At 47.6% G+C, this 42,359-nt stretch carries 33 protein-coding genes (1 of these 33 cut by a window edge); 17 read left to right on the forward strand and 16 right to left on the reverse strand.

The window, feature by feature from the left end; translation table 11 throughout:
• Nucleotides 1-146: the 3' portion of a type II toxin-antitoxin system MqsA family antitoxin gene (locus tag AC2VDX_RS06265; protein WP_378174178.1), read on the forward strand. 82 nt of this gene lie to the left of the window's left edge; only the last 146 of its 228 coding nucleotides appear in the window; the start codon falls outside the window, past its left edge; the stop codon is at nucleotides 144-146.
• A gap of 80 nt (nucleotides 147-226) precedes the next feature.
• Here AC2VDX_RS06265 and AC2VDX_RS06270 read toward each other — a convergent pair whose 3' ends face one another.
• The 3 genes from AC2VDX_RS06270 to AC2VDX_RS06280 form a co-directional block, all read right to left on the reverse strand.
• Nucleotides 227-2,476: a transglycosylase domain-containing protein gene (locus tag AC2VDX_RS06270; RefSeq protein WP_378174175.1), complete on the reverse strand. Its 2,250-nt coding sequence runs from the start codon at nucleotides 2,474-2,476 to the stop codon at nucleotides 227-229.
• A gap of 144 nt (nucleotides 2,477-2,620) precedes the next feature.
• Nucleotides 2,621-3,124, reverse strand: coding sequence for a signal peptidase II (gene lspA / locus AC2VDX_RS06275; protein ID WP_378174172.1), 504 nt, complete (start codon nucleotides 3,122-3,124; stop codon nucleotides 2,621-2,623).
• A gap of 359 nt (nucleotides 3,125-3,483) precedes the next feature.
• Entirely contained in the window at nucleotides 3,484-4,068 is a 585-nt protein-coding gene (locus AC2VDX_RS06280) for a biotin transporter BioY (RefSeq protein ID WP_378174169.1), read from the reverse strand.
• On the opposite strand from AC2VDX_RS06280, the gene AC2VDX_RS06285 reads away from it, so the two are divergent.
• Complete coding sequence (locus AC2VDX_RS06285; RefSeq protein WP_378174166.1) at nucleotides 4,055-4,381, forward strand: hypothetical protein; 327 nt, start codon at nucleotides 4,055-4,057, stop codon at nucleotides 4,379-4,381. The genes AC2VDX_RS06280 and AC2VDX_RS06285 overlap by 14 nt on opposite strands.
• On the opposite strand, the gene bioB is transcribed toward AC2VDX_RS06285, so the two are convergent.
• Nucleotides 4,371-5,456 carry a biotin synthase BioB gene (gene bioB / locus AC2VDX_RS06290; protein WP_378174163.1) on the reverse strand — a complete coding sequence of 362 codons (1,086 nt, stop codon included), beginning with the start codon at nucleotides 5,454-5,456 and terminating at the stop codon, nucleotides 4,371-4,373. The two genes, AC2VDX_RS06285 and bioB, sit on opposite strands and share 11 nt — an antisense overlap.
• Before the next feature lie 293 nt (nucleotides 5,457-5,749).
• Between bioB and pstC the strand changes: the two genes are divergently transcribed.
• The 5 genes from pstC to AC2VDX_RS06315 all read left to right on the forward strand — a co-directional run bounded on the left by pstC (nucleotide 5,750) and on the right by AC2VDX_RS06315 (nucleotide 11,523).
• The gene (pstC, locus tag AC2VDX_RS06295) at nucleotides 5,750-6,670 is read left to right on the forward strand and encodes a phosphate ABC transporter permease subunit PstC (protein WP_378174621.1); all 921 of its coding nucleotides are present in this window, start codon (nucleotides 5,750-5,752) and stop codon (nucleotides 6,668-6,670) included.
• Nucleotides 6,671-6,806: 136 nt separating this feature from the next.
• Nucleotides 6,807-7,709: a phosphate ABC transporter permease PstA gene (pstA, locus tag AC2VDX_RS06300; RefSeq protein ID WP_378174618.1), complete on the forward strand. Its 903-nt coding sequence runs from the start codon at nucleotides 6,807-6,809 to the stop codon at nucleotides 7,707-7,709.
• A gap of 230 nt (nucleotides 7,710-7,939) precedes the next feature.
• Nucleotides 7,940-8,746: a phosphate ABC transporter ATP-binding protein PstB gene (pstB, locus tag AC2VDX_RS06305; protein WP_378174161.1), complete on the forward strand. Its 807-nt coding sequence runs from the start codon at nucleotides 7,940-7,942 to the stop codon at nucleotides 8,744-8,746.
• A gap of 387 nt (nucleotides 8,747-9,133) precedes the next feature.
• Nucleotides 9,134-9,535 (forward strand): photosystem II protein Psb27, encoded by a 402-nt coding sequence (gene psb27, locus AC2VDX_RS06310; RefSeq protein WP_378174157.1) that lies wholly within the window; start codon nucleotides 9,134-9,136, stop codon nucleotides 9,533-9,535.
• Between the two features lie 455 nt (nucleotides 9,536-9,990).
• Nucleotides 9,991-11,523, forward strand: a complete 1,533-nt coding sequence (locus AC2VDX_RS06315; protein ID WP_378174154.1) for a family 10 glycosylhydrolase — start codon at nucleotides 9,991-9,993, stop codon at nucleotides 11,521-11,523.
• Between the two features lie 10 nt (nucleotides 11,524-11,533).
• Here the strand turns inward: AC2VDX_RS06315 and AC2VDX_RS06320 are convergent, their stop codons facing one another.
• Entirely contained in the window at nucleotides 11,534-12,985 is a 1,452-nt protein-coding gene (locus tag AC2VDX_RS06320; RefSeq protein WP_378174151.1) for an NB-ARC domain-containing protein, read from the reverse strand.
• A gap of 1,058 nt (nucleotides 12,986-14,043) precedes the next feature.
• Here AC2VDX_RS06320 and AC2VDX_RS06325 point away from each other — a divergent pair.
• Nucleotides 14,044-17,496, forward strand: a complete 3,453-nt coding sequence (locus AC2VDX_RS06325; protein ID WP_378174148.1) for a lipoxygenase family protein — start codon at nucleotides 14,044-14,046, stop codon at nucleotides 17,494-17,496.
• A 359-nt stretch (nucleotides 17,497-17,855) separates the two neighbouring features.
• Entirely contained in the window at nucleotides 17,856-18,305 is a 450-nt protein-coding gene (locus tag AC2VDX_RS06330) for a VOC family protein (RefSeq protein WP_378174146.1), read from the forward strand.
• 25 nt (nucleotides 18,306-18,330) lie between these two features.
• Here the strand turns inward: AC2VDX_RS06330 and AC2VDX_RS06335 are convergent, their stop codons facing one another.
• Nucleotides 18,331-18,519, reverse strand: coding sequence for a hypothetical protein (locus AC2VDX_RS06335; protein ID WP_378174654.1), 189 nt, complete (start codon nucleotides 18,517-18,519; stop codon nucleotides 18,331-18,333).
• Between AC2VDX_RS06335 and AC2VDX_RS06340 the strand changes: the two genes are divergently transcribed.
• Both AC2VDX_RS06340 and AC2VDX_RS06345 read left to right on the forward strand, forming a co-directional pair.
• A complete protein-coding gene (locus AC2VDX_RS06340; RefSeq protein ID WP_486928120.1) occupies nucleotides 18,485-19,264 on the forward strand; it encodes an SDR family oxidoreductase in 780 nt (259 codons plus the stop codon). The two genes, AC2VDX_RS06335 and AC2VDX_RS06340, sit on opposite strands and share 35 nt — an antisense overlap.
• A gap of 460 nt (nucleotides 19,265-19,724) precedes the next feature.
• A complete protein-coding gene (locus AC2VDX_RS06345; protein ID WP_378174143.1) occupies nucleotides 19,725-20,897 on the forward strand; it encodes a patatin-like phospholipase family protein in 1,173 nt (390 codons plus the stop codon).
• A 99-nt stretch (nucleotides 20,898-20,996) separates the two neighbouring features.
• On the opposite strand, the gene leuS is transcribed toward AC2VDX_RS06345, so the two are convergent.
• Entirely contained in the window at nucleotides 20,997-23,570 is a 2,574-nt protein-coding gene (gene leuS / locus AC2VDX_RS06350) for a leucine--tRNA ligase (protein WP_378174140.1), read from the reverse strand.
• A gap of 291 nt (nucleotides 23,571-23,861) precedes the next feature.
• Here leuS and AC2VDX_RS06355 point away from each other — a divergent pair, with 291 nt between their 5' ends.
• A complete protein-coding gene (locus AC2VDX_RS06355) occupies nucleotides 23,862-24,077 on the forward strand; it encodes a gamma-glutamylcyclotransferase family protein (protein ID WP_378174137.1) in 216 nt (71 codons plus the stop codon).
• Nucleotides 24,078-24,133: 56 nt separating this feature from the next.
• On the opposite strand, the gene AC2VDX_RS06360 is transcribed toward AC2VDX_RS06355, so the two are convergent.
• The 4 genes from AC2VDX_RS06360 to AC2VDX_RS06375 all read right to left on the reverse strand — a co-directional run bounded on the left by AC2VDX_RS06360 (nucleotide 24,134) and on the right by AC2VDX_RS06375 (nucleotide 29,639).
• Complete coding sequence (locus AC2VDX_RS06360) at nucleotides 24,134-24,697, reverse strand: anti-sigma factor family protein (protein WP_378174134.1); 564 nt, start codon at nucleotides 24,695-24,697, stop codon at nucleotides 24,134-24,136.
• 182 nt (nucleotides 24,698-24,879) lie between these two features.
• Entirely contained in the window at nucleotides 24,880-25,011 is a 132-nt protein-coding gene (locus tag AC2VDX_RS06365; RefSeq protein WP_378174131.1) for a hypothetical protein, read from the reverse strand.
• 65 nt (nucleotides 25,012-25,076) lie between these two features.
• Nucleotides 25,077-25,736: a sigma-70 family RNA polymerase sigma factor gene (locus tag AC2VDX_RS06370; RefSeq protein WP_378174129.1), complete on the reverse strand. Its 660-nt coding sequence runs from the start codon at nucleotides 25,734-25,736 to the stop codon at nucleotides 25,077-25,079.
• Between the two features lie 282 nt (nucleotides 25,737-26,018).
• Nucleotides 26,019-29,639 carry a helix-turn-helix domain-containing protein gene (locus tag AC2VDX_RS06375; RefSeq protein WP_378174126.1) on the reverse strand — a complete coding sequence of 1,207 codons (3,621 nt, stop codon included), beginning with the start codon at nucleotides 29,637-29,639 and terminating at the stop codon, nucleotides 26,019-26,021.
• Between the two features lie 325 nt (nucleotides 29,640-29,964).
• Here AC2VDX_RS06375 and AC2VDX_RS06380 point away from each other — a divergent pair, with 325 nt between their 5' ends.
• The 3 genes from AC2VDX_RS06380 (at nucleotide 29,965) to AC2VDX_RS06390 (ending at nucleotide 33,161) form a co-directional block, all read left to right on the forward strand.
• The gene (locus AC2VDX_RS06380; protein WP_378174123.1) at nucleotides 29,965-30,876 is read left to right on the forward strand and encodes a peptidoglycan-binding protein; all 912 of its coding nucleotides are present in this window, start codon (nucleotides 29,965-29,967) and stop codon (nucleotides 30,874-30,876) included.
• A 394-nt stretch (nucleotides 30,877-31,270) separates the two neighbouring features.
• Nucleotides 31,271-32,218: a peptidoglycan-binding domain-containing protein gene (locus tag AC2VDX_RS06385; protein WP_378174120.1), complete on the forward strand. Its 948-nt coding sequence runs from the start codon at nucleotides 31,271-31,273 to the stop codon at nucleotides 32,216-32,218.
• A 31-nt stretch (nucleotides 32,219-32,249) separates the two neighbouring features.
• Nucleotides 32,250-33,161, forward strand: a complete 912-nt coding sequence (locus AC2VDX_RS06390; protein WP_378174117.1) for a hypothetical protein — start codon at nucleotides 32,250-32,252, stop codon at nucleotides 33,159-33,161.
• Nucleotides 33,162-33,189: 28 nt separating this feature from the next.
• Here AC2VDX_RS06390 and purU read toward each other — a convergent pair whose 3' ends face one another.
• From purU to AC2VDX_RS06415, 5 genes are all read right to left on the reverse strand, one after another.
• Nucleotides 33,190-34,044, reverse strand: a complete 855-nt coding sequence (purU, locus tag AC2VDX_RS06395; protein WP_378174114.1) for a formyltetrahydrofolate deformylase — start codon at nucleotides 34,042-34,044, stop codon at nucleotides 33,190-33,192.
• Nucleotides 34,041-35,072 carry a DUF4340 domain-containing protein gene (locus AC2VDX_RS06400; protein WP_378174111.1) on the reverse strand — a complete coding sequence of 344 codons (1,032 nt, stop codon included), beginning with the start codon at nucleotides 35,070-35,072 and terminating at the stop codon, nucleotides 34,041-34,043. The genes purU and AC2VDX_RS06400 overlap by 4 nt, the downstream gene beginning before the upstream one ends.
• On the reverse strand, nucleotides 35,057-36,946 hold the full coding sequence (locus AC2VDX_RS06405; RefSeq protein WP_378174108.1) for a GldG family protein: 1,890 nt from the start codon (nucleotides 36,944-36,946) through the stop codon (nucleotides 35,057-35,059). Before AC2VDX_RS06405 ends, AC2VDX_RS06400 begins: the two co-directional genes overlap by 16 nt.
• Nucleotides 36,947-37,342: 396 nt before the next feature.
• A complete protein-coding gene (locus tag AC2VDX_RS06410) occupies nucleotides 37,343-38,146 on the reverse strand; it encodes an ABC transporter permease (RefSeq protein ID WP_378174105.1) in 804 nt (267 codons plus the stop codon).
• Complete coding sequence (locus AC2VDX_RS06415; RefSeq protein ID WP_378174103.1) at nucleotides 38,147-39,199, reverse strand: ABC transporter ATP-binding protein; 1,053 nt, start codon at nucleotides 39,197-39,199, stop codon at nucleotides 38,147-38,149.
• Nucleotides 39,200-39,298: 99 nt separating this feature from the next.
• Between AC2VDX_RS06415 and AC2VDX_RS06420 the strand changes: the two genes are divergently transcribed.
• Together AC2VDX_RS06420 and AC2VDX_RS06425 are read left to right on the forward strand one after the other, a co-directional pair.
• Nucleotides 39,299-41,356 (forward strand): S-layer homology domain-containing protein, encoded by a 2,058-nt coding sequence (locus AC2VDX_RS06420; RefSeq protein WP_378174100.1) that lies wholly within the window; start codon nucleotides 39,299-39,301, stop codon nucleotides 41,354-41,356.
• Between the two features lie 207 nt (nucleotides 41,357-41,563).
• Nucleotides 41,564-42,274 carry a hypothetical protein gene (locus AC2VDX_RS06425; protein WP_378174097.1) on the forward strand — a complete coding sequence of 237 codons (711 nt, stop codon included), beginning with the start codon at nucleotides 41,564-41,566 and terminating at the stop codon, nucleotides 42,272-42,274.
• Nucleotides 42,275-42,359 lie beyond the last annotated feature (85 nt).

The raw sequence follows: 42,359 nt of genomic DNA on the forward strand, positions 1-42,359 counted from the left end.
TGATAGAGAATATTCCAGTAGTTAGTTGCCCTCATTGCGGTGAAAGTTACCTGACAGCACAGACACTTCACGAAATCGAGCGGATTAAACTCCACCGTAAAAGCTTGGCTGTTGAACGTCCCGTAGAAGTAGCTAGCTTCGCGTAGCTCAAACAGTTCAATCATCTTAGCCCGCTGCCTAGCAAGCTTCGTTTGTATAGCCGCGATCGCTAATCGCCACAGCTTGTTTAACGCACCACTTGCCGCATATAGTTTGCCCAAAGCTGAGCCGCTTGCCCGCTACTCCCTCGTGTCGGCGTGTTGTTGTCATTTCCCAGCCAGATGCCGGTGACGAGATCCCGACTGGGAATATAGCCGATAAACCACAAGTCAACACCGCTATTCGTAGTGCCCGTTTTACCCGCCTCTCCGAAGCCAATCGCCGCCGCCCGTGCCGTCCCGCCTCGCACCGCGCCCCGAAGCAGATCCGTCATGGTATCTGCCACTCCCTGTGGCAGCACCCGCTTCGTTGCCCCTGCTTCCTCCTCGAAGGAGTAAATCACCCGGCAGGTTTGCGGATTATTGAAATCTTGGCAATCGCTGCTGTCTCGAATCCGCTGAATGGCGTGGGCGCGATTCCAGACGCCGCCATTTTCCAAGGCACCAAAAGCCCCCGTCATCTCCAAGACAGTGGTTTCGCTTTGCCCCAACACTAAGCCAGGAACTGGATTGAGGGGCGTTGTGATGCCCAGCCGCCGAGCCATATCTACCACTTTATTTAAACCGACATCCTGCGCCACCCGCAGCGCGATCGCATTCTCAGACTGAGCAAGCCCGGTGTACATATCCGTCCCGCTACCCCCAACTCTTTCGCACCCCCGAAAGCGTTGATTCTGCCACACTACAGGGGCGCAGGAATAAAACTTTCCCGGCGAAATCCCCTGTTCTAGTGCTGAGGCGTAGCTAAAGATTTTGAAAGTCGATCCGGGCTGTCGCTTGGCTTGAGTGGCGCGATTAAATTGACTTTTTTGATAATCTGTGCCACCGACCAAAGCGCGAATTGACCCGTTGCTGGAGTCGAGAGTCACAATCGCTCCCTCAGAGAACCCGTAAGTTCCCCCACTGGTATTGACTCCGTTGCGGAGGGCAGTTTCCGCCTTCTGCTGAGTCTCCAGATCCAGATTGGTTTCGACAAAAAAATTGCCTTCTTTTGCCAGTTGCTCTCCCAACAAGACTTGGAGTTCGTTGAAAACGTAGCTATAAAAATAGGGTGCCTTGATGCTAGCCAAAGCTTCTCTGGCTTTGGGGCTAACGTCAATACGCGATCGCCTCGATCGTTGAGCTTCTTCCGCACTGATAAACCCCAAATTTGCCATGCGGTTAATAATGCGATCGCGCAGTCCAATCGCCGTTTTATAATCCCGAATCGGATTAAAATTATTCGGTGCTGGCAAAATCGCCACCAGCGTCGCCGCTTCGGAAATATTTAAATCTCTGGCAGATTTGTCGAAATAAAACTGAGCCGCATCCTCAAACCCGTTAGCACCAACACCCAGGTAGATGCGGTTCAGATAATTCCGCATCAGCTCGTTCTTACTGTAGAACGTCTCCAGCTTCAGAGCGACGATCGCCTCCCGGATTTTCCGCCCCGCACTATCTTCTGTCCCCACATACTCCCGAAACAAACTCCGCGCCAACTGTTGCGTAATTGTACTACCGCCTTGACGAATTCCGCCTCCCTTGACATTCACCACCACCGCCCGCAGCGTGCCAAAAGGATCGACCCCAAAGTGCCAGTAATAGCGGCTGTCTTCCGATGCAATCACCGCTTGAGGCAGATACTTAGAAAAATCTGATAATTGCCTCAGTTCCCGGTGCGCCACCGTTCTGGGACGCTGTAACGGCGTCCCATCATCAGAATTAATCACTACTGGCCCTTGTACGCCAGCGGGCAAAGGTCGAATCGGGATATTGCGCCACTCAAAAAGAATCCACAATGCCAATAAACTGGTCAGTCCACCCACCCCATAGAGGGCGTAACGAGTCGCCAGCACGTACCAAGGAGGCGGATTGTGGTACTGAAGCCGAACCGCATCCGCTAATTCTGGCGGTCCCAGGGTGAGGATATCCCCGTGACGTAGCGTGAAGCTATTCAGCCGCCGTCTCCCTCGGTAGATGCCATTGGTGGAGCCTTCATCCTTGATCACAAAGGAATGCCCGCGCCGTCCTTCTCGGTTTAATGAAAGATGAATCTGACTGACAACAGGGTTCCGCACCACAATCTCGCAAGATTTAGAACTGCGTCCGAGTAGGTATCTTTCTCCCAATAGTGGATAAACCTCTGCCTTAGCAGCACCGGCATCCTGCACCCAAAGTTCCGGCACCTTGGCATTGGGCTTCAGCGCCAGCGCATTAAAATTTACCTTGGCTTGAATGGTTTGTACTGCCTGAGTTAGCTGACCCAGGATGGTTTTAGGCGGTTGTTGGGGTGAGGTCATGTCAGAGGCAAAAGGCTTAATGCAACAAGCAAGAGGTTTGTATTCAACATTCTAATCGCAAGCCTAGGGAGACGTTGCGGGGGAGTGGGAGAGTGGGAGAACAATTCAACTTTCCTTTCCTCTTCAAGTCATCCCCTCATCTCTTCATCGCGGTCTGCCAGATGAGGTGGATGGATTCCAAAACCAGGCAATCAACAAACACACCATGCCCACATTGATAAACATATCTGCCAGATTAAATACTGCAAAGTGAATCAGCCGAAAATCCAAGAAATCAACGACGCAACCGTTGAAAAATTTGTCATTGATGACGCAACTGTTGAAAAATCGGTCAATTCCATTGCCCACTGCTCCACCTAAGATAAAGCCACAGCCCAATTGTTCCCAACGATCCAAATGGGGGTTTACTAAAGCGAATCCGATCAAGAATAGACTCACCCCTAAAGATAGCCAGGGCAACCAAACTCCTCCCTGAAACCAGCTAAAAGCTGCCCCAGGGTTCAATTCATAGGTAAAGTGGAATACATTAGACCACAGCGCCCAGGTTTCTTTATAGACAAAATTCTGCACCACCCAATATTTAGTTACCCGATCCAGAATCAGACTAACGAAAGCGGCGAGCCAAAAAAAGTGATTTTTGAAATTCATTGTAATTAGTCATTAGCAGGACTTACGCAACTTGCGCGACATCTGAAAGACGCAATCCCCCTGGGGATTGAACCCGAAAAAATGCTATATGTATAAGCTTTGCGTAAGTCCTGATTAGTTATTCGTGATGAGTGATTAGTCAATCGTTCTTTGGTACAGGACTTACGCAACTTGCGCGACATCTGAGGGCGAACCGACAGGTCGGCGCTTCGCTATCGCAGGGGGATTGAACCGACAAGAACGCTATAGGTATAAGCTTTGCGTAAGTCCTGTTTGGTAATCAGTATAGGTAGACTATCAATCCACTACCCCATGACCGCTTGACCAACGAGCGCTTGACTAATGACCGGACTAACGACTTAATAAAGCATTAGCTGGCGTAAGAAATAAGCCAAGACTGTCACTGCACAAACGATTGCCATCTGGGCTGGCAAAGGATAGACGGAGTATTTCAAAACCGCTTCCCATAAAGGCAGTAATACCGCTCCCAAGGTCAACAAATGGGTCACAATCAGATAAGTCAAACCAGTGATATGGATGACCAGCAAGCCACAGATACAGCTGAAGGACAAAGACTCCAATCGCTGCGGTGCCTTAAAAGCTACTAAGCCACAGATCCACGCACCCGGAATAAAGCCTAGTAAGTAGCCAAAGCTGGGTTCTGTGAGATAGTCAAGACCTCCGCCTTGGGAAAAGACTGGAAACCAAGGAGTTAGACCCAACGCCAGGTAAGCAATTTGAGAGAGTGCGCCAGCATTTTTACCGCCCATACAGCCAACTAGCAGCACGGCACCAATTTGATAGGTCACGCCCAGCGAGTGAGTTTGAATCCCTTGCCCAGACCAATTCCAAGGAAGGTTGGGAACATACGCTTCCAGAAACGTACCGCCAATCGTCAGGAGTAAGCCAATCAAGGCCCACAGTAGTTCAGTGGGAGCAAACACAAGGGTAAAAGTCAGGGAAGTAAAGGAGCGGGGGAGCAGGGGCGCAGGGGCGTCGGAGAGCAGCAGGGGGCGTCGGAGCGCAGGGGAGAAAGATTACTCAGTCCTCAGTCCACCCTTCGGGAAGGCGAAGCGCCTACAGTCCTCAGTCCACCCTTCGGGAAGGCGAAGCGCCTACAGTCCTCAGCACTCAGTCCACCCTTCGGGAAGGCGAAGCGCCTACAGTCCTCAGTCCTCAGTCCTCAGTCCTCAGTCCTCAGTCCTCAGTCCTCAGTCCTCAGTCCTCAGTCCTCAGCCCTCAGCACTCATACCTTAGCAGCGTATTCGCCGGGAATGGGTGCTTCGCCGCCCGTAAGCCCTAGGGATTCGAGCATAGCATGGTCTTGCTCTGGCGGTTGTCCGATGGTGGTGAGGTAGTGTCCAATCAGCATGGCATTCATTCCTGCTTGGAAGCCCATTGCTTGGAGTTCTCCCATCACGGCTTCCCGTCCGCCAGCGTAGCGCAGAATTTGTTCGGGCAGGATGAGGCGGAAAATGGCGATCGCTTTGAGGGCTTCATAAGGATCGATTTTCGGGCGATCGCTTAGGGGTGTCCCTTCCCTAGGATTTAATAAATTCAGCGGTACGGATTCGACTTCTAATTCCCGCAGCGCCAACGCCAGATCCACTCGGTCTTCCCAGCTTTCGCCCAATCCCATAATTCCACCAGTGCAGGCTTGAATTCCCGCTGCTTTGAGATTTTGGATGGTTTGAACGCGATCGCGCCAAGTATGAGTTGTCACGATTTGCTCGAAGAAGTTCTCCGATGCCTCTAAATTATGGTTGTACCGCGTTACCCCAGCCTCAGCCAGCGCCTGGGCTTGTTCCGGCGTTACTTCTCCCAAAGCACAGCAAGGTTTAATCTGGGTTTCGGCAATAATTTGGCGTACCGTTTCCAGAATTTGGGCAAATTCCGTCGATTTGGGGCTGTTGTACTTAATGCCGCGTCCTTGAGAAACTAAACAAAACCGCTTTGCCCCGGCTGCTTCAGCTGCTTTGGCTTGGGCAAGAATCTCCTGGGTGGATTTCAAGCCATAAATTGGCGAGTCTTGACCGGGGTGGTGAGCAGACTGGGAACAGAAGCCGCAGTTTTCCGAGCAATTACCAGATTTTACATTGACAATGCTGCATAAATCGACTATGTTTCCGCAACAAGCTTGACGGACTTTGTCAGCTGCTTCGCATAGCAGCAAAATATTTTCTTCACCTTCAATTTGGGACAGAGCGATCGCTTCGGCTCTCCCAATCCGCTCACCAGCAATAATCCGAGAGGTCAGGTTTTGCAGCCATTGCCGCAGTGACTCCTGAGACTTGCTGTTAACATCCACGTTTGACACCGATGCTTGAACCACGTTCGACCCTTTTGATCGTATTTATTGAAACGATGGCATTTTATCACTTGGTTTGCAGACAACTAAAGCCATACCTTAACCTGACCTTTACTCTATCCTTTACGATTAAACGGTAGGCTAATAGCAAAAGTGCCCCCGCTAAACTGGAATGTCCAGCAATTGAAAAAATTGCATTCCGAGTAAAAAAGACGGTACGAGTCTAGGTTGCATCAACAAATACAAGTGTTTATTGCTTTTACTAACCAGTGTCTGAGGAAAATAATCCCGTGAGTTCCGTGACCTCCGGTTCGCAGATGATGAAACCCCGCTCCGATTGGGATCGGACGATGGATCGGGGCTTTATTTGGCTAACTCGAATTTTTGCCTTTGCAGTTGCTGCAATCCTGATTTGGATAACGGTACAAGTTGCAATTAAAGCTTGGCCTGCGATTACAGAATTTGGTTTTGGCTTTATTACCTCCACCGATTGGGACCCGGTTCGCAATCATTACGGAGCGCTGCCTCAACTATACGGCACGATAGCTAGCTCAGCGATCGCCCTATTGCTTGCCGTGCCAGTGGGGATTGGCGTAGCCCTTTTTCTAAGTGAAGATTATTTGCCGCCACGAATTCAGGTGGTAATTGTTTTCCTAGTAGAACTACTGGCAGCGATTCCCAGTGTGGTCTATGGTTTGTGGGGAATTTTTGTTCTAATTCCCCTGTTAAGAGGCGTGGGAACTTGGCTCAACGCTTCCTTTGGTTGGCTGCCCATTTTTAGCACGCCGCTACGCGGCCCTGGCTTGCTCCCCGCAGCGCTTGTCCTCGCCATTATGGTACTACCGACAATCGCAGTCCTTTCCCGTGACGCCCTCATCTCTTTGCCTCCAGACTTGCGGCAGGCGTCATTTGGGCTAGGAGCGACTCGTTGGGAGACAATTCTCAAAGTGCTACTACCGTCCGCTTTCTCTGGAATTGTGGGCGCAGTAATGCTGGCACTGGGTCGAGCTTTGGGAGAAACAATGGCTGTAACGATGTTAATTGGGAATTCTAACAACATCAGTCCTTCTATCTTGGCCCCGTCTAACACGATTGCTTCCCTACTCGCCAACCAATTTGCAGAAGCAAGTGGTCTGCAAGTGGCAGCTTTAATGTATGCCGCATTACTTCTGTTTGCTTTAACGCTTTTAGTCAATATCCTAGCTCAGATACTTATTGAGCGGGTACAGCGAATTTAAGTTGTTCGTTGTTCTGAGAAACTGACAGCTGACGCAGCACGGGCGGGTTTATTCAGTATAGGAAATCTACTGGCAGATATCTGGTAAAAGCCGCCCCTCCACATCTGACCACTGACCACTGACCACAAATATGATGATGTCTAAACCCCAGGATCGACCAGTTTCCGGATTTCCCAGTCGTAGTTTGAAGCGAAATCCCACCTCCCCCCGAACGCTGTTTGGGACACTGATGTCGGCGCTGACGTTTCTTTGTGCTGTCCTTGCCATCCTGCCTTTGGTAGCGGTGCTTTCCTACGTGGTCATCCAGGGTGTAAGCCAGCTTAACTTGAGTGCGTTCACGGAACTGCCGCCACCGCCCTTGGTACCCGGAGGAGGGTTTGGCAACGCCATTCTGGGAACCCTAATTATGGTCGGGATTGCTGCCCTGATTAGCATTCCATTTGGCATCATGGCAGCCATTTATTTGTCTGAATTTAGTAGTATGGGTAAGTTTTCTTACTGGATTCGCTTTGCCACCAACGTCCTTAGTGGAGTTCCTTCAATCATTGTGGGTGTCTTCGCTTATGCCGCCGTCGTTCTCACATTGGGAACTTATTCCGCATGGGCGGGAGGGTTTGCTTTATCCATCTTGATGTTGCCAATCGTAATTCGGGCAACCGAAGAAGCTCTGAGATTGGTTCCGCAAGAAATCCGACAAGCTGCGGTAGGACTGGGAGCAACTAACTTTCAAACGGTGTCTCGCGTGATTTTGCCAGCAGCACTCCCAGCAATTGTGACGGGAACGACTCTGGCAATTGCTCGTGCTGCTGGTGAAACGGCACCCCTGTTATTTACTGCCCTCTTTGCCCAGTATTGGCCTAATTGGAATAATCAATTAAAAGAACCAACGGCTTCCCTAGCGGTTTTAGTTTACAACTTCGCTACGTCTCCATTTAAAAATCAGCAGGCATTCGCTTGGGCGGCTTCTTTCATCCTAGTTTTACTGGTTCTGATAACCAGCATGGTCTCTCGTCTGGCAACGGCTCGTCGAGTTTATTGATGAACGATTGTTCAAATATGTGTTGCTATGATACGGAAACTTAAACAAACTAATGCAACAATGAATACATACCAAGGTTTAATACTATGCTAGGCGCTGTTTTTAACATTAAGGACGCAGCCGTAATCCTCTTTACTTCCTAAGCAATACAATCCTTCGCCCAATCATCTGCCCAAAAGCCCACACGGTTTTTGTTAGCCCGTTAAACCCAAAACCCGATCTGACTTTTTATGTTGTCGAATCCTCAAACCAAAAATCAAACTGAGACTGTTTTACAGACGGAAAATCTAAAGGTATACTACGGAAATTTTTTAGCACTTCGGGACATTTCGATAGATATTCCCAAAAACCGGGTTACGGCTTTTATTGGACCTTCGGGTTGTGGAAAAAGTACGTTGTTGCGGTGCTACAACCGCCTCAATGATTTAATTAAAAGTTTTCGGGCAGAAGGCAAAGTAACTTACCACGGTCAAGACCTTTACGCTTCAGAAATCGATCCTGTAGAGGTGCGGCGACGGATTGGGATGGTGTTCCAAAGACCAAACCCATTTCCCAAATCGATTTATGACAATATCACCTTTGGTGCCCGGATTAATGGATATCGGGGCGATTTGGATGAATTGGTAGAGCGGAGTTTGCGGCAAGCGGCTCTGTGGGATGAAGTGAAAGATAAACTTCGAGCAAGTGGTTTATCTTTGTCTGGTGGACAACAGCAGCGGTTGTGTATTGCCAGAGCGATCGCCGTTCAGCCAGACGTGATCCTGATGGATGAACCCTGCTCCGCTCTCGACCCCATTTCAACGCTGCGAGTTGAAGAATTGCTCCACCAACTCAAGGAGCAATACACCATTGTGATCGTGACGCACAATATGCAGCAGGCATCACGAGTATCCGATATGACAGCCTTTTTCAATGTCGAACCGACAGAAAAAGGAGGTCGCATTGGTTATTTAGTCGAGTACGACCGCACCGAAGTTATCTTCCAAAGTCCTCAGCAGCAAGCAACACAGGAATATGTAAGCGGTCGCTTCGGTTAATTAGTTCAGAAAAACGATTGAATTGATGAAATGATGTAAGGGCAGGTCTTCTGTCCTTACCCATGCCGGGATAACCATTATTAAATACCCCTACCAGATTGTTTGATTCAGCTCGCGCCGAAAAGAGTAGGCACTTTCATCTTTTTCCGCCTCTGCTAAAGGGATGAAAATAGTGAAATAGATGGGTTCAAATAAATGTCACTGGGGTGATTCATGGTTTATTCCTATGAACCATGAGCAATAAACCATGAACCATCAAGAGTCTACGTTTATTTACACCAACCTGCTTATCTCTAAAATTAAAAATCTAAAATTCCCAAGGTTCCAATTCGGGATAGGATAAACTCTGATTTTGAATTTTCCATCTCGTTTGGTAAAAAAATACTTATGAAGCGTTATTGGTCACGTCTCCTAGCCCTGGTTTTGGTGGTTACGATGGGATTGATGGGCTGTTCCTCCAGCAGCTCGCTAGGACTGAGTGGAGATTACCGCCAAGATACCTTGGCTTTATTGCAAGGCTTGAGAACAGCGATTGAATTACCAGAAGGTTCGGCAGATAAAGCCGCAGCTCAGTCACAAGCGCGTCAGATCATTAATGACTTTGCCTCTCGCTACCGGAGGAATACCTCTGTGGTTAAACTGAGTTCTTACACGACGATGCGAACTGCGTTGAATTCGTTAGCGGGGCATTACAGCTCTTATCCGAATCGTCCGCTGCCGGAAAAACTGAAGAATCGCTTAGAGCAAGAGTTTCAGCAGGTGGAAACAGCTCTGAGACGAGAGGCTTGAAGAATTAGCTGGCGAGTTGTTAGCTGTTAGCTGTTCATTGACTGGCTAATAGCTAATCGCTTTAATAGCCTCCAGACTCGGTTGGGGATGATGGCAGATGGAGTGAATTTACCGTGACCAGTTAAGCGATCGCATCCGGCGCAACACGCAGCAAGGACGGCGTTAGCGATCGCAGATTACACCATTTTGTTTTAAATTTCAGAAGCTCAAATCTGGAAATCCTGTTTGGGCATGGGAGTGACCATCCCAAATGGCAAAAGACGTGGCAGTTGGTATCGTCGGTCTTATGGGTGCATATTTCTACTAAAAAGCAGAGATTTTCCCGGAAAAGCTGGTAAATCTCTATATAGAGTCAATTGACAATTGCTGATATGATGCTCAACCAGTGAAATAGGTTCGGATGACACCTTATGTCCAATCATTTCGTCTGATCGGTAGACATATCTAAGAGTTCTATGAGATTGGTGTGTAGGAGGAAGTTCGTGGGTCAGGCATCGTTAAGATTGCCGCAAACTTGGCAGCGTGTCTATCGCGGTTTAGTTGCAGCAGTTCTGACCAGTAGTAGTCTTATCAATCCTTACTTGGGTTCGCAACCTGCCCTAGCTCAAACAAAGGCATATTGCCAGCTTTCAGCAGATGCGATCGCCCAAAAAGAAAGCTTACGTGCTTCAGCCGTAAAAGGAAACGCGGATTCCCAAGGTCGCTACAAAACACTCTTGAAAAAACACGCAGAGAGTTTGCAGCAGTGTCGTCAGCAAACTTGGCCGCGCGTACAGGCAATCTGGCTGCGCCTGTATCCTTGCGACATCCGTCCTGGGGCACTGGATCAATTAATGGATCGCTTGGTTAACCGAGGCTACAACCAGGTCTATGTCGAAGTTTTTTCTGACGGTCAGGTGCTACTGCCTAAGGCAGAAAACTCCACACCCTGGCCATCTGTCGTCAGAACTCCAGGCGCTGAGAAAGTGGACTTGCTAGCACAAGCGATTAACAAAGGGCGCGAACGGGGGCTGCAAGTCTATGCCTGGATGTTTGCCATGAACTTCGGCTACTCCTACTCCCAGCGACCCGATCGACAGCAGGTGCTAGCCCGCGATGGCAAGGGACAAACCAGTTTGTCGGTCACGGAGGACGGTTCCCAAGCATTCATCGATCCTTACAACCCCCAAGCAAAACGAGATTATTACCAGCTGGTTCAAGAGGTGGTTCGTCGCCGCCCCGATGGAGTGCTTTTTGACTACATTCGGTATCCCCGCCAGTCAGGAAGCGCTTCCGTGGTAACGAAAGTCCAAGATTTATGGATTTATGGGGATGGTTCTCGGCAGGCTTTGTATGACCGCGCCCTCAACAATAAAGGACGAGAGCTGATCGAGCGATATATTACCAAGGGATTCATTAGCGCTGGCGATGTTGCAGGCGTGGATAAACTTTACCCAGATGAGCGATCGCCTCTCTGGCAGGGACGCAATCCCGCTGCCAACGAAATGAAAGCAACCGCCTCACAGCGTCAAGCCCTGCTGCAATGGGAGTTGTGGCAACTGAGTGTTGCCCATGCGGCTCAAGGCGTCGTAGACTTTGTGGCGTTAGCCAGCCTTCCTGCCCAGCGACAAAGAATCCGCACGGGGGCAGTGTTTTTCCCTGAGGGGAATCAATCCATCGGTCAAGGGGGGTATGATTCGAGAGTGCAACCGTGGGATCGGTTTCCTACTTATATGGAGTGGCATCCGATGTCCTACGGAACCTGCGGCAATACTAGCTGTATTGTCTCGCAAGTTGAGCGGGTCTTAAGTCTTGCACCACCTGGCACTCAGGTTTCACCCGTACTGGCGGGGGCTTGGGGTAAGTCGTTCAATTCTCGTCCGTCCTTAGAACAACAGATGCAAGCGATCCGCGCTGGGGCACCGCAAGTCAATTCAGTCAGCCATTTTGCCTTTTCCTGGCAAGAACCGGAAGTAGACCGCGATCGCAAGTTCTGTGGTGCCAAGTAGCAATGCGCTTTTAGCTGCTAGCCACCAATCTGGGATACTCGTCACTAGACACGACTCTCAGCGGGACTTGGGTAATTTTTTCTTCCCTTAATTGGTCGCTTACAAATTCCATAACGACAGGCTGCAAAAAGAAAAGTGCAGCCTTTTTTTCGATTAGCGATCGCTCTGACAGAGATTCCAGCGCCTCAAGCAGTTTTTGCGGTGATATCGAGGGCGGTATCTTCTCTCGCAGTTCTGAAAATGAAGCAGGTTGACGATTTATCGCCAGCCACTTAATAATTTCCTTTTCTACATCTGACAAGCGTTTAAATTGCTGCTCTAACAGATTGCGAATATCGCCGAAAACTGCTATGTTTTGCTTTAAAAATTCATAAATATTACCATCAAATAACTTTTGAATTGTGGAAGAAATGCTTTTCAATGCTAATGGGTTGCCTGCGTAGCGCTCAATCAGCCTGCTCCAGTCAGTTGGCGAACCCCAGAAACAACCCTTAGCTTTAAAGATTTCCTTTCCTTCTTCTACCTGCAAGCCTTTTAGTTGTAGCGATCGCGCAGGTAATCTTTCTCCTTCCAGTAGCCCAATTCCTTTGGGCTTTTCTCGACTTGTCAGCAGCAAGCAGCTTTGATGCTGTGATTCTGCCACTTGTCTGAAAAGTTGACCGTAACCTTCACAGCCTTCATGATAGCGCCCAACACCATAATCGCACCCTTTGAGAATCATTTCTAAACTGTCTAATACCAACAAACAGCGACAAGTTCGTAAATAATAAATCAGTCGCGCAATTCCACCTTCTAAAGTTTCTGGTATGTCAGTTTCCTGTCCGTTCGACAAAAATAAGATCAGCTGGGCTAGCATATCTTTGACTGGTGGGGCATTGCGTAGACTTCCCCAAATTACGAACTCGAATTTATCTTGAATTTGATGAGCTAATTTTACCGACAAACAGGTTTTGCCTATCCCGCCCATCCCTAAAAGCGTCACCAGTCGGCAGCCATCTATCAGCATCCAGTGCTTTAGCGTTGCCAGTTCTTCTTCTCGTCCGAAGAAAACAGAAACATCAGGTGCTTCACCCCAATCAATTTGATTGTGAATTTTAGATTGTGCGATATGTTTCGCGTCCGCTATACTAAGGTGCGCCAACGCTTGAGGAGCTTGAATTGGCTGCTGAGTGCTAATTGCTTCATCGGGGAAAGGCAGCTGATAATCACCTGACTTCAGCTCTAAGTCAAATGCTGTGAAACAACGATTCAGGGTTCGTTTATCAACCCCATCTTGACGAATAAATACCTTTGTCAAGGTATCTGGATCTAACCCAGTGCGATCACTTAAAGCTTCCAGGGTGTAATGCTTGTCCGAGTTTTTGCAACTTTCCGCCTCAGACTTTGCTGCCAGAAGTTTCTCAAATCCTTGATTGGTTAAAATTACGCCGCGCTTGCGTTTCTGCTTCACTGAATTTTTCATGCTCCTTTCTTATGGCTATATATATTTATGGGACAAGGAAAACGAAGTGCTTGTGCTATTCCAACAAGATGCCAACTCTATTTACTCGAATTAGACATACATGGGACTGACACAACTGTTCGCGCTTATCTTTAGCCAGAGCTAAACGATAGATATGGCTATAAGAGCAACATTTGATTTTGCTTTGAACATAAATATAATAACAAACCCCCTAATGTGTAACTTTTAAATTTGTAGGAATATGTGGCTCAAATATGATTGTAGTGAGCTTTTTTCCATCTTTTACCCAACATAAAGTAGGAAAAGTAGGAAAAGTAGGGTTTGGTTTTTATATCCGGACTGACATAATTGTTAAGGGAAACACAAAGTCTTAATAAAAAGAAATGCCAAGCCAGTATAATAAACCTCTATTCCGCCTATTGTTAGTAGAGTCTGAGGGATTGGTTAGGAGCAGCTTTGATTAAATATAAAAAAGTTAACAAAAATTTATTGACAAATTAACCATTAATTAATTCGTTTCAAGTGGTTACAAGCTAAGCAATGTCATTTAAGGATTTTTTAAACTTAAGGATTTTTTAAAGTTTAACTGGCGATAAATTTTGCTAATTGCTCAATTTTGAAAAAGCTGAAATGCTTACTATTCCTAGCTTTTACAAGTCGATTGCCAAAAAATCTTAAGTTCGGTACTTAAGTTCCTAAACTTCGGTTGCACAGACGGCTTTGAAGGTGCAAACTTAACTTACCTTAAATGTAAGTCACATCTAGCTTAAGGATGAAATTTTTGTTGCTGGATAAGGTTTGCAGAAGTTGATTGGATGGATATTGTTTGAGTTCCGTCACAAGGGACGAAAAACATAAATCAACTGTTTCAAGTTCTAAGTACAGACCGTAGTCAAGAACATTTAAAGTCACCTACTTGATGCGATCGCATGAGCGTCTAAGAACTGTGAAGTCTACCAAACTACGGATAAGCAAAGGTAGTCTTGCTACCTCAAGAAGGCTGAAATCACTTTTATTGCTATAAGCAGCCCAACGCTTTTACCTATGGAGATATGACAATGACCTCATCAACCAACTTAAATTCTACAGACGATTTAGAGTTCGGCAAACGTGTCTCGCGAACAAACGTCCAAAAGATACCCATATCTGTAAACCAGTTTTGGTCTGGGTTCGACGACTACCTCTCGTTGCAGAAAGTTCTCGGCGCACACGAGAATACCAAACTGGAAACTGATAATGGGAAACCGCAAAACGGCGTAGGAGCTATCATCCGATTCGATTTCATGGGTGGGATCACTCGCGAACGGCTGATCCTCAAGGACGATCAAAACCATGTGTGGAAGATCGACATCCCAGAGCCGAATGTGCTGTTCACGTTCTACGAAGCTACCGCACGAGTCTATGACACTGAGACTGGTCCAGAAGCGTCGCTGACTTTCGACGTGGTGATGCGGAGCGAAAAACAAGAAGAACGCGCCAAATCACTCGAAATCATGGAGCATTTCCTGCCAACGCGCATTCCTGAAGTCGTCAATTTTGTCCTAAAAAGAGACGGCATTAAATGTTCGTTCGAGTTTGATGTCCACTGTCCCGTAGATAAGTTGTGGGCTGTGGTTGGCAATTGGCAGGATGTCTCGTGGGTGCAATACGCCACTGGCGTGAACATGGGACCGGGTAATAAGAGAGAGATAGTCTTCCCGAAAGGTGTTGTGGAGGAGACCCTCGTATCTCGCTCGGACGAAGAGCGAACCTTAGTCTACGAGATGACAAAAAGTGCTTCGATGCCTGTCAATCTATACAGGGGTACGGTCAAGCTGTCTGCGGTAAATGCCGAAGTCACTAAGGTGAACTATGACAATATCTTCATCCCTCAAAAGGGGGTAGATGGTCAGCAGCTCAAAGCCAACATCGAGAAGATGTTCAACCAGCGATTTGAGTGGATCAAATCGGAATTTGATACTAGAAACAAGGAAAACACTAAGAAAATGACTAGCAGCGCAAATGTAACAGGTACAGTCGGCGCACCCATCGACAAAGTGTGGGCTGTCTTCAGATCCTTTGGTCCAGAGATTATGAAATGGTGGCCCATTTATGAGTGGGTTAAATTGGATGCCCCTGGCAAAGATGAGGTCGGGGCTGTGCGCTCCTTTAAGACGCATACAGGGCGCGAGTATAAAGAGCGTCTAGAGATGCGCGACGACCAGAAGCACATCTTGAAATACTCCTTTGTGGAAGTCAAACCCAGTCTCCCCATCACGAGTGCCCTCACCACTATCGAGATGTCAGCCAAGAGTCCGACCGAGACGGTGGTTCATTGGTTTGCTGAAAGTGAAGTTAGCCCGGTTTTTGCCGGACAAATCACGGGCGGTCAGGAGAAGACTTACTCGGAAGCCATCAAATCTCTGGATAAGCACTTTAATCCCAGTATTGGCAAGCTGGAAGTTGAACTGATTAGCGGCAAAGATTTGCACAAAACAGGATTGTTTAATCCCGATCCTTATGTCGTGATCGATCTTGACGAGGCGAAGCCACAAGAATCGAAGTCTTGTTTGCGTACTTGCAACCCCATCTGGAATGAAAAGTTCACTCTTGATGTAGTAAGCAACAAAGGCAAGCTGCGTTTCAGCGTTTGGGATGCCAACATTGGTAAAGATGAGTTTATGGGTACTGCCGAGCTTGATTTGCACGAGCTAAAATCCGGTGAAGTATCGCGCAAAACTCTCAAGCTACAGCGTACCGATCAAGGAGAGATTGTTGTTTCCTTGCGGCTGTTGCTGGAATCTGGGGACGAACTGTCCGACACCAAAGAAATGGAACAGCAAGAGGCGATCGCTTTCCTCACTGGTGTGATGGAAGAGATGAAGCAGCAAGTGTTGCAAATCGTGCAGCAGTATGCTGGTGGCGAGGATCAAAAGTATGAATATCAACCGTATCCTCGTCGGAATGATAGACCTGACGTGCCAATGGAAGACCTTCCACGCATGGTGAAAGGTCTACCGCCTGGTGAAGTACTACCTCCGCAGAAGCTGGGATTAATTTCGCAGCGTGCCCACGAATACCTCTACTCGCAGGTAGGATTTCCACTAAGGGCACAGAAGCTCCAGCAGGAGGGCGGCGACCCCTGGACAGCCTTCTACGCTGGCTGGCTCAAGCAGCCATACGACATTCCCAAAACTTGGAAAAATGATGTCGAATTCTGCCGCCAGCTAATCCAAGGGGTTAACCCGATGACCATTACACTCTGCACTAAGGACACGGTTATCCCCAAAGACTTGGCGAACCTCACGGCGCAAGGGAAAACTATTCCAGAGCTAATCGCCCAAAAACGGCTGTTCATCCTCGATTACAAATATATGGAGGATCTCCCCCCGCGCCCCGGTAAAGTTTTCTATGCACCATATATGTTGGTATATCGGGAACTACTGGAGAATGGCAAGTCCCGGCTTAATATTCTCGGTATCCAACTAACGCGCCACAAAGACCGCAAAAACGAAATTTACACTCCTAACTCGCCTAATCCCAACAAGTATTTGCTGGCGAAGCTTCATGTGTCTTGCGCTGACAACCAGTACCACCAGTTTATCTCTCACTTAGGCTACGCGCACCTGGCGGCAGAACCTTATGCCATCAGCCATCACAACGCTTTCCCCAAAGATCACCCCATCGGTCAACTGCTGAAGCCGCACTTCCAAGACACCATCGGTATTAACTATCTTGCTCGTCAGACCCTGGTTTCTTACGTTGCTCCCTTTACCGATACCACCTTCGCTATTGGCACGGGGGGCGGGTTGCAGATATTCCTGAAGGCATGGAAAGATTGGGACTTTTTTGGGATGAGCTTCCCGCAAGAACTCTTATCACGCGGCTTTGACGAGCAGGGTTCGGACGGCGTTGAAGACTTCTACTATCGGGAAGATGGCTTCAAGATTTGGAATGCATATACCGAGTACGTTAGCAATACCGTAAATGCTGTGTATAAGGACGATGCCGCCGTGGCAGCCGATCCAGTCATCCAAGCTTGGGCGCAGGAAACTTCCGATCCAAAACGTGGAGATATTCCTGGTTTTCCATCTGCCATTGAGACGCGGGAGTTGTTGATAAAAACCCTGACCAATATTATTTTCCTAGTCAGTGCCCAACACTCGGCAGTGAACTTCCCACAGCAGGAATACTTAGCCTATATTCCCAACCGACCCAATGCTCTGTATAAGGAAGTACCTGAAACTGAAGGCGACATCACAATGGAATACGTGATGAGTTCATTGCAGAGCTTTGTCAGCTCTCACTTTGAAATCTCTTTCGCCTATATGCTCACCACGCCGTCTTTGAATCCCCTGTTCCAACTACCGTTAAAAAACGAGCAGTTCTCCGATATCCACGCTATTTTTAAGGCGAAGCTCAATCTTATAGACGTGGAGATTGAGCAGCGGAACAAAAAGCTGCAAAAGGAAGGCAAGACTCCCTATCCCTACCTGTCACCCAAACGAATTGCTTCCAGCATCGATATCTAAGACTTAGGTAACTGGCACAAAAACTTAGTAGTAGGCACAAAAATGCCTACTACTAAGTTTTGCCATGAAGCGACGGCGAACCGCATCAGGGAGCTTAGGATGTAAATGGTAAAAAAGGTCGAGGCACGGCAGGTCATGAAGCTCATGGATACACCGGAGGACATCAGCAATGCCGCTGCGATCTATAGCTAGTGATGAGGCTTCTTTTATCACCGGCACTTAGATGTTTGTATACGGTGGTTTCACGATAGTTTTGGAAGAATGATAATCCCATCCACTGTTTTTGCTAATGGCAAAAAGCACTTTTTAAAGAAAATATGTAGAAAGTTTTGTCCACATCATCACCAAAGGTAATTACCATGCTAGAAGCATTATTCCACTGCAACGTGAATGTCACAGACCTAGATCGCTCGCTACCTTTTTACGAAATGCTTGGATTTAAAGTCATCCTAGATTACAGCCAGGGATTGAGCAGCCCAGAAATAGCTAAAGCTTTTGGCTTGGTCCACGCAAGAGTGCGGGGAGTGCAATTGAGTGTAGGAGACGATCCGAAATTAACGCGAATCGACCTGGTCGAGTTTATAGAGCCTAAAACAGAAGGAGACCCTTATCCTCATCTCTATCACACTGGAATTAATCGGATTTCTATTCGCACCAAAAACTTGCAGCAGATGTATGAGAAGTTGAAGGCGAAGAACGTAAACTTTCTGTCTGAACCTGTAACCATATCAGGAACAAACTTCACTTTTGTTTGCTGTACTGACCCAGATGGCACTGTACTTCAATTTGTTGAAGGAGACCACGATTGACAATTTAAGGAGAAAAACAGCATATTTATGGGGGTAAACTGAACAATTGAGTGCGATCGCTACCAAATTTATTAATGACGGGCTGATAATGCAATACTTTTTTACGGAGGAAAAGAATGAATCGAATCGCACTCGTCACAGGCACATCATCCGGCGTTGGATTGAGTACGGCGGTATTATTGGCGCACTCAGGCTTCACCGTCGTTGCGACCATGCGTAACCTAGAAAAGCGTAATCCTCTGGAAACGCGAGCGAAGACAGAGAATGTTACGCTCGACGTGCGTAGACTGGATGTTCAGGACGCAGCCTCCATTGACGAGTGCGTAAATTCTGTTGTCCGCGATTACGGTCGGATCGACGTGCTTGTCAATAACGCGGGCGCAGGCTATCTGGGAACCCTTGAGCAAACATCAATTGACGATCTAAATCAAACAATGGATGTCAATTTTTTCGGCGTCTGGCGCGTCACTCAAGCTGTCCTACCGATAATGCGCTCTGCTGGTTCTGGGCGGATCGTTACAGTTACCAGCGTCGGCGGTCTCATCGGGCACCCATTCAATGATGCCTATTGTGCCGCTAAATTTGCAGTCGAGGGTTTTATGGAGAGTCTCGCTCCCGTTGTTAAACGCCTCGGTATCTCTGTGTCGCTGATCGAACCGGGCGCGATCAATACGGAGTTCGTCGCATCCGTCCTAGAGACTAGAGAAAATTTGCAGCAACCCGTTCCCGAAGCCTATAGTAAGATGCTCGATGCATACCTCGCCGCAACGGAGCAAGTCTTTGCCACAGTAGGGCAAACAGGAGATGATGTCGCAAAAGTCATTGCCGAAGCTGCCACTGCTGATGTGCCACACTTCAGATACCAGACGTCCGACCTTATTCGTAGTCTTGTATCGAGCAAATATGTCGATCCCACGGGCGATGCGGTAGTTGCGATGTCAGGCGATCGACTCCCTTGACGAGGATTTCAAACACCACCTGCGACGCAATTCTCCCTCGTTCTATGATTGGTAGAAATTGCGATCGCGCCGCCACACGTCATCTTCAACGAACTTTCAATCCAACTGGCATAGCAGGAACGGTCAGCAATCCGGTGAAAATCAACGGAACTTGCTTGTGGTAGCGGATAATGGTGGCTGGGAAAAACCGATTACTGATTCTTAACTACTGCTCTCAAAAAATAATGTTTAATTAATCCCAAAAAGCAGCTTTTGTAGCAACAAGAGGCAAATTTTAAGCTGAGGTGATTCGATTTGCAAACATTTTTAATAGGTTAATTGAAACTTTGGTAAAGTTTCAACCAGCTTGCCTGTAAACCTACCAATACTTAAACGAGTAAATGTGTAATTGAAAGCCGCGATCGCTTAACATTTTACTGGCTCAATGTTGCAAAAAAATCTACTAAATAAGGAGTGGGAGATGACCTTGAATAAACTAGATTTAAAACGACCCAAGCGCTTACTGTCGATGGATGGCGGCGGTATTCGCGGATTGATCGTTGCTGAAATTCTAATTAAGTTAGAAGACATACTCTGCAACCAACCTAATTCTCCTTGGAAGTGCTTGGCAGATTACTTCGATTTCATTGGCGGCACGAGTGCAGGCTCAATTTTAGCGGCAGGACTCGCTAAAGGAATGTCAGCACGAGCATTGCGTGATATTTTTTATAACGATGCTCATAAAATGTTTAGTAAACGTTGGCTGCTCGGTCAACTGTGGTCGAAGTACGATTCAGAGCCGCTAGAGCAAAATCTAAAGTCTATTTTAGGTGACATCACGCTTGGCTCGGAGCAACTAAAAACACTCTTGATGATTGTTTCCAAGAATGTAACAACTGATGGAACCTGGTTCTTCGTTAATCATCCAAATAACCAATTCTTCAAGAGTAATAGCAAAATTCCCCTCTGGCATATAGTTCGAGCAAGTTCTGCTGCACCAACTTTTTTCCCGCCTCATATGTTTGCTGTCGGCAATCAACAGTATGAATTTGTTGATGGTGCTGTGAGTATGTTTAACAACCCATCATTTCAGTTGTTTGTCGAAGCAACTCAAAAAGAATATGGGATTGGTTGGGAAACGGGTGCCGATAACCTCTTGCTGATTTCAATTGGTACAGGGTTCAGTAACCAGCCGATTAAGTTGGGTGAGGCAAAAAAATACACGCTGCTCAACTGGGCAGGTTATGCAATCGGAGACTTAATGGAAGACGCAAACGTAGAGCAGAACGTTTTAATGAAGCTGATTGGCGATACACCTAGATCGAAGCATATTAATCGCGAACTGTCAGATGTTTCCGTACCCTCCATTAACGGGATGCAACAGTTAGAAACAGGTATCTCAAACCCTGAAACGCCTCCCTCCCAAGCGGTTGATGATTTCAATCGCAAGTTGCTCACCTATCACCGCTATACAACCTCATTTACAAAGAAACGCTTTGAGCAGTTGAAATTACCGCCAAACATCGACCCAAACTTAGTGACATCTATCGACTGCGTAGATCAAGTTGAAGCATTAAGCAAGATTGGTCAGGCAGTTGCTGAAGAACAAGTTTCACTTAAAGACTTTGAGAAGTTCAAGCACGAAGATTATTGAAAATGATGTGACGCTTTGGCAATTTGATGGAATTGCGATCGCGCTCTGAAGTCTCAAACTGAGAGTTTCTTCGAGAGTGCGATCGCCTAGTCTCTTTTTTCAACCCACCACGAAATTCACCAACTTTCCAGGCACCACAATCACCTTTTTAATTTCCTTACCTTCGATGAACCGCTGAGCAACTTCTGACTCGCAAGCGTACTGTTCTAAAGCTTCCCGATTCGCATCAGCGGGCACTTGAATCGCCCCACGGGTTTTGCCCATGACTTGAATCACCAGCGTGATTTCATCGACCACCAAGGCAGTCGGATCGACGCTAGGCCAAGTTTGGGTGTGTACCGAATCGCTGTAACCTATCGTGTGCCACAGTTCTTCAGCAATGTGAGGGGCAAAAGGAGCCATCAGGTAAATCAGAGTTTCTATCCCTTCGGCATACACTGGCGAGTCTTTGCATTTAGCGTCAGCTAAAGCATTGCTCAACTTCATTAACTCGGAAATCGCTGTATTGAATTGATACTCGCCCTCTAAATCTTCCGTAACGGCTTGAATTGCCCCGTGAATTGCCCGTCGCAAGTCTTTTTCGCCCTTATTCATCTCCCCCCCTTTGTCAGGCGGGCTAGGGGGGATCTGAGCGACAAATTCTGCCACCAGTCGCCAGACGCGGTTGAGGAAGCGAAATTGTCCTTCAACGTCGGCATCATCCCATTCCAAATCTTTTTCTGGGGGTGCCTTGAACAAGATAAACATCCGCGCCGTATCTGCCCCGTACTTGGCGAGGACTTCCTCTGGATCGATGCCGTTGTACTTCGACTTGGACATCTTTTCATAAAAGACTTGCAACGGTTCCCCCGTTTCTGGGTCTTTTGGATCGGCTGGGTCTACCTGTGCCGCTGGAATGTATTTGTCAGTGGCAGGATTTTTGTAGGTAGTGCCCTGCACCATGCCCTGAGTTAGCAGGCGTTGGAAGGGTTCGTCGAAGTTCAAAAGACCGCAGTCTCTCAAAACCTTGGTAAAGAACCGCGAGTACAACAAGTGCAAAATCGCGTGTTCAATCCCGCCCACATACTGGTCTACCGGCATCCAGTCATTGGTTTTTGCTGGGTCGAAAACTTGCTGTTCGTTCTTCGCATCGGGATAGCGCAAGAAATACCACGACGAATCAATAAATGTATCCATCGTGTCCGTCTCTCGCTTGGCTGGGGTGCCGCAAGCAGGACAAGGAACATTGACAAAAGCTTCCATCTGAGCCAACGGAGACGCCCCGCGACCCGTGAATTCTACCTCTTCCGGCAATCGAACCGGCAAGTCTTCATCCGGCACCGGCACCGTACCGCAGTTGGGACAGTGAATTGCCGGAATGGGTGCCCCCCAATAGCGTTGCCGCGAAATTAACCAATCCCGCAGGCGATACTGCACCCGCGCTTTCCCCCAACCCTGTTTTTCTGCGTATTGAACAATCGCTGTCTTCGCTTCAGTCGAATCCATCCCATTAAATCGGTCTGAATTCACCACCATCCCTGGTTCGGTGTAAGCCTCCGGTAGAGATGCGAAATTTCCCGTCTCTACATCATCCCCTGGCGGCACAATTACAACCTGAATGGGGAGATTCTGCTCAAACGCAAACCGGAAGTCCCGCGTGTCGTGGGCTGGAACACCCATCACCGCGCCAGTTCCGTACTCGTACAATACGTAGTCGGCAATCCAGATGGGAATTTCTTCCCCTGTAAAAGGATTCATCGCCTTCCCGCCAGTCGGAATGCCGCGCTTTGGCTTATCCTCTGCGGTGCGTTCCAATTCGCTTTCTTGGGCTACTTCTTGGATAAATGCTTCTACAGCCTCTTTTCGGTCTGGAGTCGTCACTTTGGCGGTCAAAGGATGTTCTGGCGCTAGCACCACGTAAGTAACGCCATAGACGGTATCGGGACGGGTGGTGAACACACCGATTTTTTCATCCAACCCGACAATCGGAAATTCTAAGTAAGCGCCAGTGGATTTACCAATCCAGTTCGCCTGCATCAACTTTACTCGATCGGGCCATCCGCTCAATTTGTCCAAATCGTTAAGCAATTGATCGGCGTAGTCGGTAATTTTCAGGAACCACTGCCGCAACATTTTCCGTTCGACTTTGGCACCAGAACGCCAAGATTTACCCTCCTTATCGACTTGTTCATTTGCCAGCACCGTCTGGTCGATGGGGTCCCAGTTGACGGCGGCTTCTTTCTGGTAAGCCAGTCCGGCTTTTAAAAACTGCAAGAATATCCACTGCGTCCATTTATAATAATCGGGCGAACAGGTGGCAACTTCGCGCCTCCAGTCGATTGAAAGCCCTAACTGCTGCAATTGACGCCGCATCTGAGCAATATTTTGATCGGTCCATTTTCCTGGAGCAATACCCCGGTCAATGGCGGCATTTTCGGCTGGCAAACCAAAGGCATCCCAACCCATCGGATGGAGTACGCGATAGCCTTGCATCCGCTTGAGTCGGGCAATCACATCCGTGATGGTGTAGTTGCGGACGTGTCCCATATGCAGGCTGCCCGATGGATAGGGGAACATGGACAGAGCATAGAACTTGGGCTTAGTGCTATCTGTGGGGGTTTGATCTAAGCTTTGTTCTGCCCAAGTCTGTTGCCACTTTTCCTCGATTGCTGCTGGGTTGTAACGGGACTCCACGGAAAAACTCCTGCTGGATTAGTAATCGTGTCTGCCTCAATATTCTGACACAACTGTTCACCATAGTCTGTTCACCATAGTCTGGACAGGAGGCTACACTTGCGCTTTGCGCTTAGAACCCACTAGCGATCGCGTTGCCATGCTCCTAGGGCTATAGCCTATATGTATTAGAGATATAGAACGTGAAGAAAGAGTAAGAATAGGAGTTAATAAATCATTTGAAATTACGGTGTTAAGCAAGAGTAATATTTTTTTAGCAGCAATGTTTCACATATCTATAGCAAGCATATTTTGAGTAATTTACAAGTTTTTGTTTACGGCACTTTGAAACCGGGAGAGTGCAATTACGAGCGATACTGTGCTGGAAAGGTAGTGGAAGAGAAAAGAGCGATCGCTTTCGGCGAACTTTTTTCCCTCCCAGCAGGGTATCCCGCGATGATCCCTGGCAATGCAAAAGTCCACGGGTTTTTACTTACGTTTCTTGATTTAACAAAAAATAATGAGTGATGAGTTCATTGCAAAACTCATCACTCATTGCTCAATATTTTTTAAGGCAGAGCAGATTAATTCTGATATCCCTTGGCGTCAGCTCCATCTACTGATGGCTTGACAAATTTTTCTGGAGCCGCGACTGCTGCTTTGGGAATCTCCACAGCGGGGTGATTTAAAGCAACCATCAAAGGTTCCGCTGCTGTCTCTGGAATGGGAGCTTGCGCTAGCTGGGGAGTCAGGGAGTGATTACCCGGAAGAATTCCTGACAAAGCACCGACAAACAATGCAGCGATCGCCGCACCACCCCATGCAGCAACCCGTTGGGATCTGCGGCGGTTGATGCGTCCAAAAACTTGATTGACAGCTTGTTGTGCTGATTGCTCGGACTCTGGAACGGGAAGCGTTTGTAAGCCTTGGCGTAATTTCACCAGCCTGGTATACAAACACTGCATTTTGGGATCGCTTTTCAGCCATTCCTGGACTTGTTTGCGCTCCGCAGCCGTTACTTCACTATCTAAATAGGCACTAAGCAATTCAAAGCGATCGCGCTGCAAAATATCCATCTCCTTAGAGACTTGTGCGTTTGCAGGGCACCGCTGTCCAGAATCCTTACGATTGTTAAAATCAGAGGTCATTTTCACATCACCAGCAAGTCACACAACAGGAAAGCAGAGCAGTCACCAATCTTTGCCACAATCAGTATATACGTAGAAACTTGTATTTCCTTAAAATTTTAACCGTTTTGTCAAGAACTAAAACACAAGCGATGGCAAGCTGACTTAATCCGTGACAACCAAGGGTGGACTTACATTTACGCTTAGTCTGGTTTTTTGGCAAGCGATCGCAAAAAGTAGAAATTAACCCTTTTTTCACGACCTAATCGTTCGATGTAAGCCACACCTTGCAGCACTTCAATGAACAAGGAATGCAATTTTACTGCTTTGAGCATAATCGGCAACCCAGGACGTGCGAATCCACCGAATAGCTGAAACTGGATTCTATCCCTAAGTTAGATTAATTTCCGTCTAGGTAGTTTTGCAGCTGAGATTGCAGTCGCTGACGCGCTCTAGCAATTCTAGATTTTACCGTTCCCAGCGAGACACCTGTGATTTCGGCAATTTCTTCATAAGCCATGCCTTCGATTTCTCTCAGGACGATGGTGGTGCGGAACACCTCTGGCAGATCGGCGATCGCTTCATGCAGCTGCTCATAAAATTCCCGCGTCGTCATGTCTTCGTCGGGACTTGGCTTGTCAGATGCAATTTCCCAATCCATTTCGCCGTCATCCATCATGCGAGGCGCATCCAACGACAGCGGATGAGACACCCGTTTGCGTTTACGCAGCTCATCGTAAAACAGATTCGTGGCAATCCGGCTCAACCACCCCCGGAACTTGACTGGCTCCTGCAACCGCTTAATATTGCGGTAAACCCGAATCCAGACTTCTTGAGCTAAATCTGCCCGATCTTGCCAATCTGGAGCCAGATGGTACAAAATCTTATCGACGTGAGACTGATACCGGCGCAAAAGTTCGGCAAAGGCAGCACGGTCAGGACGCAAGCCCGCCTGACAATGCAGAATTAGATCGTAGTTTGACAGTTTTTCAGGTTGCACCGGCGCTTGAGAAACCGTTGCTTCAGCCGTTGACCAGGATACAGGAATCGATTGAGTCATGGATGGATATAGGGGTTAAAACATCCTAACCCTCCAAGACGCTGCCACTTTGACAATGGTTCCCGCTTTTGGCGGGATGCTAAATGGCGCTCTACACCAATCTAGCGGATCGAAGGATACAACGTCGGGAGTTATTCATATAAATACGAACTTGTAACACTCCATCCGGAAAATAGGGGCTTTCCAGGCAGAAGGGCAGGGGCGATTTAAGAGAAAGTCATTTCTAATCGGGGTTAGAGGCGAATATAAGTACACGCAGGATTTCAGAGGATGAGGAAAATATTATTCCAACTCTACTGCCCCCAGCGCTTTTAGCGCCGCTTTCTGAGCATCTGTTAAACCTGTAACCCCAGTAATATTCATGCCTTCATAGGGTCTTTCACTTCTCAAGGTGTTCAGGCACTCGCCTGTCGCTACATCCCAAAGCTTAATCATTTCATCTTGCCCAGCACTCGCGAGTATTCGACTATCTGGACTGAAGACAACTGACCAAACTCCATTAGTATGTCCCTGGAAAGCTTTCAGGCATTCACCGCTACTAACATCCCACAACTGCACAGTGCGATCGCTAGCACTAGCTAGAATTTGACCATCTGGACTGAAAGCAACAGACCAAACCCCGTTAGTATGTCCGTGGAAAGTTTTCAGGCATTTACCGCTAATAACATCCCACAACCGTACACTCCGGTCATCGCTAGCGCTGGCGAGTATTTGACCATCTGGACTGAAGGCAACAGACCAAACTCCATTCGTATGTCCCTGAAAGGTTTTCAGGCATTCACCGCTACTGACATCCCACAACCTGACAGTGCGATCGCCACTCCCAGTCGCCAAAGTCTTCCCTTGCGGGTCGAAGACAACTGACCAAACCCAGTTAGTAAACTCCTGCAAAGTTTTCAGACATTCACCGCTACTGACATCCCACAACCTGACAGTGCGATCGCCACTGCTACTAACCAGAGTCTTACCTTGAGGACTAAAAGCGACTGATAATACCCAGTTGGTATGTCCTCGGCATATTTTGAGGCATCGACCGCTACGGACATCCCACAACCTGATAGTGCGATCGCAGCTAGCAGTAGCCAAGGTTTTACCTTGAGGACTAAAGGCAACTGACAATACCCAGTGACTATGCCCCTGCAAAGTTTGTAGAGACGTTGTATGCAGCGTCTTTACACCATCCGAAACATTCCACAACTTCACTGTAGCGTCACCACTGCCACTCGCTAAGGTCTTACCTTGAGGACAGAAGGCGAGCGATCGCACTCGATTCGTGTATCCCCATAGAGTTCTCAAAGCTTGACCCGTGTAGACATCCCATAACTTTACCGTTCGGTCGTCACTGCCACTCGCTAAGGTACGACCATCGGGACTAAAGGCAACTGACCAAACCTGACTCTCGTGTCCTTGCAAAGTTCTGAAGCATTGTCCGGTACTGGTATCCCACAATTTCACTGTCTGGTCGTGACTGCTACTCGCTAAGGTACGACCATCAGGACTAAAAGCAATTGATTGCACTAAAGAAGTATGTCCCTCAAAAGTTTTGTAGGGGCGAGTTTCAAACCCGCCCCTACCCGTGCTAACATCCCACAACTTTACAGTGCAATCATCGCTGCCACTCGCTAAGGTGCGACCATCAGGACTAAAAGCAATTGACTGTACCCAATGAGTATGTCCCTCCAAGGTTTTGTAAGGGTGAGTTTCAAACCCGTCGCTACCCGTGCTAACATCCCATAACTTGACAGTGCAGTCATTACTGCCAGTGGCTAAGGTGCGACCATCGGGGCTAAAGGTAACTGAACGAACTAAACTCGCGTGTCCTCGGCATATTTTCAAAACTTCACCCGTGTGGACATCCCATAGCTTAATCGTTCTATCATCACTGGAACTGGCTAAGATTTGACCATCTGGGCTAAAGGCAATCGACCAAACCCAACTGCTATGACCTTCCAAAGTTCTCAGGCACTTACCGTCACGGACATCCCACAGCTTCACCGTTCGGTCGTCACTGGAACTGGCTAAGATTTGACCATCCGGGCTAAAGGCGATTGACAGTATCCAACGGAGGTGAGTTTTACAAGTCAAAAGTGGCTTCATATCCGCAACTTGCCACAAGTGAATCTCGCCAGTTTCACCTGCTGTGGCTAAAAGTTTTCCATTTGGGCTAAATGCCACTGACAAAATGCTGCCGAATGTTTCAGTAAAAACAGATTTGGCTAAGTCGGCATTCTGGAAATTAACATGATGCAAATTTACATTTTTAAGATTAGCTTGCCAAACCGTTAAACCTGAGAAATCATAACGGCTCAAATTGCTTTTTAGTTGACAAAGTAGATTGAGAACATTCCCCCCGGCATATCCTGGTTTTATTGAAAAATGCTCTTTTGTATTTAATAAAATTTGATTTAATCTATCTTCAGTTTTGTTGACATTTCTAAAGATTGCGACAAGCTTATTTGTAAGAGGTTTCAGAATAAAGCGAATTTGTGACTCTCTAACATAGTCTTTCGACTGAGCCTTGATTAAGGCATAGCTGTTCAAGAGTGAAATCTCCCCGCTGGTAATTTCTTCACAGACCTGATCGATGAATCGGTCAGTCATGTATTCCATTACTACAGGCTGTTGCGTAAAAGTTGCCACATTTTTCTCTATCAGCGATCGCCGTTGTAGAGATTCCAGCGCTTCCAATAGTTCACGTTGCAATACTGGTGGTACAATATCGTCTCGCAGTTCTAGCAGCGAAACCAACTCTCGATTGATTGCCAGCCAGTACATAATCTGCTTTTCTAAAGTACACAAGCGATTAAACTGCTGGTCTAAAAGATCCCAAATATCACCAAAAACTGCTGTGCCTTGTTCTAGAAATTGAGAAATATTACCATCAAATAACTCTTGAATAGTCGTAGCAACTATCTTCAAGGCTAGTGGATTGCCTCGATAATGAGCCATTAGGAGTTTTAGCTCTTCTTCTGAAACTAAGAAACCTTTAGCATGAAAAATTTTATGTCCTTCTACCTCTGTCAAACCAGCTAGTTGCATAGCTCTAACTGGCAATGTTTTGCCTTCCTTGGATGCTATTCCTTTGGGTTTCTCCCGACTGGTTAGCACCAAGCAGCTTTGATGGTTTGTTTCTGCCACACATCTCAATAGCTGTCCATAACCCTCGTATCCTTCTCGGTAATGTCCAGCGCGATCGCCCTCACGCAAAATCGACTCAACATTATCCAGTACCAGCAAACAGCGCGATGAGCGTAAATACTCAATCAGCCGCGATACTTTACCGTCTACGGTTTCTGGTAAATCAGTTTCTTGTTGGTTGGATAGGAATTTGATGATGTCTGCCAGAGTATCTTGAACGGGTGGCGCATTACGGAGACTTCGCCAAATCAGATAATCAAACTCATTCTGAATTTGTTCTGCCAGCTTTACAGACAAAGCAGTTTTGCCAATCCCGCCCATGCCCAGTAATGCTACCAGACGACAGCGATCGCTTACAATCCACTGTTCAAGAGTGGCGAGTTCTTTTGTGCGTCCATAGAAAAGCGATACGTCAACCGCCTCTCCCCAGTCTTGACATTTGTTAGTAGTCACGCCAACAGCAGTTACTGGTTTAGACAACACTTCCGGCATTTGTTGCAACTTTGGCAAGACGCGGCGCGAATACCCCTTCAAGACTGACTGCAAATTATTTTTTGTCACCCTCTCTCCAAACGCCTCTGAGAGTAACTTCCACAACTTAGAACCAGCATCCCTGACGTAACCAGGGTCATAAACAAAGCTGCTTGCAATCTTCTCGTAAGATTGTCCTTTCCAAGATTCCTCAAACACAATTTTTTGAACTTTATTTAAGCGTCCTCGATCTAGAACGCTCTCTACAATTTCTAGCGCTTCTTCAACAGTCATTTGTGAAAACTTGCCTCAGAAGTAAATGTGAGCGATTTTAAATCCGACAAATAGCGGGTAGTAGTTGCATTGCCCGATCTAGGTTGCCTTCTAACTTCAAACACTTTCTTAAGGATTACGTGTAAAAGCTGGGAATTCCCTCTAGAAAATCAGTCCTGGCTTTTTGTACACGAGGTTTCCAGTATATATCCTGCCATTTTTATGACATTTATCTGACATCGATCTGACACTTCTCATGACATTTTCCGACTGTCAAGCCTTGTACAGAAAGCTTAACTTGGGCTTATGCGAAAACGAAAACCTTAGTCACAGAAAAAGAAAGACAATGCGATTTACAGAGATGAAAGACACTTATCAGCAACTTTGGCGCACGGTCAAAATAACCGATTTAAGCGCCACTGATGCAGTTGTTTCTAAGATTATGTCCAATCGGGGTCGGTACGAACAGGCGCAGCGCGAAAGTGGCGTGTGGTGGCCTGTCATTGCTGCTATTCATAACCTTGAAGCCTCGCTTTCCTTTAAGGGGCATCTCCACAACGGCGATCCTCTTAGCGCCAGAACCAAGAACGTTCCAGCAGGAAGACCGATTTTAGGGACTCCTCCCTTTACCTGGGAAGAGTCGGCTGCTGATGCTTTGGCAATGAAACGCACCGATGAGGTCAATTTCTTAGATACTCCAGAAGAAATTCTTTGGTACTGCGAGAGATACAACGGCTGGGGTTATCAGACAGGTGCAGGGCGCAACTCGACGCCGCCGCGACGTTCGCCCTATCTGTGGTCTAAGACTAATCACTGGACTAAAGGTAAGTTCACCGCAGATGGTCGCTTCGATCCAAATGCCGGTTCTTCCCAGGTAGGAGTCGCCGCCATCCTCAAGCGAATCGAACAACTCGAACATATTAGCTTCGATCCATTACAACCTACTGTACCTGCACTGACAAATGGGCAAAGACCGATCCTCCGTGTCGGTGACAAAGGGTTTTGGGTTGGTGTTGCTCAACATACAGTTAATGGCTGTGGATTTGGGCCCCTAACTGTTAATAACGATTTTGACTCAGCAACAGAGCGCATCATTATGAAGTTTCAAAGAAGCGTGGGACTGAATGACGATGGTGACGTGGGACAGCTGACTTGGGCGGCGCTGGATGCACACAAGAAGCTACCGGGTTGGACTCCGTTAAGCGGTATCTCGCAGCCAGCACTGACAAACCCTGTTGCAGCAGCACCCAGCCTTTAAATAGTCTGATATCTTGCACTAACCCGATAACCTGCCCGGAACTTGAGTTCCACAGCTTATAGCGAAAGTCCTCTGAAGAGGACTAAGAAAGAGTTTCAGTCCATTTTAATGGACTTCAGCTATTAGCCAGTGATTTGAATCGCTGGCGGGCTAACAGCGTAAGTGCAAGATATGAGTAGTCAAACTAAGAACCTATCCAAAGATCGCTTAGCCATTTTCAAGGATAAAACTCGGCAGAAATAGGGCAGTGATTTTTGGATACTCCTTCCGCCTTAAGTACAAAACATTGCAATCGACTAAGGCGTTCATCCCAGAGCGTTGATTAGGGATTCAACGCTTGCTGACTGTCTTTTTTTAGCACTCATATCACCTATTCTTTTGGAGGTTTAGAGCAATGCGTTTGCAAACTTTCTATCAAGCCAGACTAAATAACCAAAGTGTGGACTATGGCATTGACGCGATCGCTGCTGACGAAGAATTAACCACACATATTCAAGAGGTTCTAATTTGGCTGAAGTTTCTCGATCCACCTGCTGATGGCAAGTTTGGTCCGATTTCTTCTAACGCTCTGGTTGAGTTTCAGGATGTAATGAAGTCGTCTGAGCCAGCAGTGTCTGAGGAAAGAGGGTTTCTTGGAGTGGTGACAGCCAGGTTATTGATTGAAACTTCACCCGATGAAGTACCTAAGCCTGAAGTGGATCTAACCAAAAATAACCTGGAAGCCCGCATCATCGCCTATATGCTGAAAATGAACTACCGCGTTTCGGTAGGACAGCAAAGGTACAACATTGTTTATGTCGAGGGCATGAATGCGGACGGTAGCCTAAATAGCGATGCTCCTAACCAGTTTAACGATCGCCGCATGGTGATTGAGATTCCCAATGAAGTACCAATTCTCAGGCAAAACTGGGAAGGCACTACAGAACCCGGTACTACCCTCACCCTTACACCGATGAACGCCTTAGGAGCAGCTCGGATTGCTTTTGGGCAGTATAAAGCCTGGAAGGTCGGTACACATTGGGGTAAGGGTGCAGAACCCCACGAAGCTTTGGAGCAGGTGTCACCCGTCTCTGTTTACCGGGACAAAAACAAAGACTTTATTCGTAAGGGCGACTTTCTGGACACAGGCAATTTTGACATCAATCAGCACTATGGGTTTGACTATCCGCGCAATGACATTGGTATGGCTGGCGCTGGCTGTCTTGTCGGACGCACCCGGCAAGGTCACAGGGATTTCATGGCACTGATCAAGCAGGACAAGCGTTACCAGCTCAATAAAGAATACAGATTCGTGACAACAATTATTCCCGGAGATGATTTGGTGAAGCAGTTCCCAGGCTAGCTATTAGGGCGAATTTTGTTAAAAGCTGGCGATGCGATCGCTTTCTTTTCCTAATGCGATCGCATCCCTTCTAAAAACTTTTTTGATTTCAGGAGTTGATAAAATGACACAAGGAAATAACTTGGAACTTTCCAGGGTAGAGACAAACTCATCTCTCCAAAATGAGATAAGCACTACCCCACCAAAAGATAGCAGGTTTCGCCAATTTTTTAGGAAAACATTTAAGGGAAGACCGAATCAACAGCCGACTCTCCTGGGACATTTCTTGATTTCAAGTAGCTTGCTAATCCTAATTGGGTTTGGTTACTTTTCACTCTCCTGGTATGGAGCTAAACAAGCCAAGGAGTGGCTGGGACCTCAAGAAGAATTTACCCCTCTTGGCGAAAAATTAAATGCTACAGCAACTGAAAAAGTGAGATTAGCCGAACAACTCAATCAAATTGAGTTACGTATTAATCGATACTCAGATATGATGATATTTTTTTACCAGCACTACTACATCTCAATTTCCCTGACGTCGGCTTCAGCTTTAGTAGCGGGGATTTGTTTGTTCTTTATCAGTAAAAAAGGATGGCAGGATGCAAATAATGCTTTAATTAATGTCTTCATTGTTACTTCTAGTGCTGTAATATTTTTTGGAGATTTGCCGGAACTATTTAGACATAATGAAAATAGTGCAGCCAGTCGTGATTTATATCTCGGACATATCTCTCTAAGAAATCAAGTCCGCAGCTATTTAGCCACTGGTGCAACAGTCGGTGCAGATCCAGAAAAACCGAATGAGTTTAGTCGTCCAGAAACCAGTCGGTTGATTCTTTATATTGACCTAAAACTGGCTGAATTACATAAAGTCCCCCTTGGCTTCGATCCTACGGGAATCAAGGATATAGAAGGGAAGTCAAAATTAGGTGTTCCTGAAAAGACTCTACCTCCTAAACAGTAAAACTGTTGCATTTTAAGTGTGCGATCGCTTACTCAAATACTACTGTGCGATTCCCGTACACCAACACACGATTTCGCAAGTGCGATCGCACTGCTCTTGCTAACACGACTCTCTCTAAATCTTTGCCTTTGCGAATCAAATCGTCAACCTCATCCCGGTGGCTGACTCGCACTACATCTTGTTCAATAATTGGGCCTGCATCCAAGTCGGTGGTGACATAGTGCGCCGTTGCACCGATAATTTTGACGCCGCGTTCGTAGGCTTTGTGGTAGGGATTGGCTCCTACAAATGCCGGTAAAAATGAGTGATGGATATTGATAATTTGCGGAAATTGATTGATAAAATCAGGGCTGACAATTTGCATATATTTCGCCAGGACAACTAAATCAATGTTGTATTGCCGCAGTAGTTCTAATTGTTTGGCTTCCTGCTGTGATTTGGTTTCTTTGGTAATCGGAATGTGATGATAGTCGATGCCAAATTGAGCGGCTACATCATTTAAATCGGGATGGTTGCTGATAATTAGCGGAATTTCGGCGGAGAATTCTTTTGCTCTGTGACGCCAAATTAGGTCAAAGAGGCAATGATCTTGTTTGCTTACCCAGATGGCAATGCGGGGTACAGTGTCGGAAAAGTGCAGCTGCCAGTTAGCTTGTAGAGGTTGCGCGATCGCGTTAAATGCTGGGCCAATCAACTCACGCGGTAGATTAAAATCTTCTAACTGCCACTCAATTCGAGTGAGAAATAACCCAGCAGCAAAGTCGGTGTGCTGATCGGCATGAATAATATTGCCGCCATTAGCGTAGATGAAGTTAGCAATTTTTGCCACCAATCCTCGTCGATCGGGGCAGGAAACTAGCAGCGTTGCGGTGGGGCTGTTCATGGGGAAGGAGAGGGACTGGGATTCTCTAACTTTTCGGTTTTTGAAGTCTCGTTTTTACTATTTTTTGGAGAGGGAGAAGGGCTGGGCTGAGGTGACTTAGCGGGTGTTGCTTTGTCTGATTTTTTGTCCGAAGTATCTTTCTTACTTTCTGGGGAAGGAGAAGGACTGGGCTTATCTGACTGAGACGGTGTTGCTGTTTCAGAAGTCTCGTTTTTAGTATTTTTTGGAGAGGGAGAAAAACTAGGTTTATCTGACTGAGATGGTGTTGCTTTGTCAGAGGTTTTATCCGAAGTATCTTTCTTACTTTCTGGGGAAGACGGACTGGGCTGAGGTGACTGAGATGGTGTTACTTTGTCAGAGGTATTATCCGGACTATCTTTTTTAACCGCTTCCTTGGCTTGCCATTCTGACAGAGGGCGTTTTACACCATACTCGAAGTCTATTGGTACTAAAAGCACCTCTAGCTGCTGAGGCGTCGGCGCGGGGGGGTCAACTTGAGCATACAAGAAACTACTATTGAAGTTAGGCTTCCCCAAAATTATCTGATGAGTTTGCTGATTGTTCAGCCTTACTTCTATCGTAGCTTGGGGTTTGTCGAGTCCATATTCTTGCAGCTGGTTAGCAAAGATAGAGAGAGTGCGATCGCTCTTGCCATCTACCAGTAAATCTAGCAAGTATGAAACAGATGGATCGCTGGCTGGGGCGTCGCTGGGCGCTTTCATCTGCCATTGAGAAATACTAGGCTTGTCCACAGCTTGCTGAGTGACTCGCTCAAACTTCAAGGTTTGTTCCTGACTTTTAACTGTCAAAGCCTGTATCTGGTCTTTTTCAAAAGAAAAGATATCCTTTTGTTTTGCCTGTGCTGCTTCTCGTTGGGGGGCACCTTTAATTTCATAAAAATAAACGAATCCCCCCAAACTAAGCGCCAACAGTATCAGAATCCAAGTTGTTCGTTTTAGCTTCATAATCAACACGCGAGTTGATTTTAGATTAAATCCAAAATCCAAAATTACTAACGTCTTAACCACCAAACCAGTCCGGCTGTAATAAACCCGATTAAGGGCATAATCAACACAGCTATCCAACCCAATATATTGGCTTGGTCTTGGGACAGGTTGATGCGACGATCTTTTACTTGTTTGGGACGGATAGATAAAAGTTGCTCATCCTGTTTGCTTAACCAGCTGACGGAGTTGAGGAATACATCTCCATTTAGTTGCTGATCGAACAAACCATCGCTAGCAAAGTCAGAATTACCCAAGACAACCAGACGGGATTCTGCTGCCTTTTGGTCAGCATTTTCCGTCTTTGCCGGTGAATTGGTAGGAGTTGGGGACGCACTGGGGCTAGCGGTTGTCGCCGTTGGAGTAGGAGAAGCTGATGTCGTCGCCGTTGGGGTTGGGGACGCCCTGGGGCTAGCGGTTGTCGCCGTTGGAGTTGGAGTGGGAGAAGCTGATGTCGTCGCCGTTGGAGTTGGGGACGCACTGGGGCTAGCGGTTGCCGTTGGAGTGGGAGAAGCTGATGTCGTCGCCGTTGGAGTTGGGGACGCACTGGGGCTAGCGGTTGTCGTTGGAGTTGGAGTTGGAGTGGGAGAAGCTGATGTCGTCGCCGTTGGGGTTGGGGATGGTACAGACGCGCTTTGGGGAGGATAGACGCGATTTAGGGCGACGCCGAGAATTAGAGGTCCTTGGCGATCGCTTTCGGGATTAAACTGCAAGCGATCGCTTTGGGGATTGCTCTCAGCCCAACTCTCGTCCTTTGTCACCAGCAAAGGCGTCGCCTGGATACCGGCGATGGGAGTCACTTCAATCGGTCGTGCAAACGGGTAGAAAGAACGACCATCCTGAAAATCTTTAGTAATGGGATGTTGACCGTAGCGCGTAACCATAATCACCGCCGGACTCAGCCCCGCCTGACCGCCGGACAGGTCAATCGCAAGACGATTATCCAGCCTCACTCCCCAATCTTTCAGCAAGCTATCCAGACCGGGATTGGTATTCCGGTCTACCATCACCAGCAGACTACCGCCACGCTTCAGGTAATCGCTCAAAGCTGTGACTTCGGCTGCAAACAGCGCCCGTTTGGGGCCAGCAATGACGATGAGGTTAGCATCTTGGGGAATTCCTGAAGTTTTAGCCAAGTCTAGGGTTTGAGTGGTGTAGCTTTTCTCTCCCAGGCTACTCACCGCTTGAGAGATACTTCCTTGCGCCGCTTGTAAGGGACGTTCGCCGTGACCTTGGAGGAAATAAACCTTGCCCACGCGATCGCTAGTAATTTGGGCGATCGCATTCGTCAGCCCTGTTTCCGAAAGGCTCTCCCCCCGCTGCGGGTTCACTGTCTCGATGAGCTTTCGTCGCCCCTCCGATTCCAGATAAACTTCCCCTAGGGATTGAAGGTTAAACCTTTGAGCCAGTCCGGGTCGCAGTTGCGGATCGACAAATTCAAAACTAAATTGAGAGCCATATCGCCGATAATTTTCCAGCAATTGTTGGTCTTGAGGATTGGGATTTTCCTCAAATACCCACACCTTGACTGGCTGCGACAAATTTTGCACCAATTGCTGCGACTGGGGGGCGAGGGTAAATAGCTGATTTTCAGTTAAATCCACTCGCACGGCACGGCGAACACCCAGAAAATTAATCAGCCCCAAAATCACCACCACCGCCAGCGTTGCCGCCAGAGCATTGGTTCCCGCCTGAGTTGACCTGCGTCCCCAAAAGCCATTTGGCGAACCGCCCAAAGATAGCAGCCATAACCCAATAATTACGATTCCAGCAACGATTAAACCTACGGGCACCGCCCCCCAGCTACTGGATACCAATCCAGCAACTAGACCCGTAATTGCCAGAACTGGGCCAAGCAAAAAGAGATATTTTAAATACTTCCAATTGATGGTTTTCATGTTGGCTAATTGAAGGATTGCTAACTGCTGCCAATGGATTTTAGGTAAGCGTTTAGCTTGGGTGACAGTTCATCAATGATATAGCAATCCTATTTAAGTTGTGCGCGAGTATTCGCCTTAGTGTAGAGACAAGGGTTATCGCGTCTCTACAAGGGTTCGCGAATCATTTAGGATTGCTATAGGTTTGAGTGTATTGATCTGTTCATCTGTCAATAAATCTACCCCGTAGGCTGAAGCCTAGGGCTATACAAACGAAGCCTGCCGGGAGCAGGCTATAGAGATGCATGAGACCGCGAAGGCGGTCTTTGTACGCGCCAGCCCCACCCTTTAGGGTGTGGGCTACTTGCAAGTTTTCACGCATTCGGTCTTCCCATCTAAACAACTCCACTGTTCCATTTAAGAACGCTGATAGCGCAAGGTATCGATAGATTGGGCAGTGAGAAACACGCCTAAGATAATGTAGCTAGCAAACATAATCAGACTGCTAGTATCAACCACACCTTGCACCAGAGTGTTGTAATGTTTGACTAAGGATAAATGATTCCACGCCTCTCCTAAAACGCCGCCAGTCAGTTTAGCTAAAAGCTCGATCAGCGAGAAACATAAAATTAGCACAAAGGTAAGAATGGCTGCCAAGATTGTGCTTTCGGTGAGGGAAGAAATAAACATTCCCAAGCTAAGAATCGCTGCGGCAACCAAGATTAATGCTGCATGACCCAATAGCGGTACCGCAGGCGGCAGGGGTGGGCTTGAGGCATTAAAAGCGATCGCTTCGTATACCAGCAACGGCACCACCATTGTGATAAAAAATGTCAGTACCCCCAACAATTTACCCACCGCCACCGCCCAGTTTGTGATCGGCGAGGTGGCTAATAGCTCTAAAGTCCCTCGCTTGCGTTCCTCGGAATACAGCCCCATTGAGAGAATGGGCAGAATAAATAACGATAAAAAAAACATTGCCCCTAGAAAGCTTTGGAGAGTGTTATAGGCGACATCGATAGGAGGAACGGGTGCGCCGATTTGCTGTCCTTGAAAATAAATATCCAAAGCGCGATCGCTCTCAGCTTGCAATGCAGTGAGGAAGAATAATCCAGCTAAAAACCAGAAAGCACCCGCCACTATATATGCCAGCGGCGAAGCAAAATAGCCATGCAATTCCTTGCGGTAAATTGCCAAAATATTACTAATGATTACGCCCATTTATTCAACTCCTCCAGATTGCTCATTGGCAACGATGACAGCAGCTTCTGCGGGCGAGGTGGCGGATGTCCCATTGCCATCGGTTTCATCCGTATCGGGATCTACGACTACCTTTTCTTGGGTCGTCAGTTCGATAAACACGTCCTCAAGACTAGCGCGAGTGCGGCGCATTTCATACAATGCCACCCCCGCCCCAATTAAAACCGCAGCAATATCACGCGCCGGTTCGGTGCCCGGTTCTGATACTACACGGATTAGACAGCGATTGGGCGGTAATTCCTGGCTGGGGATGGATTCTACAAAACGAACTCCTGGCAAAACTAAAAGCATCTGTTGCACAGCTTCTACATCCCCGTCGATTTCCAATTCATAGCCAGATCCGCCAGCTAGCTGTGCTACCAGATTTTCCGGGCTATTCGTTGCCACAAGCCGACCGCGATTGATAATTGCCACTCGGCTGCAAGTCATGCTAACTTCCGGCAAAATATGGGTAGAGAGAATGATTGTGTGGCTACCGGCAAGGCTTTTAATTAAGTTGCGAACCTCGATAATTTGCCGGGGATCGAGACCAACCGTGGGTTCATCTAAAATAATAGCGGGTGGGTCGTGGACGATCGCTTGGGCAATGCCAACCCGTTGGCGGAAGCCTTTAGAAAGCTTGCGGATGAGTACCTTGCGCTTTTCAGTGAGGTTGCAGCGTTCCATTGCCGAATTGACTTGGGCTTTGCGATCGCGTCTGGGAACGCCCTTAATCCGCGCCACAAAATGCAAAAATCCCTCCACGGTCATGTCAGGATACAAAGGTGGCGTCTCCGGTAAATATCCAATCCGCCGTCGCACCGCCATTAAATCTTCATGCACATCGTACCCAGCAATCCGGGCAGTCCCACTGGAGGCGGGTAAATATCCCGCCAAAATCCGCATGGTTGTCGTTTTTCCGGCACCATTCGGTCCCAAAAAACCCAAAATTTCCCCAGGTTCCACTTTAAAGGTGACATCCTGTATGGCTGGGGTCGAGCCATAGATTTTGCTTAAATTTTCAACTTCGATCATTATGGGTCATTGGTCATTGGTCATTGGTTATTGGTCATTGGTCAAAAGCAAACAACTAAGGACGAATGACAAAGGACTAAATTCAAAACTCTTTACTTTATGGGTCAACCAATGCTTTATGTCAACCCAGCGACTGGCAAAGATAACAGTGTCGGTAACTCATCTGCCCCACTGAAGACGCTTACTCGTGCCCTGAAGCAGGCTCAAGCCGGAACTTCGATTCAGTTGGCATCGGGGATTTACAATGCGGCTGGGGGAGAAGTGTTTCCCCTGGTTATCCCGGCTGGGGTGACGGTGGTAGGGAATGAATCCAGCAAAGGCAAGGGAATTCAAATAGAAGGCAGTGGGGAATATATTAGCCCAAGCTTTGGCTCCCAAAACATTACCCTGCGGCTGGAAACGGATGCCCAACTGCGGGGAGTAACGGTGACAAATCGGGGGGCGAAGGGGACAGGGGTTTGGATAGAATCTACATCGCCAAGGCTGGCAAATAATACTTTCACCAGTTGCAGTCGAGATGGCGTCTTTGTCACGGGTACGGCTAAACCGGCAATTTTGGATAATGTATTTACCCAAAATGCCGCCACAGGTCTTTCCCTCTTCCGTAATGCCAAGGGGGAAGTGCGGCGGAATGTGGCAGACAGAACGGGTTACGGGATTTTGATTGGGGATCGGGCGGCTCCCCTAATTACCGATAATAAGATTTTTGCGAATCGGGCGGGGATTTTTCTGTCTCGTGACGCCACACCCGTGCTGCGTCGCAATCTAATTGAGAAAAATACACAAGCAGGGCTAATTGTCAATGATGCGGCAAAACCCCAGCTAGGGAGTCGTCAAGAGCCAGCGGGGAATATTTTGCGGGATAATGGGGAAGTCGATCTGCAAAATCTGACCCGGTTCACAATTGTCTCAGCGGGAAATCAGCTGAATCCGGCGCGGGTGCAGGGAACGGTGGAATTTGTGGCGGCGACGGTTGCCGCTAATTTTACAATGGGACCTGCCCAGTTTAGCGATGTTGCGGGTTATTGGGCGGAAGCGTTTATTCAGGCGCTGGTGGCGAAAAATCTGATGAGTGGCTTCCCGGATGGGACGTTTCAGCCAGAAGCGGCAATGACTCGCGCCCAATATGCAGCAGCGATCGCTAAAACCTTTAACTTGCCGCCACGACCGGGAAATCCCAGCAGTTTCAAGGATATTCCAGCAGATTTTTGGGCGGCGGGGGCGATCGCTAAGGCTGCGTCTATGGGTTTTATCTCTGGGTTTCCAGATAGCACATTTCGACCGGGGCAAAATCTGACGCGGGTGCAAGCGATCGCATCTTTAGTCAGTGGTTTGGCACTCACCGGGGGCAATTCTAGCGTCTTGGGAGTTTATGGCGATCGCGCTCAAATTCCCAGCTACGCCACAGATGCTGTCGCCGTTGCCACCACGAGGCGCATGGTGGTGAATTATCCCCAAGTTCAACAACTCGAACCGATGCGAGACATTACCCGTGCCGAAGTTGCCGCACTCATTTACCAGGCATTAGTCACGACTGGGGAACTCAAGGCGATCGCTTCTCCCTATATTGTCAATCCTGATGCCAATCCCGACTCGTCCCTTCCCAGCTTCAGCGACATTCAGGGACATTGGGCAGAAAATTCTATTCGAGGATTGGCTAATCAAAACCTGCTGGGTGGCTTTGCCGATGGCACTTTCAAACCAGACGATCGACTCAATCGGGCGGGATTTGCTGCTTTGTTGGTCAAAGCCTTTAACCCCACTTCCAAACGCCCCGCCATCCAGTTCACCGATATCCCCCCTACTTTTTGGGCGCAGGCGGTCATTCAACAAGCTTATAGCGGTGGCTTCATTACCGGATTTCCCGACCAAACCTTCCGCCCCCAGCAGCCGGTTCTGAGAGTCCAGCTGATTGTTTCTCTGGTGAGTGGATTGGGCTTTGCCTCTGGGGATGAAAAACTCTTAGACAAGTACGAAGACCGCGAGGCGATTCCCGCCTATGCCCGCCCTGCTGTTGCTGCCGCTACACAACGGGGCATCGTTGTCAACCACCCGGCACCCGCACAACTCAATCCAAATCGAGAAGCCACGCGAGCCGAGGCAGCTGCTATGGTTTATCAGGCATTAGTCACCACTGGGCGATTGCCTGCTCAGTAGGGGCTTTCGCATTTGGGCGATCGCGATAAATTATCGCCCGTAGGCGTAAACCCTTAAAGAATGCATATTTTGCTTGTCTTGTCAAATACTTCTACTGGACTAGCGCTTAGAGTGCAAGATGTAAATATAACCAATGACTAATGACTGATGACAGCTAATCGCTAATCTGCGATTAATATTATTTCTGGTCTGCCAAGTTAAGGTCTGATGACAGAGTCAACTCAAGACTCAGCTACTGCCTACGCAACAACGCTGCTTCTTTACTATTGTTTTGAACTGATTAGGGGTTACACGGCTGAGGAATTGGTAGCCCAGTGGCTCCACAACTATGGTGCCAACTGGGTGCGTCTAGCCGTGATTGAGGCGCTCTATCAGGGACGTTACAAAGCGATTTCTGTCGAGCAAATCTTAAATTTCTGGTCTCGGCGCGGTCAAGCGCTGTATCACTTTAACCATGATTTTGAGCGCTTGGTTTGTCGCAATTTTCCCCAAAATTTGACCGAAGCAGCCGATCCGCTACCGGCAAACTTAGCTTCTAACTCTGAGTCAAGTCTAGAGCGAGTCAATGCTAGAGACGCGATGAATCCAGTTTATTCATCCTCAACGGAAGCAGCCGCAGATGCCAGTGACGATGCTAGAGCGATCGCAACTGGTCGAGCGATCGCCCAGACGCCGCTTTCCCCAGAGGCTGCCGCTTCCGTCTCAGAACCGACGGACACCAACAACCCTAGGGACGTTGCCAATTCAGAAGACGCCAGCACCAGTTTCTCGCTGCGTTCTAGTCACAAAAATTATCAAGCAAATTGGTCGCGTTGGGATGTCAGCAAACGCCCAATACACCAATTCATCCCAACCGCAGATGATTCGGATTTTTACCACAAACTCAAAGCCGTCGCCCAGAGTGATGAAGATGCTTAAGCAATTAAAAATTAAAAATGAATAATCCCCATTTTTAATTTTTAGTAGCTAGTAGGTTGGGTTGAGGAACGAAACCCAACTTATG

This window comes from Coleofasciculus sp. H7-1, assembly GCF_057473865.1.

Bases quoted from the DNA above. Each gene is read 5' to 3' on its own strand.
- AC2VDX_RS06365 (WP_378174131.1), bottom strand. From the start codon at position 25,011: ATGCTCAAAGCAGTAAAATTGCATTCCTTGTTCATTGAAGTGCTGCAA.
- AC2VDX_RS06375 (WP_378174126.1), bottom strand. From the start codon at position 29,639: ATGACTGTTGAAGAAGCGCTAGAAATTGTAGAGAGCGTTCTAGATCGA.
- AC2VDX_RS06410 (WP_378174105.1), bottom strand. From the start codon at position 38,146: ATGGGCGTAATCATTAGTAATATTTTGGCAATTTACCGCAAGGAATTG.
- AC2VDX_RS06335 (WP_378174654.1), bottom strand. From the start codon at position 18,519: ATGGTCGCAACGACGGTGAAGCCTGAGTGCGCCAATAATACCGCCGTA.
- AC2VDX_RS06320 (WP_378174151.1), bottom strand. From the start codon at position 12,985: ATGAAAAATTCAGTGAAGCAGAAACGCAAGCGCGGCGTAATTTTAACC.
- AC2VDX_RS06315 (WP_378174154.1), top strand. From the start codon at position 9,991: ATGAGATTGGTGTGTAGGAGGAAGTTCGTGGGTCAGGCATCGTTAAGA.
- purU (WP_378174114.1), bottom strand. From the start codon at position 34,044: ATGAACAGCCCCACCGCAACGCTGCTAGTTTCCTGCCCCGATCGACGA.
- AC2VDX_RS06325 (WP_378174148.1), top strand. From the start codon at position 14,044: ATGACCTCATCAACCAACTTAAATTCTACAGACGATTTAGAGTTCGGC.
- pstA (WP_378174618.1), top strand. From the start codon at position 6,807: ATGTCTAAACCCCAGGATCGACCAGTTTCCGGATTTCCCAGTCGTAGT.
- lspA (WP_378174172.1), bottom strand. From the start codon at position 3,124: ATGAATTTCAAAAATCACTTTTTTTGGCTCGCCGCTTTCGTTAGTCTG.
- AC2VDX_RS06420 (WP_378174100.1), top strand. From the start codon at position 39,299: ATGGGTCAACCAATGCTTTATGTCAACCCAGCGACTGGCAAAGATAAC.
- AC2VDX_RS06360 (WP_378174134.1), bottom strand. From the start codon at position 24,697: ATGACCTCTGATTTTAACAATCGTAAGGATTCTGGACAGCGGTGCCCT.
- AC2VDX_RS06370 (WP_378174129.1), bottom strand. From the start codon at position 25,736: ATGACTCAATCGATTCCTGTATCCTGGTCAACGGCTGAAGCAACGGTT.
- pstC (WP_378174621.1), top strand. From the start codon at position 5,750: ATGATGAAACCCCGCTCCGATTGGGATCGGACGATGGATCGGGGCTTT.
- AC2VDX_RS06390 (WP_378174117.1), top strand. From the start codon at position 32,250: ATGCGATCGCTTTCTTTTCCTAATGCGATCGCATCCCTTCTAAAAACT.
- AC2VDX_RS06425 (WP_378174097.1), top strand. From the start codon at position 41,564: ATGACAGAGTCAACTCAAGACTCAGCTACTGCCTACGCAACAACGCTG.
- psb27 (WP_378174157.1), top strand. From the start codon at position 9,134: ATGAAGCGTTATTGGTCACGTCTCCTAGCCCTGGTTTTGGTGGTTACG.
- AC2VDX_RS06385 (WP_378174120.1), top strand. From the start codon at position 31,271: ATGCGTTTGCAAACTTTCTATCAAGCCAGACTAAATAACCAAAGTGTG.
- AC2VDX_RS06345 (WP_378174143.1), top strand. From the start codon at position 19,725: ATGACCTTGAATAAACTAGATTTAAAACGACCCAAGCGCTTACTGTCG.
- pstB (WP_378174161.1), top strand. From the start codon at position 7,940: ATGTTGTCGAATCCTCAAACCAAAAATCAAACTGAGACTGTTTTACAG.
- AC2VDX_RS06330 (WP_378174146.1), top strand. From the start codon at position 17,856: ATGCTAGAAGCATTATTCCACTGCAACGTGAATGTCACAGACCTAGAT.
- AC2VDX_RS06405 (WP_378174108.1), bottom strand. From the start codon at position 36,946: ATGAAAACCATCAATTGGAAGTATTTAAAATATCTCTTTTTGCTTGGC.
- AC2VDX_RS06270 (WP_378174175.1), bottom strand. From the start codon at position 2,476: ATGACCTCACCCCAACAACCGCCTAAAACCATCCTGGGTCAGCTAACT.
- AC2VDX_RS06380 (WP_378174123.1), top strand. From the start codon at position 29,965: ATGCGATTTACAGAGATGAAAGACACTTATCAGCAACTTTGGCGCACG.
- AC2VDX_RS06415 (WP_378174103.1), bottom strand. From the start codon at position 39,199: ATGATCGAAGTTGAAAATTTAAGCAAAATCTATGGCTCGACCCCAGCC.